General features: G+C 42.9%; 44 protein-coding genes and 2 tRNA genes (1 of these 46 running past the window's edge). 26 read left to right on the forward strand and 20 right to left on the reverse strand.

The features are described 5' to 3' along the window. The first annotated feature begins 62 nt into the window (after positions 1–62). The 3 genes from VEZ01S_RS12015 (at position 63) to metA (ending at position 1,968) form a co-directional block, all read left to right on the forward strand. Positions 63–139: transfer RNA gene (locus VEZ01S_RS12015), tRNA-Asp, on the forward strand. Positions 140–386: 247 nt separating this feature from the next. Then, positions 387–929 (forward strand): hypothetical protein, encoded by a 543-nt coding sequence (locus VEZ01S_RS12020; RefSeq protein ID WP_052032226.1) that lies wholly within the window; start codon positions 387–389, stop codon positions 927–929. A 97-nt stretch (positions 930–1,026) separates the two neighbouring features. Continuing rightward, positions 1,027–1,968, forward strand: coding sequence for a homoserine O-acetyltransferase MetA (gene metA, locus VEZ01S_RS12025; protein WP_021714316.1), 942 nt, complete (start codon positions 1,027–1,029; stop codon positions 1,966–1,968). Between the two features lie 140 nt (positions 1,969–2,108). Here metA and VEZ01S_RS12030 read toward each other — a convergent pair whose 3' ends face one another. Further along, positions 2,109–3,404 carry a cation:proton antiporter gene (locus tag VEZ01S_RS12030; protein WP_021714317.1) on the reverse strand — a complete coding sequence of 432 codons (1,296 nt, stop codon included), beginning with the start codon at positions 3,402–3,404 and terminating at the stop codon, positions 2,109–2,111. 184 nt (positions 3,405–3,588) lie between these two features. On the opposite strand from VEZ01S_RS12030, the gene metH reads away from it, so the two are divergent. Then, on the forward strand, positions 3,589–7,257 hold the full coding sequence (gene metH, locus VEZ01S_RS12035; protein ID WP_021714318.1) for a methionine synthase: 3,669 nt from the start codon (positions 3,589–3,591) through the stop codon (positions 7,255–7,257). Positions 7,258–7,309: 52 nt separating this feature from the next. Here metH and lysC read toward each other — a convergent pair whose 3' ends face one another. Then, a complete protein-coding gene (lysC, locus tag VEZ01S_RS12040) occupies positions 7,310–8,611 on the reverse strand; it encodes a lysine-sensitive aspartokinase 3 (RefSeq protein WP_439654013.1) in 1,302 nt (433 codons plus the stop codon). 334 nt (positions 8,612–8,945) lie between these two features. Between lysC and VEZ01S_RS12045 the strand changes: the two genes are divergently transcribed. Beyond that, a complete protein-coding gene (locus VEZ01S_RS12045; RefSeq protein ID WP_021714320.1) occupies positions 8,946–10,055 on the forward strand; it encodes a pyridoxal-phosphate-dependent aminotransferase family protein in 1,110 nt (369 codons plus the stop codon). A 28-nt stretch (positions 10,056–10,083) separates the two neighbouring features. On the opposite strand, the gene VEZ01S_RS12050 is transcribed toward VEZ01S_RS12045, so the two are convergent. From VEZ01S_RS12050 to VEZ01S_RS12065, 4 genes are all read right to left on the reverse strand, one after another. Further along, entirely contained in the window at positions 10,084–11,853 is a 1,770-nt protein-coding gene (locus tag VEZ01S_RS12050) for a PglL family O-oligosaccharyltransferase (RefSeq protein ID WP_021714321.1), read from the reverse strand. Positions 11,854–11,871: 18 nt separating this feature from the next. Next, complete coding sequence (gene uvrA, locus VEZ01S_RS12055; RefSeq protein ID WP_021714322.1) at positions 11,872–14,697, reverse strand: excinuclease ABC subunit UvrA; 2,826 nt, start codon at positions 14,695–14,697, stop codon at positions 11,872–11,874. A 126-nt stretch (positions 14,698–14,823) separates the two neighbouring features. Beyond that, entirely contained in the window at positions 14,824–15,702 is an 879-nt protein-coding gene (galU, locus tag VEZ01S_RS12060; RefSeq protein WP_021714323.1) for a UTP--glucose-1-phosphate uridylyltransferase GalU, read from the reverse strand. Positions 15,703–15,809: 107 nt separating this feature from the next. Further along, positions 15,810–16,445 carry a LuxR C-terminal-related transcriptional regulator gene (locus tag VEZ01S_RS12065; RefSeq protein ID WP_021714324.1) on the reverse strand — a complete coding sequence of 212 codons (636 nt, stop codon included), beginning with the start codon at positions 16,443–16,445 and terminating at the stop codon, positions 15,810–15,812. 285 nt (positions 16,446–16,730) lie between these two features. On the opposite strand from VEZ01S_RS12065, the gene VEZ01S_RS12070 reads away from it, so the two are divergent. From VEZ01S_RS12070 to VEZ01S_RS12105, 8 genes are all read left to right on the forward strand, one after another. Beyond that, positions 16,731–17,282 carry a single-stranded DNA-binding protein gene (locus VEZ01S_RS12070; protein ID WP_021714325.1) on the forward strand — a complete coding sequence of 184 codons (552 nt, stop codon included), beginning with the start codon at positions 16,731–16,733 and terminating at the stop codon, positions 17,280–17,282. A gap of 631 nt (positions 17,283–17,913) precedes the next feature. Continuing rightward, positions 17,914–19,923, forward strand: a complete 2,010-nt coding sequence (locus VEZ01S_RS16405; protein WP_021714326.1) for a polysaccharide lyase family 7 protein — start codon at positions 17,914–17,916, stop codon at positions 19,921–19,923. 181 nt (positions 19,924–20,104) lie between these two features. Beyond that, positions 20,105–21,265 (forward strand): glycerophosphodiester phosphodiesterase family protein, encoded by a 1,161-nt coding sequence (locus tag VEZ01S_RS12080; protein WP_021714327.1) that lies wholly within the window; start codon positions 20,105–20,107, stop codon positions 21,263–21,265. 340 nt (positions 21,266–21,605) lie between these two features. Further along, positions 21,606–22,841, forward strand: coding sequence for a site-specific integrase (locus tag VEZ01S_RS12085; protein WP_021714328.1), 1,236 nt, complete (start codon positions 21,606–21,608; stop codon positions 22,839–22,841). 111 nt (positions 22,842–22,952) lie between these two features. Then, positions 22,953–23,423 (forward strand): cold shock domain-containing protein, encoded by a 471-nt coding sequence (locus VEZ01S_RS12090; RefSeq protein ID WP_021714329.1) that lies wholly within the window; start codon positions 22,953–22,955, stop codon positions 23,421–23,423. Positions 23,424–23,678: 255 nt separating this feature from the next. After that, positions 23,679–23,912, forward strand: a complete 234-nt coding sequence (locus VEZ01S_RS12095) for a helix-turn-helix transcriptional regulator (RefSeq protein WP_021714330.1) — start codon at positions 23,679–23,681, stop codon at positions 23,910–23,912. Next, a complete protein-coding gene (locus VEZ01S_RS12100; protein ID WP_021714331.1) occupies positions 23,905–24,165 on the forward strand; it encodes a hypothetical protein in 261 nt (86 codons plus the stop codon). The genes VEZ01S_RS12095 and VEZ01S_RS12100 overlap by 8 nt, the downstream gene beginning before the upstream one ends. Beyond that, positions 24,153–25,697 (forward strand): replication endonuclease, encoded by a 1,545-nt coding sequence (locus VEZ01S_RS12105; protein ID WP_021714332.1) that lies wholly within the window; start codon positions 24,153–24,155, stop codon positions 25,695–25,697. Before VEZ01S_RS12100 ends, VEZ01S_RS12105 begins: the two co-directional genes overlap by 13 nt. 170 nt (positions 25,698–25,867) lie before the next feature. On the opposite strand, the gene VEZ01S_RS12110 is transcribed toward VEZ01S_RS12105, so the two are convergent. From VEZ01S_RS12110 to rpsU, 8 genes are all read right to left on the reverse strand, one after another. Continuing rightward, positions 25,868–27,085, reverse strand: a complete 1,218-nt coding sequence (locus tag VEZ01S_RS12110; RefSeq protein ID WP_021714333.1) for a GIY-YIG nuclease family protein — start codon at positions 27,083–27,085, stop codon at positions 25,868–25,870. Further along, positions 27,078–29,120 carry a DEAD/DEAH box helicase gene (locus VEZ01S_RS12115; RefSeq protein WP_021714334.1) on the reverse strand — a complete coding sequence of 681 codons (2,043 nt, stop codon included), beginning with the start codon at positions 29,118–29,120 and terminating at the stop codon, positions 27,078–27,080. Before VEZ01S_RS12115 ends, VEZ01S_RS12110 begins: the two co-directional genes overlap by 8 nt. Continuing rightward, a complete protein-coding gene (locus tag VEZ01S_RS12120; RefSeq protein WP_021714335.1) occupies positions 29,120–31,834 on the reverse strand; it encodes a DNA methyltransferase in 2,715 nt (904 codons plus the stop codon). The genes VEZ01S_RS12115 and VEZ01S_RS12120 overlap by 1 nt, the downstream gene beginning before the upstream one ends. A 463-nt stretch (positions 31,835–32,297) precedes the next feature. After that, positions 32,298–32,373: transfer RNA gene (locus VEZ01S_RS12125), tRNA-Ile, on the reverse strand. A gap of 153 nt (positions 32,374–32,526) precedes the next feature. Beyond that, complete coding sequence (gene rpoD / locus VEZ01S_RS12130; protein ID WP_021714336.1) at positions 32,527–34,371, reverse strand: RNA polymerase sigma factor RpoD; 1,845 nt, start codon at positions 34,369–34,371, stop codon at positions 32,527–32,529. Between the two features lie 97 nt (positions 34,372–34,468). Then, entirely contained in the window at positions 34,469–36,235 is a 1,767-nt protein-coding gene (gene dnaG, locus VEZ01S_RS12135; protein WP_021714337.1) for a DNA primase, read from the reverse strand. Positions 36,236–36,322: 87 nt separating this feature from the next. Continuing rightward, positions 36,323–36,766 (reverse strand): GatB/YqeY domain-containing protein, encoded by a 444-nt coding sequence (locus VEZ01S_RS12140; RefSeq protein WP_021714338.1) that lies wholly within the window; start codon positions 36,764–36,766, stop codon positions 36,323–36,325. A gap of 25 nt (positions 36,767–36,791) precedes the next feature. Continuing rightward, a complete protein-coding gene (rpsU, locus tag VEZ01S_RS12145) occupies positions 36,792–37,007 on the reverse strand; it encodes a 30S ribosomal protein S21 (protein ID WP_001145625.1) in 216 nt (71 codons plus the stop codon). Between the two features lie 221 nt (positions 37,008–37,228). Between rpsU and tsaD the strand changes: the two genes are divergently transcribed. Beyond that, positions 37,229–38,245 (forward strand): tRNA (adenosine(37)-N6)-threonylcarbamoyltransferase complex transferase subunit TsaD, encoded by a 1,017-nt coding sequence (gene tsaD, locus VEZ01S_RS12150; RefSeq protein WP_021714339.1) that lies wholly within the window; start codon positions 37,229–37,231, stop codon positions 38,243–38,245. A 127-nt stretch (positions 38,246–38,372) separates the two neighbouring features. On the opposite strand, the gene plsY is transcribed toward tsaD, so the two are convergent. Continuing rightward, positions 38,373–38,966, reverse strand: a complete 594-nt coding sequence (gene plsY / locus VEZ01S_RS12155; RefSeq protein WP_021714340.1) for a glycerol-3-phosphate 1-O-acyltransferase PlsY — start codon at positions 38,964–38,966, stop codon at positions 38,373–38,375. A 172-nt stretch (positions 38,967–39,138) separates the two neighbouring features. On the opposite strand from plsY, the gene folB reads away from it, so the two are divergent. The 3 genes from folB to VEZ01S_RS12170 are packed head-to-tail and all read left to right on the forward strand — an operon-like array spanning position 39,139 to position 40,804. Next, positions 39,139–39,498 (forward strand): dihydroneopterin aldolase, encoded by a 360-nt coding sequence (gene folB, locus VEZ01S_RS12160; protein WP_021714341.1) that lies wholly within the window; start codon positions 39,139–39,141, stop codon positions 39,496–39,498. Continuing rightward, complete coding sequence (gene folK, locus VEZ01S_RS12165) at positions 39,495–40,001, forward strand: 2-amino-4-hydroxy-6-hydroxymethyldihydropteridine diphosphokinase (RefSeq protein ID WP_021714342.1); 507 nt, start codon at positions 39,495–39,497, stop codon at positions 39,999–40,001. The genes folB and folK overlap by 4 nt, the downstream gene beginning before the upstream one ends. Then, on the forward strand, positions 40,001–40,804 hold the full coding sequence (locus VEZ01S_RS12170; RefSeq protein ID WP_021714343.1) for an undecaprenyl-diphosphate phosphatase: 804 nt from the start codon (positions 40,001–40,003) through the stop codon (positions 40,802–40,804). Before folK ends, VEZ01S_RS12170 begins: the two co-directional genes overlap by 1 nt. A 64-nt stretch (positions 40,805–40,868) precedes the next feature. Here VEZ01S_RS12170 and VEZ01S_RS12175 read toward each other — a convergent pair whose 3' ends face one another. Next, positions 40,869–42,101, reverse strand: a complete 1,233-nt coding sequence (locus VEZ01S_RS12175) for a multifunctional CCA addition/repair protein (protein WP_021714344.1) — start codon at positions 42,099–42,101, stop codon at positions 40,869–40,871. 168 nt (positions 42,102–42,269) lie between these two features. On the opposite strand from VEZ01S_RS12175, the gene VEZ01S_RS12180 reads away from it, so the two are divergent. Together VEZ01S_RS12180 and VEZ01S_RS12185 are read left to right on the forward strand one after the other, a co-directional pair. Further along, positions 42,270–43,943 carry an ExeA family protein gene (locus VEZ01S_RS12180; RefSeq protein WP_021714345.1) on the forward strand — a complete coding sequence of 558 codons (1,674 nt, stop codon included), beginning with the start codon at positions 42,270–42,272 and terminating at the stop codon, positions 43,941–43,943. Beyond that, on the forward strand, positions 43,943–44,812 hold the full coding sequence (locus tag VEZ01S_RS12185) for a general secretion pathway protein GspB (RefSeq protein ID WP_021714346.1): 870 nt from the start codon (positions 43,943–43,945) through the stop codon (positions 44,810–44,812). The genes VEZ01S_RS12180 and VEZ01S_RS12185 overlap by 1 nt, the downstream gene beginning before the upstream one ends. Positions 44,813–44,895: 83 nt before the next feature. Here the strand turns inward: VEZ01S_RS12185 and VEZ01S_RS12190 are convergent, their stop codons facing one another. From VEZ01S_RS12190 to VEZ01S_RS12200, 3 genes are all read right to left on the reverse strand, one after another. Next, positions 44,896–45,507 carry a TIGR04211 family SH3 domain-containing protein gene (locus VEZ01S_RS12190; protein ID WP_021714347.1) on the reverse strand — a complete coding sequence of 204 codons (612 nt, stop codon included), beginning with the start codon at positions 45,505–45,507 and terminating at the stop codon, positions 44,896–44,898. 156 nt (positions 45,508–45,663) lie between these two features. Next, positions 45,664–46,929, reverse strand: a complete 1,266-nt coding sequence (locus VEZ01S_RS12195) for an inorganic phosphate transporter (RefSeq protein ID WP_021714348.1) — start codon at positions 46,927–46,929, stop codon at positions 45,664–45,666. A gap of 45 nt (positions 46,930–46,974) precedes the next feature. Continuing rightward, positions 46,975–47,655, reverse strand: a complete 681-nt coding sequence (locus VEZ01S_RS12200; protein WP_021714349.1) for a TIGR00153 family protein — start codon at positions 47,653–47,655, stop codon at positions 46,975–46,977. A 187-nt stretch (positions 47,656–47,842) separates the two neighbouring features. Between VEZ01S_RS12200 and VEZ01S_RS12205 the strand changes: the two genes are divergently transcribed. The 3 genes from VEZ01S_RS12205 (at position 47,843) to hldE (ending at position 53,882) form a co-directional block, all read left to right on the forward strand. Beyond that, complete coding sequence (locus VEZ01S_RS12205; RefSeq protein WP_021714350.1) at positions 47,843–49,360, forward strand: CYTH and CHAD domain-containing protein; 1,518 nt, start codon at positions 47,843–47,845, stop codon at positions 49,358–49,360. A 122-nt stretch (positions 49,361–49,482) separates the two neighbouring features. Then, positions 49,483–52,344 carry a bifunctional [glutamate--ammonia ligase]-adenylyl-L-tyrosine phosphorylase/[glutamate--ammonia-ligase] adenylyltransferase gene (gene glnE, locus VEZ01S_RS12210; protein WP_021714351.1) on the forward strand — a complete coding sequence of 954 codons (2,862 nt, stop codon included), beginning with the start codon at positions 49,483–49,485 and terminating at the stop codon, positions 52,342–52,344. Positions 52,345–52,451: 107 nt separating this feature from the next. Further along, positions 52,452–53,882: a bifunctional D-glycero-beta-D-manno-heptose-7-phosphate kinase/D-glycero-beta-D-manno-heptose 1-phosphate adenylyltransferase HldE gene (hldE, locus tag VEZ01S_RS12215; protein WP_021714352.1), complete on the forward strand. Its 1,431-nt coding sequence runs from the start codon at positions 52,452–52,454 to the stop codon at positions 53,880–53,882. 118 nt (positions 53,883–54,000) lie between these two features. Here the strand turns inward: hldE and tolC are convergent, their stop codons facing one another. Then, on the reverse strand, positions 54,001–55,317 hold the full coding sequence (tolC, locus tag VEZ01S_RS12220; protein ID WP_021714353.1) for an outer membrane channel protein TolC: 1,317 nt from the start codon (positions 55,315–55,317) through the stop codon (positions 54,001–54,003). A gap of 266 nt (positions 55,318–55,583) precedes the next feature. On the opposite strand from tolC, the gene nudF reads away from it, so the two are divergent. The 4 genes in view from nudF to yqiA are tightly spaced (at most 34 nt apart) and all read left to right on the forward strand, a layout consistent with a single transcriptional unit that may run on beyond the window. Further along, the gene (nudF, locus tag VEZ01S_RS12225) at positions 55,584–56,222 is read left to right on the forward strand and encodes an ADP-ribose diphosphatase (RefSeq protein WP_021714354.1); all 639 of its coding nucleotides are present in this window, start codon (positions 55,584–55,586) and stop codon (positions 56,220–56,222) included. Continuing rightward, the gene (locus VEZ01S_RS12230) at positions 56,201–56,641 is read left to right on the forward strand and encodes a DUF1249 family protein (RefSeq protein ID WP_021714355.1); all 441 of its coding nucleotides are present in this window, start codon (positions 56,201–56,203) and stop codon (positions 56,639–56,641) included. Before nudF ends, VEZ01S_RS12230 begins: the two co-directional genes overlap by 22 nt. 34 nt (positions 56,642–56,675) lie before the next feature. Then, on the forward strand, positions 56,676–57,494 hold the full coding sequence (gene cpdA, locus VEZ01S_RS12235) for a 3',5'-cyclic-AMP phosphodiesterase (RefSeq protein ID WP_021714356.1): 819 nt from the start codon (positions 56,676–56,678) through the stop codon (positions 57,492–57,494). A 1-nt stretch (position 57,495) separates the two neighbouring features. Beyond that, on the forward strand, positions 57,496–57,671 hold the start of the coding sequence (yqiA, locus tag VEZ01S_RS12240) for an esterase YqiA (protein ID WP_021714357.1). It continues 418 nt past the right edge of the window; 176 of the gene's 594 nt are visible here — the first part of the coding sequence; its start codon is at positions 57,496–57,498; its stop codon lies off the right edge, out of view.

Consider the following 57,671-nt stretch of genomic DNA (forward strand, 5'->3'; position numbering starts at 1 on the left):
GTATCTAGGAACAAAAACTGGATAGGGCATTTATAAGACCTTGTTTAGTAACAAATTGGTGCGGAGTGGTAGTTCAGTTGGTTAGAATACCGGCCTGTCACGCCGGGGGTCGCGGGTTCGAGTCCCGTCCACTCCGCCACTAATAAGAAGCCCTAGCAGAAATGCTAGGGCTTTTTTTCGTCTATAATATCGTCTATCTTTTTATACCAATCACACTAAGTAATTGATCAGAAATAGCATTATTAAAATGCTCGAGAACAAGACAGAATATTATCAATAAGTCGTTACTCTACAATCAAAAAATCTAACTCAGTTATCGAACATTTTAGAATGACCTATTATTTAGTACGATTAGTATTTTTCGCAAAGAATGGTTATTTGAGTCAATGAAGAAGTGGTTTCTATTCGTCGTCTTTTTATTTTCTATTTGTTGTTTAACGGCGTTTGGTAGTTTGTTTGCTCTATTGTCATATCAGAGTAAAGGCTACGATTGGCAATGGCTCAGTTTCCCATTTATTGATGGTGGAGTGCAGGTTACTCGTACTAGCGATACTCACCAATTATTGTTACGTAAGGTCTATTTTTTTCATTCCGCAGAAGTCTCTGTGTATACCACTATGGATAATAAGTTGGTACTGCATCTCTCTCGTTTTCAGGCTTGTTCTGGACCTAATCAAACGCAGATACAACTCAACCAATTACCTCCACAGAAGGTCACCTTTAGTTGTGAAAACAATAACCAATTGAGTTTTAGTACGGTTACTACTCATTTAAATAAGATGATTGTGAACTTTGAAGAAAGCGAATTAACGATTAATTTTGCTGATTGGAATATATCTGACATTAAAAAAGATCAATTTAAACAATTACATCCACACTATTTTGAACGATTAGGGCAACCTTCTAAGTACCAATGGTCACGGGATTAATACTTAGATTGCATATTCGCACTCGACACTTCCTTTATATTACAGTAGTCTGAATTTAGAAACGTATAGACGTCTAGATGCTTAGAGGAGTGAAGTTTTGCCTATTCGAGTTCCCGATCAATTACCTGCAACCGATATACTGAGAGGCGAAAGCATCTTTGTGATGTCAGAAACTCGCGCATCAACTCAAATGATTCGACCATTGCGTGTGTTGATCTTAAATTTAATGCCAAAGAAAATAGAAACAGAGACTCAGTTTCTGCGTCTACTCTCGAATAGCCCGCTTCAGGTTGATATCGAATTGCTTCGTATTGATAATAGACCGAGTAAAAACACACCGACTGAGCATTTAGACAACTTTTATCGACAATTTGAAGCGGTAAAAGAACGAAACTTTGATGGGCTCATTATTACGGGTGCACCACTAGGTTTAGTGCAGTTCGAGGATGTATTCTATTGGGATCATTTGAAAACGATTATGTCTTGGGCAAAAGAGCACGTAACCTCAACACTATACGTTTGCTGGGCTGCACAAGCAGGACTGAAGCTGCTTTACGACTTACCGAAGAGAACACGTAAAGAGAAGCTTTCAGGGGTATATAGCCATGAGACTCACAATGCTTACCATCCACTCTTAAGAGGCTTTGATGATTGCTTCTTAGCACCTCATTCGCGTTACGCTGATTTTTCTCCGAGTTATTTAGAAGAGAATACAGACTTAGATATTCTCGCGACTTCGAAAGAAGCTGGCGTCTATTTAGCCGCAACACAAGATAAGCGAAATGTATTTGTTACTGGGCACCCAGAGTATGAGTCACACACTCTGCATACTGAGTATGTTAGAGACTGTGGTGAAGGTATGGACCCTCAAGTTCCAGTTAACTATTACCCTGATAATAATCCTAGCAATGAACCACATGCAACTTGGCGAAGCCATGGGCATTTGTTGTTTAGTAACTGGTTAAACTACTGCGTTTATCAGCAAACGCCTTACGATTTGGATCAGTTCTCAGAGAAGAACTTTACCACTGACGAATAGCCGTTTGCGCTGAGAAAATAAAAAGGCATACCTGTATATAGGTATGCCTTTTGTGTTTTTTGGGGCAGCTAATAACTGTGTTATCTGAGCCTGCTTGAAAGGCTTTTAGGTGCCTTCTATGAATCCAGGGTGCAGTGTAATTACTCGTTGTTGTCTTCCGTTACAGCTGGCTCTAAACGCTTCGCTTTTTCTATCATTGGGGTAATTGTCATTCCCTGTACAAGAATAGAGAACATGACTACAGAGTAGGTCATCACCATTATGATTTCTTTTACATCAATATTTTTCTCTGGAATGACCATAATTCCCGCAGGTATAGAAAGCGCCATTGCCAGTGCAAGCCCGCCTCTTAGCCCCCCCCAAGTAAGAATTCTTACTGACATTGGGTTGTAGTATCTAAACCGATTGAAGCACAGATACGAGAGTTTAATACTTAGGTAACGGACGATGAGCACTAATGGCACAGCAATGACCATTACAATCCAGTCTTCTTTGTGAAATTCAAATAGCAGCATTGACATGCCGATTAGTAGGAACAGTACGCCATTTAAGAACTCGTCAATCAGCTCCCAAAAATGGTCTAAGCTGCGATGGCTTTCTTCGCTGAAACCTGTTTTACGGGTCCAGTTGCCGATAATGATTCCCGATACCACCATAGATAGAGGTCCGGAAACTCCCATTAATTCTGCCAACGCATATCCTGCCGAAGGCACAAGCAATGTAAGGAGTAATTCCATTGAATGATCATCGGTTAAGCTGATGAGTTTATGGAAGATTAGGCCGAGCACAAAGCCGTAGGCGATGCCCCCGATAGCTTCTTGTAGAAATAGTGTAGTGACTGACGTAAATGTAGGGGCGTCATTACCAAAGGCAATGGTATACATAGTGACAAAAATGACTAAACCAAAGCCATCATTAAACAGTGATTCCCCTTCGATCTGCGTAGAAATACGTGCAGGGGCTCGCAACTTCTTTACGATGGCCAATACCGCAATAGGGTCCGTTGGAGAGATAAGGGCGCCAAAAAGTAAGCAGTAGATAAGATCTAACTGGAAGCCAAGTAAGCCAAAGATTTCATGTAGAGCAAATCCAATGGCGAAAGTCGAAAATAACGTAGCTCCAAGAGCTAAAAACGTGATTTCCCACTTTTGATCTTTTAAATGATTCAGCTGGATTCCTAAGCCTCCAGCGAACAGTAAGAAACCAAGAATACCTTTTAATAGAAAGTCTTCAAAATTAATTGATGCGATGGTTTCACTTGCGACATGCGATAGTTTAAACCACCCTGCTTGCCCTATAATTATGATTGCAAGCGAAAGGATCATAGCTCCTGCTGTTATAGCAATGGTGGTCTGCATCTTTCCTATCTTACTGTTTATAAATGCGATAAATACCGCACCCGCAGCTAGAAAACATAGCGTATGGTAGGCTTCCATTACTTCCTCCTTGATTTAGTCAGTCTCATCACTGTGAGACAAAATAATACTGATATCAAATAAAACTCCTCGTAATACTGCATCATAGCGTCAATATGCATACTTTAGACGTCTAGAAATCTAATTTTTCTGTGATAGGATGTTATTCATAAGTAAGTAATAGCATGTCTGAGCAGGATGCAGTATGAGAGAACAGATAGAAGCCCAATTAAAGAAGCACATTCTTTTGATCGATGGTGGTATGGGCACCATGATCCAAAACCAGAAATTAGAAGAAGAAGACTATAGAGGCTCTCGCTTTGCCGACTGGCATTGTGATTTAAAAGGCAATAATGACCTACTTGTTCTTACTCAGCCGCAGTTAATTAAACAGATACACAGTGACTACTTGGAAGCGGGCGCTGATATTTTAGAAACAAACACCTTCAACTCGACCACCATTGCCATGGCGGATTACGACATGGAGGAGTTGAGTGAAGAGATTAACTATGTGGCGGCGAAGCTTGCTCGTGAAGCTGCTGACGAATGGACTAAGAAGACCCCAGAGAGACCACGTTACGTCGCGGGTGTTTTAGGTCCAACCAACCGCACTTGTTCCATTTCTCCTGATGTTAACGATCCTGGTTTTCGAAATGTCAGTTTTGATGAATTGGTTGTCGCTTATAAAGAGTCCACATTAGCGTTAATTAAGGGTGGCTCAGACCTTATTCTTATTGAAACCGTTTTTGATACTCTCAATGCTAAGGCTTGTGCATTTGCCGTTGAGACTGTCTTTGATGAAATTGGTCAGACGTTGCCAGTTATGATCTCCGGTACAATTACCGATGCATCGGGCCGTACGCTGTCTGGGCAAACCACAGAAGCTTTTTACAACTCATTGCGTCATGTAAATCCAATTTCGTTTGGCTTGAACTGTGCATTAGGTCCAGATGAGTTGCGTCCTTATGTTGAAGAACTGTCTCGTATTTCTGAGACGTTTGTTTCTGTCCATCCTAATGCGGGTCTACCAAATGCCTTTGGTGAATATGACCTGTCTGCCGAAGATATGGCCGAGCATATCGAAGAGTGGGCAGAGTCAGGGTTTCTCAACCTTGTTGGTGGCTGTTGTGGTACTACGCCTGAACATATTCGAGCGATGGCCGATGCCGTAGAAAAAGCGACACCTCGTGCATTACCAGAGATAAAACCCGCCTGTCGCCTTTCTGGTTTAGAGCCGTTATCGATCGAGAAAGAATCTTTATTTATGAACGTTGGTGAACGAACTAACGTAACGGGTTCCGCTCGCTTTAAGCGTTTGATCCGAGAAGAGCTTTACGAAGAAGCGTTGGATGTCGCTCGTCAACAGGTTGAAAACGGCGCTCAGATCATCGATATCAACATGGATGAGGGGATGCTCGATGCTGAAGCGTGTATGGTTCGTTTCCTCAATCTTTGTGCCTCAGAGCCTGAAATTTCTAAAGTACCGATCATGGTTGACTCCTCTAAGTGGGAGGTTATCGAAGCGGGTCTAAAATGCATTCAAGGTAAGGGGATTGTTAACTCAATCTCTATGAAAGAAGGCAAAGAAAAGTTTGTTACCCAAGCTAAGCTGATTCGACGCTATGGTGCGGCGGTTATCGTGATGGCCTTTGATGAAGTTGGGCAGGCAGATACTCGTGAACGCAAAGTCGAAATTTGTACCAATGCATACAATATTCTCGTCGATGAAGTGGGCTTCCCTGCTGAAGACATTATTTTTGACCCGAATATCTTTGCGGTGGCAACGGGTATTGACGAGCACAATAACTATGCGGTCGATTTTATAGAAGCGGTTGCTGACATTAAACGTACTTTGCCTCACGCAATGATTTCTGGAGGGGTATCCAACGTTTCCTTCTCTTTCCGTGGTAACAACTACGTACGTGAAGCTATCCACGCTGTATTTCTATACCACTGTTTTAAAAACGGTATGGATATGGGGATTGTGAATGCTGGTCAGCTAGAAGTTTACGATAACGTCCCAGATAAGTTGCGTGATGCGGTTGAAGACGTTGTTCTTAACCGTCGTGCTGATGGCACAGAACGATTACTTGATATTGCGGATGAATACCGTGAAAACGGTGTTGGCCCTAAAGATGATGGTACGGCGCTGGAGTGGCGTGGCTGGCCAGTAGAAAAACGTCTTGAACATGCACTGGTTAAGGGTATCACTGAATTTATTATTGAAGATACCGAAGAGGCGCGAGTGAAAGCCAGTAAACCATTAGAGGTGATTGAAGGGCCTCTTATGGATGGTATGAATGTGGTCGGTGACTTGTTTGGTGAAGGTAAGATGTTCTTACCACAAGTTGTAAAATCGGCTCGTGTAATGAAGCAAGCTGTGGGTCACTTAGAGCCGTATATCGATGCACTTAAAGAAGTGGGGCAAACCAACGGCAAAATACTATTGGCAACCGTAAAAGGCGATGTTCACGATATCGGCAAAAACATTGTTGGTGTGGTATTACAGTGTAATAACTATGAAATCATCGATCTTGGTGTCATGGTGCCTTGTGACAAAATCTTGAAAGTCGCGAAAGAAGAAAATGTCGATATCATTGGCCTTTCCGGACTGATCACTCCATCTTTAGATGAGATGGTGCACGTAGCCAAAGAGATGGAACGTCAAGGGTTTAATCTACCGCTATTAATTGGTGGTGCAACCACCTCTAAAGCGCATACAGCCGTTAAAATTGAACAGAACTATTCAGAGCCCGTTGTTTATGTAAACAACGCTTCACGCGCGGTTGGGGTGTGCTCATCCTTATTGTCTGACGAACTCAAGCCAGCTTTTGTTGAGAAACTGGTTTTGGACTACGAACGCGTTCGTGACCAACATGCGAGAAAGCGCCCTAAGAGTGCGCCAATTACGATAGATAAAGCGCGTGAGAACAAAGTGGATATCGATTGGCAATCTTATGCTCCTCCTGCGCCGAAGCAACTAGACCCTGTTATCATTAAAGATATGAGTGTGTCAGTACTGCGTGAATATATCGATTGGACCCCTTTCTTTATGACGTGGACTTTAATGGGCAAATATCCCGCTATTCTTGATCATGAAGAGGTGGGTGAAGAAGCTCGACGTTTATTTAAAGACGCGAATGATATTCTTGATCGTGTTGAACGCGATGGCATTTTAAAAGCGAATGGCATTTGTCAGTTATTCCCTGCAAATAGTGTCGGGGATGATATTGAAGTATATACCGATGAGTCTCGTACCACCGTTGCAAAAACCTTACACCATCTTCGCCAGCAAACGAAAAAGCCGAAGGGATTCAACTACTGCTTGAGCGATTATATTGCTCCGAAAGAGAGTGGTGTAAAAGATTGGATTGGTGCGTTTGCAGTCACTGGCGGTATTGGTGAGCGAGAGTTAGCGGATAACTACAAAGCGGCGGGCGATGATTATAACGCGATTATGATCCAAGCTGTGGCTGACCGCTTAGCGGAAGCTTTTGCCGAATATCTGCATCAAGAAGTGCGCACAAAAATTTGGGGATATAGCCCAGATGAGCAATTGAGCAACGATGATCTTATCCGTGAGAAGTATCAAGGCATCCGTCCTGCGCCAGGTTATCCTGCCTGTCCTGAGCATACAGAGAAAGGTCCTTTATGGGATCTTATGCAAGTGGAAGAACGTATCGGTATGTCACTCACAACCAGCTATGCAATGTGGCCGGGTGCTTCGGTATCTGGCTGGTATTTCTCTCATCCAGACAGTCGTTTCTTTGCTATTGCACAAATCCAAGAAGATCAAGCAAAAGACTACGCCGAGCGTAAAGGTTGGGAGTGGTTAGAAGCGGAAAAATGGTTAGGACCAAATTTAAATGGTTAGGTGTTAACAACAAAAATGGGGCTCTATCGAGCCCCATTTTTTATCGTTACTTTCAGTCTTCGTGTTCAAACAATTCTCTGTGTAGATGCTGAACAGCATTTCGTGCATAAGACTCATGTAATAAGAAGCACAAGTTATGGCAGCTGGCGCCGTAACAGATCATACGTAAATTGTAGTCTTCAAGTGTGCTGAAAATCTTCTTAGCGGCTCCTTTAGCTTGTCCCATTTCGTTACCAATAAGAGCAACAAGGCTTAGGTTGTGCTCTACCACAACCGAACATAGTTTTTCTAATTCTTGTTGGGCTGCGGGTGGTAGTTTTGGTGAGCCACCTTGGGTGCTGGTATGGTCAAGCGTTAGTGAAACACTGATCTCAGAGGTAGTAATAAGATCAACCGAGACTTTATGCTGTGCCAGGATGGTGAATACTTTGGCTAAGAAACCACTGGCTTGGAACATATTTAGGCTCTTTAAGGTAATCATGGTTTGATTACCACGCAATGTGACCGCTCTAAATAGTGGTGCGCTGTCGACTTCTTGTTTTACCCAAGTCCCTCCTAATTGTGGCTCTTTTGATGAACCTACAAAAACAGGTATTTTGTGTCTTAGTGCCGGAACCAATGTTGATGGGTGTAAGATTTTTGCACCGAAGTTAGCCATTTCTGAAGCTTCAGCAAAACTGATTTCTTTGATTGGATGTGCTTGAGAGGCGATACGTGGGTCCGTCGTGTAAATACCTGGAACATCAGTCCAGATCTCCAGCCCTGATGCTGAAAGCGCTTCGGCAATTAGGGCCGCGCTATAGTCACTGCCACCACGACCTAAAGTCGTTGTTTTATTATTGAGATCGGAGCCAATAAAACCTTGAGTAATCACAATCGACTCTTTGCATAAAGGCGCAAGGTGAGTTTGTACCGCAATACTAATTTCATCCAGAAGTGGCTCTGCATTGCCAAATACCGAGGTGGTTTTCATGACGGTACGAATATCAAAGCGTTGCGCATTGTGGCCTTGCTCGCACATTAATTGGCAAAGAATGTGCGTAGACATGAGTTCGCCACAAGAGACCAATTGATCGGTAAGTTGCTCACTTGGTTCATGTGCTGCTTTATCGGCACATTGTGATACCTTGGTCAGTATTTCATTGATCTCATTATTGATTTTTTCAGGGTGCTGTAATTGATTGATAATCGAGAAATGAATATCAACTAACGTTTGTAGAAGTTGTTCGCGTTTGTTTTTTTCAGTAACACCGTTTGCAAGCTCCACCAAAATATTGGTGACGCCAGAGCAGGCACTAATCACAACAAGTTTAGTTTGAGGGTTGTTTTCTACGATAGTCACACAACGGCTCATCGCCTCGAAGTTTGCGACACTGGTACCGCCAAATTTAGCAACGTTAATTGCGCTCACTGTATTTCTCCATTAATCCTTTAGAATGTGCAAATATCCATATTGAATCAACAACATGGGTTTCAAATGTGTTTTATTAATCACACATTTGACAATTAGAGCTTGCCCTAAGGTTTTTCTCTCTTTTCTTCATTGAACTGGTTTGTATAAATTATGTCAATGTCTTAATACAAATCCTTGATCTTTTACCTGCCGCATACTTCTAAACTTTGCTGATTGAACGCCTGTTTTCTATGCAATAAGCTGTGTATTCCCATTTAAAATTAAGGCTTTACCTATGCGCAGCTTCAATCCCCCTAAACGCACTTTACTTGGCCCTGGGCCTTCAGATATTTCCCCGCAAGTATTACAAGCTTTATCGCGCCCTACGATAGGACACTTAGATCCTCTCTTTATCGGCATGATGGATGAGCTTAAGTCTCTATTAAAATATGCTTTTCAGACCGAAAATGAATTTACGATTGCGATTTCAGCACCAGGCAGTGCGGGGATGGAAGCGTGTTTTGTCAACCTGATTCAGCCGGGAGAAAAAGTAATCGTTTGTCGTAATGGCGTCTTTGGCGAAAGAATGCGACAAAACGTAGAGCGTTGTGGCGGTATTGCGGTTGTGGTGGACGATGAATGGGGCGCACCGGTATCAGAGACTAAATTGGCTAGCGCTGTTGCTGAACATCCTGACGCGATAGCGGTTGCGTTTGTGCACGCTGAAACATCAACCGGTGCTCTAAGTGACGCGCAAGCATTGTCAAAAATAGCAAAAGCGAAAGACATGCTAGTGATTGTTGATGCGGTCACTTCGCTAGGCGGCGTGCCGCTATTGGTTGACGAATGGCAGTTGGATGCAGTGTATTCTGGCAGCCAGAAATGCTTATCTTGTACTCCGGGATTGTCCCCTTTGACCTTTTCAGAAAAAGCACTAGCAAAAATTGAATCGAGAACTCACCCAGTACAAAGCTGGTTCTTAGATCAAAGCTTAGTGCTTGGGTATTGGAGCGGTGCAGGTAAACGTGCTTACCACCATACAGCGCCAGTTAATAGCTTGTATGCGCTGCACGAATCCTTATTATTATTAAAAGAGGAAGGGTTACAGCAAGCGTGGCAACGTCATGCCGATGCTCATCAAATATTGAAACAAGGGTTATCTGAGCTGGGTATTCAATTTGTAGTGGATGAGCAATATCGATTGCCACAATTAAACGCGATTTATATTCCAGAAGGTGTTGATGATAGCGCTGTGCGTCAACGCCTATTGAATGAGTACAATCTGGAAATTGGCGCGGGGCTGGGAGACTTAGCAGGAAAAGCATGGCGCATCGGTTTGATGGGCTATGGCGCCCGCAAGGAAAATGTCGCACTTTGCTTGCAGGCACTTAAAGAGGTTTTATAACCAAGAGAGCTAAACCACCAGTGAGGGATTATTCGTTGCTGGTGGTAGGTTGCGCCTTACTCACCTTAATTCTCTTTAACGATACAGTGCTAAAGTCCACTTTAGGGAATAAAAACTCCGCTTCACTACGAATAGCATTCGCCATCTGCTCTTGGTCTAGAGCTAAATATGCCAGTATTAAGTTTTTGTATAGCGCAGGGCGTGGCTTGTCTTTTATAAACGGGAGTGACCAATCAACATAGGCTTGAATATGCTGTTTTTGATTGGTGGCAATGCCAATGTTTAACAAGGTGCTGTTGATATCCCATTCGTAACGATCTTTCCATGCGATAGGGTTTGTTACTTTGTCTAAGATATCTGGATTTTTAGGCTTAGAATGTTCAAATTGAGTCAGAATATAATTGGTCTGTAGCGCTGTCACCATGTAGACGCAGGTTAATATAGGTAATATCAAACTGGCACTGCGTAGGAACATTTTACTCACGCGGCCAAAGCTTTGTGGGTGATAACGTGCTGTACGTTGATCGACCCAATACAGCAGAACAATAAATGATACCCAGTGGATAGCAGAGTGATAGAAGGGGTATTCTAATTGCGTATGCAGCACTATCGGTATGAAGAGTGCCAAGATGCCAACGCGAGTGCCCTGCCTGACCATATACAAGCGGTATAGCACAAATCCCATCGCCAGAAATATCCCGACTAAAGGTATTATGCCTCCTTCAATTCCCCACATCAGTAGCTCATTGTGCGGATGGTCCATCGAAGGTAAACCGGCAGGATAGTCTGGGTTTATTTGGTGTTGTCTTGCGGTATAGACAATATAAGCCGATTCAAATTTTCCGTAGCCATAACCTGAGATAGGGCGTTCGATAATCATATCGATCCCCTGTGGGAAGGTATAAGCACGTGGGCTTTCTAAGTCGGCTTTTTGGCTGATTAATGACTGACTGCTGCCCGTGAAGGTCAAGCCGACACCAATAGCGAGTCCAATCAAAACCGCAGCAGACCAAATGATGGCTCGTGAGCGCAGGGCAAAGCGATATAGATAAGGCGAGACCATAGCAACAGCAATGATGGCACCTAGCCAACCGGTTCTAGAAGCTAGCACCACTAATAAAGGGATTGTCAGTAGCGGAATGGCATACAAAAAGGAGATTTTTTGTCGCCACTTTAAGTATTTGTCGTGAGGCTGTCTTGCGAGTAAGTATCCAGAAAGCACCAGTCCTGTGGCTAAGAAGCTAGCCATGACATTGGGTTGCTGAAAGATGCCATAAGGACGATTTCTTAGTGTGTCGTAACCAAATGGATTACCCGGTGACAGTAATGTGTATTGCACCCAACCAAATAGTACTTCAATGGCGACCGAAAATAAAATAAACCACAGTAATCGCTGCTTTTCTTCGTTACTAAATCTAAATTGCTGAAAAGATAGGAACAGAAAAAAGCCGGCCCATAATCCCATTAACCTTGGCAGTACAATCTCAACATTGGCATCGGGCAATAGCACAGGTAAGGTCATCAACAAACAGCTGATAAACAGAGCCACGGTCATTTTTGAGTATTTGATGGCACGATTATTGGCGGTTTGATACATGGCAATACCAAGTGCAATACTCAAAAATGCCCATACTGGAGGGTTAAAAGAGAGCGCTAAACCTGCTCCCCCAGGATTGGGGGAGAAAAAGTGTGTGGCGATGAGGAATATGATCCCCATAAACAGTAGAAAACGCCTGTTAAACGGTACTTTAGGAGTCTTTTTTTCAAGTAATGTACCTGTAGTTAACAGGGTTGCCATTGGTTGCGTCCTTTGTTGTTATTTAAGCATAGGCTTTAAAAAGTGAGCGGTGTGTGAGCCTTTTACTTTCGCTACTTGCTCTGGTGTACCGGTTGCGACAATTTCGCCACCACCTTGACCGCCTTCAGGGCCAAGATCGACAATCCAGTCTGCGGTTTTTATCACATCAAGGTTGTGCTCGATAACCACTACTGTATTACCGTGATCGCGCAGGCGATGTAAAACAGTAAGTAACTGTTGTATATCATGAAAGTGCAATCCAGTGGTAGGTTCATCCAGAATATACAAGGTTTTTCCGGTATCACGCTTAGATAATTCTCGGGCTAGTTTCACACGCTGCGCTTCACCGCCTGATAGCGTCGTTGCCGCTTGTCCTAAACGAATATACGAAAGCCCCACATCAATTAAAGTTTTTAGCTTTCTGGCGATGACAGGTACAGGTTCAAAGAAAGCATGCGCATCTTCCACCGTCATATTCAGCACTTCATCAATGGACTTACCTTTGTATTTAACTTCTAGGGTTTCACGATTGTAGCGTTTGCCTTTACAAGAGTCACAAGGTACATAAACGTCTGGTAGGAAGTGCATTTCAACTTTGATTACACCATCGCCTTGGCACGCTTCACAGCGGCCACCTCGTACATTAAAGCTAAATCTACCCGGCTTATAACCGCGAGAACGAGACTCTTGAGTGCCGGCAAATAACTCACGAATCGGCGTGAAGATTCCGGTGTAAGTGGCAGGGTTTGATCTTGGGGTACGACCGATAGGGCTTTGGTCAATATCGATCACTTTATCAAAATGCTGTAAGCCATCTACTGTGTCATAAGCGCTTGGATTGCTGGTGGTTGCGCCGTTGAGTTCTCTATGTGCAATTTTAAAGAAGGTGTCATTAATTAAGGTTGATTTACCCGAACCTGATACTCCAGTGACACAAGTAAATAGTCCACAAGGAATGGTCAGATCAACGGTTTTTAAATTGTTGCCGGACGCGCCTTTTAGCACGATCAATTTCTCTTTATCGACAGGAGTTCGCTTTTTCGGAATCGCGATTTCTTTGGTGCCGTTTAGGTATTGTCCGGTTAGTGAATCAGGGTTGTTGATGATATCGTCATAAGTCCCTTCTGCAACGACATGTCCGCCATGTACGCCGGCACCGGGGCCTATATCAATAATATGGTCGGCAGTTCGAATGGCATCTTCGTCATGTTCTACCACAAGAACGGTATTTCCAAGATCTCGCAAATGGGTAAGGGTGCCAAGTAAGCGCTCATTGTCTCTTTGGTGCAGGCCAATGGAAGGTTCATCCAATACATACATTACACCGACTAAACCTGCGCCAATTTGGCTGGCCAAACGGATACGCTGCGCTTCACCACCAGATAGGGTTTCAGCACTGCGAGAAAGGTTGAGATAGTTAAGGCCAACATTAACCAGAAAGCTTAAGCGATCGTTGATCTCTTTCATGATCTTATCGGCTATTTGCGCTTTTTGCCCTTCGAGATTCATGTTTTTAAAGAAGTCTAATGCTTCGCTAATGCTCATCTCAACAATGCTAGGCAATGGCGTATCGTCTACAAATACGTTACGCGCCTCTTGTCGTAATCGAGTGCCATCACAACTGGTGCAAGAACGAGTCGAGATATATTTGGCGAGATCTTCACGCACAGAATTGGATTCAGTATCGTGATAGCGACGTTCTAGTGTATTAAGAATACCTTCAAATGGATGCGTCTTAACTCGAATATCACCACGATCATTGATGTATTTAAATTCGATCTCGGTACGCCCCGAGCCTTTTAATATGATCTCTCTGATCTTCTTCGGCAGAGATTTAAAAGGTGCATACAAGTCAAAATCATAGTGCTCAGCCAGTGCGCCTAGCATTTGGAAATAATAATAGTTCTTTTGATCCCAGCCTTTGATTGCTCCCTCGGCAATGCTTAGATTGCCATCTAAAACCACTCGGCTTTCATCAAAATATTGCTGCACCCCAAGCCCGTCACAAGTATGACAAGCCCCGGCAGGGTTGTTGAAAGAGAACAGTCTTGGTTCTAATTCCTGCATGCTATAACCACAGCGTGGACAAGCAAAATTGGCAGAGAAGATGATCTCTTCTTGGTCGCCTTTATCCATCGAGGCGACGACGGCGATCCCGCCAGAGAGCTCTAAAGTGGTCTCAAAGGATTCAGCAAGGCGCTGCTGGAGATCGCTACGCACCTTGAAGCGATCGACGACAACTTCAATGGTGTGTTTTTTATGTAATTCTAACGTCGGTGGATCGGAAAGATCGCAAATATCACCATCAATACGCGCACGAATAAAGCCTTGTGAAGCGAGATTCTGGAAGGTTTTAACGTGTTCCCCTTTGCGCTCTTTAACTATCGGAGCCAGCAACATCATTTTTGAGCCTTCTGGCAACTCAAGCACTTTGTCGACCATTTGAGTAATGGTTTGCGCGGATAGAGGCTCTTTATGCTCAGGACAACGAGGTTCGCCAACACGGGCATACAATAAACGAAGGTAATCATACACTTCGGTAATTGTACCCACTGTTGAACGGGGGTTATGAGAGGTTGATTTTTGTTCTATTGAAATAGCAGGTGACAGACCTTCAATATGGTCAACATCTGGCTTTTCCATCAAAGATAAAAATTGGCGGGCATAGGCTGATAGAGACTCAACATAGCGACGCTGACCCTCGGCATATAAAGTATCAAAAGCCAACGACGACTTACCAGAACCGGATAGGCCAGTAATAACCGTCAGTTTATCTCTTGGAATAGTGAGGTTGATGTTTTTAAGGTTGTGAGTTCTAGCACCACGAACGTCGATAGTATCCATCTAATCCTGCTCAATTACATAATCATCTGCCAAGTATTACATAGCTTTAAACGACTGCAAATAAATACTGGATAAAAAAACAGTGACACTGGGTCACTGTTTTTAAGATTTAGAGTGGCTATCGTTTTACTTGATAGGTTCTTTTAATGTCGATTTTTTGCCAAGTTCAGTGGCTTTTTTATCTTTTAGATAGATGTTTTCAAAGCAGTAGTTAGTGGCTTCGATATAGCCTTCTACGCTACCGCAATCAAAACGAGTGCCTTTAAATTTGTAGGCAAGCACACAACCAGCTTTAGCTTGTTTAAGCAGGGCATCAGTGATTTGAATTTCACCGCCTTTGCCTGGTTCTGTCTCTTCAATAAGATCAAAGATATCTGGAGTTAGAATATAACGACCAATGATGGCTAGGTTGCTCGGTGCTGTCCCAGCTTCTGGTTTTTCTACCATATCATCAACGCGGATGATGTCGTCTTTGATCATTTCACCTTTGATCACACCATACTTGTGTGTTTCATCTTCTGGCACTTCTTGCACAGCCACAATAGAGCAACGGAACTGCTTATAAAGCGCTGCCATTTGCGCTAGAACGCCTTGTTCTTCATTGACACATAGGTCATCAGCAAGAACGACTGCAAAAGGTTCATCACCGACTAGTTCACGCCCGGTTAGAATTGCATGACCTAAGCCTTTCATTTCGCGTTGGCGAATGTAGGTAAAGTTGGCTGACTCAATGACATTGCGAATGTCTACGAGTAATTCTTCCTTATTGGTGCCTTGAATTTGATGCTCAAGTTCATAGTTCTTATCAAAGTGATCCATGATTGAGTGTTTGCCACGGCCTGTCACAATACACATTGCATCCATACCTGCTTGAATAGCTTCTTCAACACCGTATTCAATAAGAGGTTTATTAACGACAGGCATCATTTCTTTTGGCATTGATTTGGTCGCGGGTAGGAAGCGAGTCCCGTAACCTGCTGCAGGAAAAAGGCATTTTTTAATCATGAGGGGTAACCTAACTGAGTCATTATAATTAAATAGTTTTGCCTAACTCTATCATTAGAATTAGGCGATATAAAATACACTTAGGTTAAATCTGCAATTTTATTGCTCTATGGCAGAAAATGATGTGCCCACAGTACTGCTTCTTCTCGGTTTTTTACCTTAATTTTGCGGAAAATCTTATATAAATGAGACTTTATAGTGTGTTCACTAATGAATAATTGTTCAGCTAAGCCAAAGTTGGATTTACCTATTCTTAATGCTTCCAGAACTTCCATTTCTCGTCGTGTTAAGTCAATGGTATGTGGTGGCGCATAGCGAACCAGCACGGATTGATAATAAGAAATTAACTGCTCGTTGACCGCTTTACTTAGCCATGAGCGTCCTTGGCTTAACGCTTGCAAACCTTGCACAATGTCATCAAAGGATTGTTGTTTATAGAAAACCCCGCGCAAACGTCCATATTTAAGTAAGTCGGCTGTTTTTAGTTGCAACGGTGCTTGAGTAATGACCATATTGATATGTTTCCCTGGTGTACTTGGGTTCTCGAAGTCTGCAGGGTCAAATGTTGGGTCGTTGTAATCCACAAAAATAATCGGTGTTAAGCTAGGCTTGTAGCTCATGTGCCATTCTTCTAGAGGGTACAGGGTTAGCTTTGATTCCTCTTGTAATTGTTGAATTACCTCGCCACTAAACCCGCCGCTCTCATGCAAAAAAAGCTGAGAATTTATTCCATCAAAATACATACTTTTCCTCCCTGTTAACTACGGTCAGTTTCTTTTATATCTTTCCAATTTGAGAAGCTCGACACTAACTTTTTGCGATTATATTCAATAAAAAGTCCTGTCTCATGTGTTTTATTGCATAAAATTGCGTGATAAGTCGAAAAAAATGCAAATAAGTGTTTCTGCTTTTGTATGGATGTTATCTATAGGGCAGTCTCTCTATTACACTTTCTAGTGATTTAAGTAGTCCGTTAGGCGTGTTATGCTTGGCGTATTAGCGCAAATAAAAAGTAAATGGAGTGATACATGGCTAGCCGTGGCGTCAACAAAGTAATTATTATGGGTAACTTGGGGCAGGATCCTGAGGTTCGTTTCGCCGCAAATGGCAATGCAATTGCAAATATTACAATTGCGACTTCAGAGACTTGGCGTGATAAAGCCAGTGGTGAACAACGTGAAAAAACAGAATGGCATCGTGTTGTTTTGTTTGGTAAAACTGCTGAGATTGCTGGTGAGTACTTGAAAAAAGGTTCACAAGTTTATATCGAAGGCCAATTGCAAACACGTAAGTGGCAGGACCAATCAGGTCAAGATCGCTACACAACAGAAGTGGTAGTGCAGTGGCCAACAGGTCAAATGCAACTGCTAGGTTCTCGTCAAGGTGGTGGCCAAGGTCAAAACCAAGGCGGCCAATACGGCGCTCAGCAACAAGGTCAACAACAAGGTGGATGGGGTCAACCTCAGCAACCTCAAGTTCACCAACCCGCTCAGCAACAACCGCAACAGCAGAAACCACAACAGGCTCCTCAGCAGTATAATGAGCCACCAATGGATTTTGACGACGATATTCCGTTTTAAGGAATATTCGCTGTAAAGTGTTGGTATAAACACATTAATAAAATGAACCCGCTAATATAGCGGGTTTTTTATTATTTAATATTCTAGAAATTCACTTTGTATTAGCAGAAACACACTTCAGATTTAACCTCACAATGCTCGTTTTTTGTGGATATTTTCTCTTGGTTTATTGCGTATAAACAACGGATGATAAATGCAGTAGTGGCTCGCTCAATGTATAGCCACTCTTGTAATAAAAATGCATGACTGAGTAGCCTCTATGCTATTTATCTTAGCTATTGTATTGATAACATAAGTAAAAATAGTCACGGGAAATTTAGGGCTATTGAGTGAAAAACCTATTTCTTGATTAAATGTGACGAAAAACTACCCCTTCACTTACCCCTACAAAGTGTGAGCGAGCTAGCTCAAACTAATACCTTAAAATTCAGTATTAATCGTGATGCATATCCTACTTTGAATTGTTTTGTAATTTCCAATGTTGCTAAAAAGTAAAATTAAGTTACTTTTAGTTTCAACGGAAATGATTTGTATTATAAGAATATAACAATCATATATCTGTTCTATAGGGATTGAAGACAAATTATCAGGGGTCTTCACTAGGTAATAATCTTTAGGGATATCATTTATTATGATGCTTAAGACAAAACAGAAATACCTTACTGTGGTTGTTGCTACAGCCTTATCTATCGGGGTGTTGCCGGCCGTTCATGCGGCAACTGTATCCATTGAAAATGCCAGTTTTGAAAGTAGTTTTGACGGTTGGTCAGACACTGATCCTTCGGCTATTTCAGGGGATGCTCGTACTGGATCAAGCTCAGCAAAAATTACAGGCTCTGCCGGTAAAGTTGAGCAAGTGTTAACAGTTGAACCTAATACTACTTATTTATTAAGCGCTTATGTTAAAGGTCTGGGGGAGATCGGCGCGGTGGTTGATGGTCAAACTTATAGCAATACAGGGGGAGGAGACGACTTCCAACAAGTCAGTCTTTCATTTAACTCTGGCTCTGCAACCTCGGTCACCATTTTTGGTGGTTATGGTGGTGATGAAGGCCGCATTGATGATTTTACTTTAGAAAGTACGGATGACAGTGGCGATTCAGGTACAGTTCCAACTCCTGATCCTGATACCGATGACGGCTCTGACAGTGGTTCAGGAGAGGGTGATTCTGGTAGTGTTGGTGGCTCTTGTAGTGTCGATAGCAGTGGTCAGTTAAGCATTGCCAGCGCTTATGATGATGGCACTAATGACGGCCACGGCCCTGAAAATGCGTACGATAATAATACAACAGATGAGTCGCGTTGGTCTTCAAATGGTGTGGGTAAAGCCATAACGTTTGACCTTGGTTCTCAAGCCTCAGTGACGGATTTAGCCATTCAGTGGTACAAAGGTAATGCGCGCAGCTCTTACTTTGATGTTGAAACTTCAACAGATAATAGCAACTGGGTAACGGTACTGTCTGGTGGTATTTCATCAGGTGCAAACTCTGGTTTTGAAGATGTTGATGTTGCTGATACCCAAGCACGTTATGTACGTATTATTGGTGCGGGTAACTCAGCAGGTTCTGAGTGGAACAGTATTATTGAAACGCAAGTCTATGGCTGTGGCGATGGTGATACAGACTCAGACTCTGGTTCTGACAGCGGCTCTGGTGATTCAGGTTCTGGCTCAGATACTGATTCTGGTTCTGGTGACTCTGGTTCAGATTCAGGTTCAGGCAGTGAGATTGTTGGCAGCTGTAATATCGACATGTCTATTTGGGGATACACCACTGGTGATGGTGTATCAATGAATGATGTTGAAGATATTCAAGACCTTGTTGACAACAAAACACTAGGCTCTAACGGCGCAGAAGAAATTGTCTTTAATGATGGTTGTGTGACCTTCTCTGTGAAAAATGACGCGGCAAGTTCTGGTGGTTCAACCTACCCTCGCTCTGAACTGCGTGAGCTAATGGCAAGATACACTGATGGTGGTGATGCGAATGTTAAAGGTATCACTAAGAATAACTGGGTAACAAGTGAAGCATCATCCTCTGATCAATCAGCCGCTGGTGGCGTTAACGGCAACATGAAAGCCACTCTAGTGGTTAACCAAGTGTCTGTAGATGCAACAAGTGAAGATCAAATTGGACGCATCATTGTGGGTCAGATTCATGGTGGGGATCATGAACCTGTTAAGATCTACTACCGCAAACTACCGGAGCACGATAAAGGTTCAGTATTCTTTACTGTCGATGACTCTAGTGGCAACCCTGGTGACCGTATCAACGTTATCGGCTTTACGGATAAAAACGATACTGACCAAGATGCAAGTGGTGACCCAGTTGAGCCTGAAAATGGTATCGCACTAGGTGATGAGTGGAGCTACGAAATTGACCTAACTGGCGACCAACTAAAAGTGACAGTTTGGCACGATGGCTACACATACACGACTGCAGATTCAATTGCTTATACCAAAACACGTTCTAAGCAAACAATCCGCAACTCAAGTGATACAGACGCAATTACTATTTCTGACTTTTATGCAGACGATTACATGTATTTCAAAGCAGGTTTATATAACCAGAATAAATCAGGTACAGAGTACCCAGATTATGCCTCGGTTACATTTACTGTGATTGATGTTACTCATGACTAGTTAGAATAAAAACAGCGTTTTTAATCGCCAACGCCTCCTTATAGCCACTGGCTTTAAGGGGGCGTTTTCTATTATTCAAAACATACTCAATAATTAATAAATCAGTCATGAGAATTAAACGAGATCAAGGTTAAATCATGCCCTTCTTTTCTGAGATAATTCTAATAAGAGCAGTGTGACTATGATTCGTTTTAAAACTGGATTTGTATTCCTTTCCATTTCTTTAATTGCAGCTTGCGATAGTGAGAGCCTTGATATTGAAGCTCCAACAGAGGCAAATATTCAACTTGGCCCTCGTCCTGCTTATTTGGTTGACCAACTGGCAGAGGGAGAACTAAAGGATAACTTAACAAGTTGTCTAAATAACCGATCTCACTTTGAAAAGAGTGAGCTTTCTATCGGGCACCGCGGCGCACCATTAATGTTCCCTGAACATACAAAAGAAAGCTACGTTGCCGCTGCACGCATGGGTGCCGGTGTATTGGAATGTGACGTAGCCTTTACCAGCGACGCTGAATTAGTGTGTCGTCATTCCCACTCAGATCTACACACGACTACTAATGTATTAGCAACTGAATTGGCAGATAAATGTTCAATTCCATTTACGCCAGCGGATGAGCTCAACGGCGTTAAAGCGCAGGCAGAGTGCCGCACTTCTGATTTTACCCTGGCAGAATTTAAGTCACTGCAAGGCAAAATGGACGCATACAATCCAAACGCGACCACAGTTGCTGAATATATGGATGCGACACCAAGCTACCGTACCGACCTTTATGCCGGTACTGGCACACTGATGACGCACAGAGAAAGCATCGCTTTATTTAAAGAACTTGGCGTAAAAATGACTCCAGAGCTAAAAACGCCGGATGCACAAGACTTAGCAGCAGCAGGTCTAACTCAAGAAGAGTTTGCTCAAAAAATGATCCAAGAATATATCGACGCAGGTGTTGCACCCAGTGACGTTTACCCACAGTCATTCTTAATCGACGATGTTGAATATTGGGTAGCGAATACTCCAGAATTTGGAGAGCAGGGCGTCTACCTGACTTTCTCTCTAAACAACGTCCCAACTCCAGCCGAAATCGTGGAAAAAGGCATCAATATCATCGCCCCTATTTATCCGCTACTAGTAACAAAATCGGGTGATGAAGTCGTCGCAACCGATTATGCGAACGAGATTAAAGAGTCAGGACTAGACATCATCACATGGACTATTGAGCGTCAATACACCGACTACAATGAGCTAGAAGTCGTCAACGTATTAAAGAATGATATTAATGCGATTGGCATATTCAGTGACTGGCCAGCAACCGTAACGTTTGTTGATAACTGTACTGAGTAAGAGTGCATTAGTTAATGAATAAGGCTGAATAAAATGTGTGAACCAGCAGCGATTGTTGCTGGTTTTTAGGCGTAAAAAAGGCGTAATAGGTATAAACCCACTACGCCTTTCTTGTATATGGTGGCCCCTCGCAGACTTGAACTGCGGACCAATCGATTATGAGTCGTTTTTTTAATGGTTTTTGATGTACAGCAGTGAACAAGAGTGGTAATAATAAATCTTTATATAACAATGCTTTACTTGTGTATCTTGTTTATTGTTGTTTTTCTGTGTTCATGGTTAATCAAAAAAAGTGCTATAAATATGCTATAAATAACTTTTATGAGATGAGTTTGATAGCATGGCGATTAAAAGTAAGATTACAGGAGCGTCACTTCGCAACCTTACATTAGAAGATCGACGTATTAATGATACGGAAGTAAGTGGCTTTCACGCTATCAAATTTAAGTCAGGAAAAATTGTTTTCTATATTTATTATCGCCTTGGTGGGAAGCAGGTGAATTATAAGATTGGCTTGGGAAGTGAGCTTACTCCTGCACAAGCGAGAGATCTTGCCAGAGCCAAGTTAGGACAAGTTGCTAAGGGGCAAAATGTTCAGGAAGAAAAGAAACTGGCGCGAGAAGAATCCAAACGTCGTAAATACCTTAACTTAGAAACCTACCTCGATAAAAAATACCGCCCTTTTCTAGAAGCTCGAAACCCTAAAACAGTCGATAAAATCATAGGGCATCTAAAGTCGCAATTTAAACATTTCTTGAGCAAAGACTTAGATCGGATAACTGCTTGGGATGTTGAAAAGTGGAAAAGTGAGCGCATAAAACTTGGTCGAGCACCTGCAACGATAAATTACTCAATTAATACCTTGAAAGGGGCTCTTTCTCGAGCTGTAGAGTGGGATCTGATAGAAGCACACAATCTTACGAAAGTGAAAACACTGAAGAATGATAATACGCGCATACGTTATCTTTCAGAGGAAGAAGAAGACAGATTGTTCGAAGCTATATTTAACCGCACCGAACTTATTCGTAATAAAAGAATTTCCTCAAATAAACATCGAGAAATTAGAGGTGAGCCTTTATATCCGAGTCTGTCTGGTGTTCGCTTTGTTGATTACGTTGAGCCGATTATTTTAACGGCGATGCATACAGGATTAAGGCGTGGAGAGTTGCTATCACTCACTTGGGATGATGTTTACTTTTCTCACCAATATTTAGTTGTTAAAAGTAGTGAGGCTAAATCTAAGAAGGCTCGAACTCTTCCTTTGAATACAACGATTATGGACGTGTTAAAAGATTGGCGAAAGCAGCACCCATTCAATCACTATGTTTTTACAGCAGGGACAGATAAGCCACTAACAGATATTAAAAAGCCATGGTTGAGAATTGTTGAAAAGGCGGGACTTAGTAACTTTAACTTTCATGATTTGCGTCATCACTTTGCGAGTAAGTTAGTTATGGCTGGCGTTGATTTAAATACTGTTCGAGAGTTACTAGGGCATGCTGATCTTAATATGACATTACGCTACGCTCATTTGGCCCCAGAGCACAAAGCTGCGGCTGTCAATCTTATTGGGTAGTAAAGCGATTTAGTTTGTAATCATATGACGATTATTGGGTATGTGTCGGTAAGATATTGATACTATATGCAATGTCTTAGTTGAACTAATAATTTGGAGGTAAGGGCAAAGATGAAGGGAAGAATCGTTCGATGGGTTGATGATAAAGGGTTTGGTTTTATTCAGTCCAGTGAAACGAATGGAGATATTTTTGTCCATATATCGAAGTTTAAATCAGGTTATAGAAGGCCTCAAATAGGTGATGAAGTTGAATTTCAGATAGGTAGTAATAAGGGTAAAGTAGCAGCTAAAAAAGCAATACTAATTGGGATTGAGCCACTTAAACCCAATGTTAGCCCACTATCTATTGTGTTTTTAGGGCTTTCAATCGCATTTGCGGGTTATGCTCTTTGGGCTTATGTAGTGGAGCCACGATTGAACCCTCCATATGAAAATATGGGGTTTAGCTGCCAAGGCAAAACACACTGTAGCCAAATGACATCATGCAATGAAGCTAAATTCTATTTAGCCCATTGCCCAAATGTGAAAATTGATGGTGACAATGACGGTATCCCATGTGAAAGCCAGTTATGTAGTCGCTAAAATAGTGTTGTTTAGAAGATTGTTTGGATTTATTGGCTAAATTTTGGTTTTTTATAGGCAATAATGACTACTAATTTGGTAATAAATCTTGGGTATATTCTCTTTCATAGTGAATAGTAGGCAACACAAAGCGATCGGAAGGAATTTTGTGATCCAAAGCCAATTTATTCACAATAGGGGTTCACAATAAGAGTAAAAAGTTATGTAGGTTAAATATCACTTAGTAAACATTACAAGCAAACGAGTGATAAACCTATGAACATTGATAAACGAGCTTTAACAGAGCAAGAAACTTCCGCTTATATTGGCATGAGTCGTTCTTTTCTTCGCCAAGCAAGAATGGAAGGACACCGCAAAAACCGCACCGTCGCACCACCATTTATTAAAATTGGGCGTGCCGTCCGTTACCTAAAAGAAGACTTAGATAAGTGGTTGGATAGCCATACCAAGTTAAGCCATCTACCTCAAGATGGAGGTTTTTATGCCTAATCTAACTAAAGAGCAAAAGACCCTTTTACTATGGATGAGCACAGGACAAACCTTTAAAGTTTGTTCTGATTATTGCCCAGATAAAGGGGATATTATTCCTGCAAGAAGACTTCCTGTTCGAGTTTTTGCTAAAACAATTGAAAAACTCTATCAGGCAGGCTTCATTAGTTTTGTTCCTGTTGTTTATTTCGGTCTGCGCTGGGATGAGTTCAGTTTGACTCATAAAGGTAAGGAGGCAATATGGACAACATAGACCTAACGCTTGTTGAGCGAGATGATAGATCTTTTGTTCAATCTAGGCTGTCTCGGTTTCCATTGGAGATTCAATCATTACTACTTAAAGAGTATTTTTCTAAACTGAGTAAATTCGAGCGCAATAGCTACTTGCGTTTAATTACTGATGAGTTAGCCAAGAAATTATCTATTCCTTTAACAAAATTAGAGCTGAGTTTAACTGAAGATGATTTACGCTATAAAGCAAAGCAATACGCTGAATCAGTGTTGGCTCTTCGTCGTCAGTATTTAGATGATGTTCAAGCTCTTGATGTGGTGAAAGCATTTATCATTCAGCAGGGAGTTGTTATTAGCTCTGCTCAATACTCAGTACGTGGCGAGTTAGGTCGGTATAGTGATCATAAGTGGTGGTTAAGAAAACTGAGAAAGACACTAAGACGAAATATTGAAAGCGTCCTACACCACCTTAATCAGATAAATAAACCCAATAGTTTGTATTGTTCAAGGGCTACCTTGATAGCTAGATTGAACCAAAAAGCCTATCAAAAAGAATACCTATCAAACATTATTGCCACTAACGAGCATGGGCAAAGTTTCTCTCTGCTAGAGCTATCTCAAAAGGGTGTGTCAGATCCTAAAATCAGAAAAGGTGAATTGATGATGCGTGCCCGAGGCTTTGAAGATATGGCAAAAGAGTTAGATCATGAAGCTGGATTTCTTACCATCACTTGCCCGTCAAAATATCATCGCAGTTATTCTAAATCTGGTCATGTTAATCCAAAGTGGGGAGGGTACACCCCTTTAGATGGTCAGCAATATCTTAATAATATTTGGCAACTTATACGTTCTAGGCTTAGTTGTCTTGGTATTCGTTTTTATGGGTTTAGAGTAGCTGAACCACAACATGATGGAACGCCTCACTGGCACTTGCTTCTGTTCGTAGAAAAGCATCACTACGATGAAATGGTGAGTGTTATGCGTGATTATTCTTTGAAAGAAGATGGAGCAGAGCAGGGGGCAGTAGAGCACCGTTTTACCGAAGTGAAGATTGATCCAAGTAAAGGAACGGCCACAGGTTATATCGCAAAGTACATATCTAAAAATATAGATGGCTCAGATCTAGATTCTGGGCTTTATGGTGAAGATCCTCAAGATGCAGCTGCAAGGGTAGATGCTTGGGCATCTTGCTGGGGAATACGCCAATTTCAGCAACTCGGTGGTTGCTCTGTCACTGTATGGCGTGAGCTTAGAAGATTGAAAGAGGTATTAGGCTTAGATGATGTCAGAAAGCGTGTGATTGAAGCTGCGGATACAGGTAATTGGAAAGAGTTTACTCAACTAATGGGCGGTGTTTTTTGTATGCGCAAAAATCAGGTTTTTAAGCCTTACTACGAACTTTCTATAGATAAGGCGACAGGTATTATCAAAACAAGCCAATATTGCTCTGATGAACTTGTGAGAACACTTAAAGGTGTAATAACTGACGGGCTAGAGCTAATCACTCGCCTTTACCAATGGCGAATTGAATCTCAATTCCGCCATGCTGTTTAACTTGGAGTTCTGTGAATAACTGTATTTTTATCAGTAAAGTAATAAGGAAATACCCCAAAATAGTTTAGGGTAAATACTCATCGTTTATTCAAAAGAGTGAGCTATGGCAAATTTTGATTCTAAATGTCAATAGTGTCAGAGGGCATTAAAGTTTTAAACTTTTGTAATTTCTATCGCCTAACGATTTCACCCTTGACCTCATCATATACATACAGATGTATAGTTTTGTCTCTAATCAAATCGACAGCTTGCTCGATGATATTTAGGGGTACGATAAACCACTCTCTGGCTGTGCGTTCTTTGCCATCACGATCAATGACTCCAATCTCAAGCCTGACTTTTTCAAGCAGGGCATGAATAGCGCTTTCAGCAGAACGCAGGTCTATTCCCTCTAGTGGAATGACTTTCACGCGCTCAGCCTCGGCCATTAAAAATGCTGTATCACGTTTAGCAGCTTTAAAACGCTTTTCAACGTCTTTGGCTAAGCCAATTTTAAAAAGGTTATCAAATTGTCGTGTAGCTGCGTTATCTCCAAGTGTTCTTGCAATGTAAACATAACCTGTGCTGCGAGCATTTGAGTAAATCTGCATGCGTGGGTCTGATTCATTGTTGGCTTTCACTCGAGCTGCGTTGTAAAAACTGCCATCTGTATTAGCGATACGTTTAGAGTTTTTATCTTCACGTAAGCGGCGCATTAATGAGTTCAGAATCATCGTTGATTGCGTGCCATTTTCATAAATGATTAATGTTCGCTGGTCTTTACGGCTTACGCCTTGATACTCCTCACTCAGAAAATCAATGAATACTAGCGCACCGTTTAATAGGAAAAAGTCACCCTCACTACAGTCGGATGTATCAATACGGTTAGAGTTAATATCCCATTGCAGCTTAGTCCCACGTTTCAACCCTTCATGTACTTGCTTAAACAACGGTTCAAATACTTCAAAGTTATGGCATGCTGTTGTTTGACCTATTTGAGTGGCTTTCTTACGCTCACGGATAACTTCAGGGTGGGTGACATTTTTGAACTCATAGATAGAATTATTAGCTTCATTGCTAGATGAAATAGTCTCAAACAGACGTGAGTTCATGATATCGTCGATGGAATCAAACTTTTCCCGCAACAAACCATACTCATCCATTGGAGCTAGTTCATCACAAATGGCATTATCTAGGCGTAACTTTTCAAGTAAAAAGCCCAACTTCATTTCAATAACATCAAAGGCATTGCTATCTGGCGCTCTGCCATATTCATTATGAAAATCTAAGATGGTTTGAAACTCATCAGCATGGGTGCTACGCACAGCTTTGGTTTTGAACTCTACATCACTTATCCAGTTATATTTATCAGCCTTCTCAATGGCAGCTAGAAAATCTAAATTATCCATTTTGCGCCGCCTTTTGCATTTGCTCACGCTTCATTTTTTCAACAAACAAAATCGCCTCTGCCATGCGCTTCTCGATTGGATCAACTGAATCAAACGATGGCTTACGACCATGCTTTTGCATGAAGGCTTCGATTTTGCGCTCTTGAAAGAGTATCAGCACTTCTTCTTTGGTGATTTGAATCTTATGTGAGTCAATTTCATTCTTAATAGCAAGTAACACTGGTGTATCAATCGCTTTTGAAAGAACATTAAAGGCATGCTCATAGATATTGTGCTGATCAATCAGGTCAATGCTTAAATTATCTAAATCAAAGCTCTGGTTTGCCATTTTGATAAATTGGGATTCAGTGCCATCGGCATTTTGACGCGTTTCAATTCGTGAAGGCTTGATAAGAGTTTCAGCAATATAGTGCTGACGTACTTCTTCGATCTCTTGTTCTGTTAGTCCTAGGCCTTTGAATTTTTCCTCGATGATTCGAGGTAGGTGTAGTTTATTGGTCACTTCAGGGTCAGAGCCGCCAGACATAGACTTTTGCACAGCATCATCTTTTAGGACTGCAGCTTGAAGTTCTGTAAAGTCCTCTTGAATGATACGACGCACTTTGTCCGTACTTGGCTCCATGAAGCCTTTAATCGTCACAGTGCCTGCCTTAGACTTGTTCTTATGCTTCTCTTTTTCTTTTTCGATTTTGTCTTTGTCATTAAATGGGTTATCGGGCCCATTATCCTTCGAACGCTCGGAGCGAAAATTCAATCTAGGCTCTAAGATCTGTTCCATCAAAAGCGAAGCAGTGATAGCCTTTAGCATGTTATTTACCGAATCTTTAATCATGTCATCACCCACCTCTGGGTTAATGATTAGGTTGGTAAATTGCGCATGGGTTTTGTTATGAGAGTCACGCGTACAACGGCCAATGATCTGGACTATCTCAGTTAATGAACCACGGTTACCGACGGTAAGTGAATGCTCGCAAAATGACCAGTCAAAGCCCTCTTTTGCCATGCCTAGGGCAATGATAAGGTCCATATCATCTATGCCTTTAATATCACGCAAGTAGCCCTGTAGGGCCTCACGCTCTTTGGCGTTATCATTCACCAAATCAGCTACTTTGATAATCTTATGGTCACCTTTTCGGCGTACAAACTGTACTCCTGCATCATAGGCTTTAGGGTCTATGCTACGATCATCAATGACATCACCGATTGAGTCGATGATATACCCCACCTCATCATACTTGCGTTTGGTGGATTCCATCGAGTTAACATTTGGAATGTGCAGAATGGTTTTTTTATCAGTATCTAGTACATCACTAATTTCTTCTAGGTATGAGCCTTGGTAAAAGTGATAACCAATGCCTAAAGATTTAAGATACCGATAGCCATTTAATTGCTCGTAATAGTTATAAGTGACCTTTTCAAACTTATCTTCATACTTGGGCGGGAGCACTGGTTCTGCATCCCCACGGAAATACGAACCTGTCATCGCTAGGATATGTGCGCTTGAATTATCCATAATAGATTGCAGTACTTGACCTAGTATGTTCTCTTCATTGGCGGATACATGGTGAAACTCATCAATGGCAACTAGGCAATTATTGAACTCAGTAGCTAAGATGGTTTTAAAGGCGTTACGCAGGGTTGAGTGCGTACAAATCAGTACTTTATCATCTGACCTCATAAAGCGTTTAAATGCCTCAGAGGTAGCACTAGCATCTACACAAAGGTTGTTGTGTACATAAACTTCCCAGTTTGCATAGAAGCCATAAGTCATAAGATCTGTATTAGAAAATGAGCCACCAATAGACTTTTCAGGTACAGCAATAATAGTCTTTTTGAGGCCTTGATTAAGCATTTTATCTAGTGCGATAAACATCAGGGCACGCGACTTACCTGAGGCGGGCGGTGACTTTAAGAGTAGATACTTTGCATCACGGTGATCATATGCTCGGGCCTGCATTTCACGCATGCCTAATTCATTGTTATTAACACTGCTTTTGGTTTGGTCGTAGTGTACTTCCACAAAGTTAACTGTCATTATTTGCCTGCCTTAGCTTTCATTTCAGTGTACAGTTTAAACAGCACCTCTAGGCGATCTGCATCGGTTTCAAGTGGTTTGCTGCGACCCGATGCCTTTTGATAGAGCGAGTCCATAAAGGCATCTAGCTCGCTATGAACTTTTAAAAGTGAAGCAGGCATTTTGCTGCGCACGCACAGGGTCGCTAAAGTATCGCCACTCATTATACGCTCACGGATGATTTGATTAGCAAAGGCCTCTAATTTATCTATGTCGGAGTTAGCTAGGTCTGGCACAGGAAATGTGTTGTAACACAGGGTATTTGAGTAGCGATAATCTGTTTTTAAACGCCCACCAACAGTTGCAACCCATAGAGTGTGCATTTTGTTGGAGAGTAATGCCAAAAGATAACGTGGGGCATCGTATACAACAAAGTTGGAGTCACTCGCGACAGTATCATTGCCTCTAAAATCCATTGGTATATAGTTTCGAGTTTCAGAAGAAACCCTTGGAATGAATAAACCTGTGCCACGTTTGCTACTGTAACTAGCAAACTCAAACTTGTTTGGTTCCTTTGCAAAGTCACGTGTGGCAGCTTTAGTGCTATCAAGCCTCATTTTTCTAACTTTGTCTAATCGTGCCTTTATCACTATATTTTTCTCTAACTGTTCCAAGTCAGTCTCATGCAACCAAAGGCACCATCTTCTTTTTCCATTAATTAGTTCAGCTGATCCGATATACTCTCTGAGGAATCGTTTAGCAAATGGTTCATTGTTGAATATTTCATTCCTTTCATCATCATTTAATATTAGGTTTCCACCGTCTGTGGGCTTATTCCCATACTCGATCATTGGAAAAGAGTTCAAAGCTTTCCACGAACCATCAACAATAATTGATTCAGAATTTGCCAAATAAGGGCTTATGTTTTTTACAACCGAAACAATATTTTCCGTTATGAGAAGTTTGTCTTCTGAGCTCAAAGTTCGTAGACCCACTATTACGCAGATAACAGCTGCCTTATTCTTTGCATTATTTGTCCACTTGAAGGATGTATGAGCAAAACTAATTTCAATGTTATTTTGAAGTATGGATGGCCATAGAGAACCAGTTTGACTACCTTGGCAAATTGAGTTTGTCGATACCAAAGCAAATTCAGCTGAAGTGTTTCGAATGTATTGTCCAGCAAGGTAGAACCAGCATGTCACAAAATCTAGTTTTTTATACTTGGGTAACTTTGAAAGGATATGTTTCATATCTTCTTTCTGTTCTTTAGACTGCATTGATGACCCCAGAAACGGCGGATTTCCAACAATATAAACCTCACCTTCATTTGGCATCACCGAATTCCAGTCAATACGCAATGCATTTCCTGCATGTAGATTATTGTAGGATTTCAGAGGCAGTACCGCTTCACTCGACCCAAATTCTTCATTAAATTGTTGGTTCATTTGATGCTCGACAAGCCACAGTGACAACTCAGCAATCTGGCAGCAAAATTCATCTAGTTCAATACCATAGAACTGACCAACAGAGATGCCACACTGAGGTGAACCAAAGCCCAACGCCATTTGGTTGCTATTGCCCTCTAGCTCTCTGATGGATTTTAAAATTTCCATTTCAAGCAAGCGTAGCTCTCTATAAGCAATGATTAAAAAGTTACCTGAACCACAGGCCATGTCTCCAATTTTAATCTTGCTCAGGCGGCTACATAGTGCTTTTAGCTCTGTTACTTTACGTGCGGCATTAAAACCAGACTCCAAAACCTTTTGGTGTGCGTCATGCAGTTTCTCTAAAAATAGCGGGCTGATTACCTTCATAATATTTTCAACAGAGGTATAGTGCATTCCCATGTTTGCACGCTGTTTCACATCAACCACAGCCTGAATCATAGAACCAAAAATATCAGGATTTATCTTTGACCAATCTAGTGCTCCACATTCAATGAGTGCACTGCGAGCTCGCAGGTTAAATTTAGGCACAGGTAGGCTTTCAGCAAACAGACCACCATTTACATACGGTAGGCTTTTAATTAGATTTGAGTGATTATCACGCCCAGGTTCATGAGGAGCTAAATCAAGAATGCTAAACACCTCCGCCAATATGCTATGCATATCAGAGCCATCTTTTTGCGTAACATCAGCGGTAAGTTGTGTGAACTGATTTTTACCAAAGATACCAGTATCTTCGGCAAAGAAACAAAACAGCAAACGCGCCAAAAACACATTCATGGCGTGCAGCTCTTCATCAGTTGATGTGCCGTTATATGCTTTTAAAATATCAAACAGCTTTGCCATCTTCTCGGCAGCTTTTGCATCAGCAACAGACTCAGAGGCAAGCGAGGCTCGCTCCATTCCAGCTAACGGTAAAAAGAACTCGAATTCTTCATGCAGGTTTTCAAGAGGCAGTGTAGGCATGGTTTCATTGACTTTAGTATCAAAGGCAATTGCAGTTTCTAGGTTTGTCACCATCAAGATGCGAATACGGTTAGTCTTTAGGCTCTTTTCATTTTTTAGGCGAACAAGTGCATCAATTGGATCACCGTCAACCACGCGTACCATAGCCCCACCTTTATGGATAACCTCGCGCCCATCTGGCGATGTCTTTTTGAGTTTTGTCAATGTCGCCTTAGGGATACCAAATGCTTGTACAAAGTCAAACGCATAAGTTTGTGGGGTAATATTTTCAGATAGGGTTTTGAGGTTATCTTGAACCTCTGTATAAGTAATCTTTGCCATTTGATAAGTACTGCATGTTATGTCAAATTTTCATCATATTATCATCTATGAAAGTTCATTTCACAGCCCGATGATTTCTATCTCCTAATAAGTTGGTGACTTTGCCAGCCCAGTCCAAAATTAATTCTGTGGTAATTATTCTTTAACTGATTTTTATCCAAAAATGAGTCGCAATGCGCTTAAAAGTAATTTTACCGTTCTCTGAATAAATGACGTTTCTTTTCTTAGGGAGTAGCAGGTAGTTCACTCTCACTCAGAGCAAGGTTGTGCACCCTACACAGAAAGCTCTTAGCTTCACCTTGATGAGTTCTGAACCTTATGCTTGTTTAGTTCTGGGTAGGGATAAGTTGCTGAGGAGCGTTATCGTAATGGTTTGCTACAAAATGAAAGTGCTATAAATATGCTATAAATAGCAGAAATGAAAAAAGCCTGAGAAACGAATTGCTTCTCAGGCCTTTAAATTTGGTGGCCCCTCGCAGACTTGAACTGCGGACCAATCGATTATGAGTCGACTGCTCTAACCACTGAGCTAAGGGGCCTTTGTAGGGTGAAGATTATATGAGATGGACAGGGGAGTGTCTAGGTGAAGTCACTAGAATAGGGAGTAATAATGTACAGTTTTTGTGCTATCAAACTGATAAATACAAAAAAGGTGAGCCAGTGCTCACCTTTTGTACATAAAGACTGATTGTTTACTCGTCTAGGAAGCTGCGCAGTGTTTCTGAGCGGCTTGGGTGACGCAGTTTACGTAGTGCTTTTGCTTCGATCTGACGGATACGTTCACGAGTAACGTCGAACTGCTTGCCCACTTCTTCTAGAGTGTGGTCAGTGTTCATGTCGATACCAAAGCGCATGCGCAGTACTTTAGCTTCACGAGGTGTTAGGCCTGCTAGTACGTCTTTAGTTGCAAACTTAAGGCTAGTTGCCGTTGCTGAGTCTAAAGGCAGTTCTAGAGTGGTATCCTCGATGAAATCACCCAGATGCGAATCTTCGTCGTCACCGATTGGTGTCTCCATTGAGATTGGCTCTTTAGCGATTTTAAGTACTTTACGAATCTTGTCTTCTGGCATTTGCATGCGTTCTGCCAATTCTTCTGGCAGTGGCTCACGGCCCATCTCTTGAAGCATCTGACGAGAGATACGGTTCAATTTGTTGATGGTTTCAATCATGTGCACAGGGATACGAATAGTACGCGCCTGGTCAGCGATAGAACGTGTAATTGCCTGACGAATCCACCATGTCGCATAAGTTGAGAATTTGTAACCACGACGGTATTCAAATTTATCAACGGCTTTCATTAGACCGATGTTACCTTCTTGGATAAGATCCAAGAACTGTAGACCACGGTTGGTGTATTTCTTCGCAATAGAGATAACCAGACGTAAGTTCGCTTCTACCATCTCTTTTTTCGCACGGCGAGCTTTTGCTTCACCGATAGACATGCGACGGCTGATGTCTTTAATAGACTGAACCGTTAGAGAGGTCTCTTGTTCAATGCTTTTCAGCTTTTGAATAGAGCGACGGATGTCTTCTTCGTTACGACGAATCTTTTCTTTATAAGGTGCTGTTGAAGACAATACGTTGTCTACCCAAGCATCGCTTGATTCGTTGCCAGTGAAAGTTTTAACAAACTCTTTCTTAGGCATGCCACCGTATTCTACGGTTTGACGCATGATTAAACGCTCTTGTGTACGAACTCGCTCCATAGAGGTGCGAAGTTGAGTCACAAGGTGATCAAACTGTTTTGGTGTTAGACGGAATTCGCGGAATACATCATTTACCTTAGCGGTTGCTACTTTGAAGGCTTTGCTGTCGCGGCCTTCGCTGTTAGAAACTAGCTGTAGGTTTTGGTATGTGTTACGAAGATTGGTGAACTTCTCTAGAGCTAGCTCTGGATCGATACCTGTATCTTCTTCTTCCTCGTCTTCGTCATCTTCAGCATCGTCAGCGTCTGACTCTTCAAGATCGGTTTTAGCCAGCTCTGAACCAACGTGAGTTGCTGTTGGCGCTGTTGTACCGTCATCATCAGGGTCAACAAAACCTGAAATAATGTCTGTTAGGCGAAGTTCTTCAGCTTGAACTTTATCGAACTGCTCTAAAACATACGGTATTGTGCCAGGAAATTCTGCAACTGATGCTTGAACTTGGTTGATGCCATCTTCGATACGCTTAGCGATATCAATCTCGCCTTCACGAGTTAGAAGCTCAACAGTACCCATTTCACGCATATACATGCGCACTGGATCTGTTGTTCGGCCAATTTCACTTTCAACGGTGCTTAAAGCGGCAACAGCTGCTTCAGCTGCATCCTCATCGACTTCTGTGCTTTCATCATTGATCGTGTCATCATCGATCTCAGTGGCGTTTTCTACCACTTTGATACCCATGTCGTTGATCATCTGAATGATATCTTCGACTTGTTCTGAATCTACGATTTCAGGCGGTAGATGGTCGTTAACTTCGGCATAAGTTAGATAGCCTTGCTCTTTGCCTTTAAGAACAAGCGCTTTAAGCTGTGACTGCCTATTTTGATCCATAGATGGTATCCAAATTCTGGTCTGGTGAAGGAACTAGTTTGCGAAATGCAGACCGCTAATTATAGCAAACTTTTTTACATTACAAGCGTTCAGGGTCTCATGCTTTTAAATCTAGCATTAAAGCCAGCAGCTCCCTTTTTTCTTCGACTGATAAGCCGACACTTCTTTCTTTCGCTTGTAGGGTTTCAATTTGCCGTTCAATACACTGGTAAATTACTTTATCCAGTGAATCACAAAATATATCGTCATGATTGTCTTCTTCCTTATAAGTTGGGAGATCCCAGCTTGCCAGAAGTGACAATATGCGTTCTTCTTTTTGATTTCGCCAGTGCTCTAATAACTGGCCAGTGGTGATATGGGGATGATTTATACACTTATCAACCACATCGAGTAATAAACTTAGCCCAGGTAGGTTAGTTTGACTAACTGAATCTAGGTTTGGTATTAACTCTACGTAATGCGGGTTCTGTAGCAATAATGCTATGACAACACGCATTGGCGTTCTTTCTATCTTCTTATGCGGCGCTGGACGCGCAGATTGCTCGTCTGTTTTGGCGATCAATTGTTGCAGCTGACGCTCATCGACTAAACCTAGTTTTCGTCCAAGTAATTCACGCAGATACATACGCAGTGTACCGCCCGGTACTTTACTAATCAGAGGGATAGCTAAAGTGCTTAACTTAGCCATGCCTTCTTTACTGCTGGTATCCACTTGCTGCATTAAAGTTTGAAACATAAATTCTGATAGCGTCGTCGCACTGCGAACTTGCTCTTCAAAAGCCTGTTTACCGTGTTGACGGATATAGGTATCAGGGTCTTCGCCATCCGGCAAAAACATAAACTTAAGCTGACGCCCGTCGTTTAAATAAGGCAGGGCATTTTCCATTGCTCGCCATGCTGCATCACGACCGGCTCTATCCCCGTCATAACAACAAATAATATTGCTGGTTTGACGAAATAGCATTTGCAGGTGATCGCCAGTGGTAGAGGTGCCAAGTGAGGCTACCGCATAGTCCACGCCAAACTGCGCCAAAGCGACTACATCCATATACCCTTCAACCACCAGAATTTGTTCTGGCGAGCGATGAGTTTGTAGCACTTCATATAAACCATAAAGCTCTTTGCCTTTATGGAATATGGGCGTTTCCGGTGAGTTGAGATATTTTGGCGTACCGTCACCTAAGACGCGTCCACCAAAACCAATCACTCGACCACGACGGTCACGAATAGGGAACATGACTCGACCACGGAAGCGGTCGTATCTATTACCTTTGTCGTTTTCAATGAGCATGCCAGCACTGACTAACGCATCTTGTGCCTGTTTTTGCTGACCAAATTGTTTTCGTACCGAATCCCATTCATCCGCTACGAAACCAATCTCGAATTTTTGTGCTATTTCTCCGCTGAGCCCTCGGTTTTTTAAGTACTCAATCGCGGTTTTTCCGGCGCTCGTTTTTAATTGCGAACGGTAGAAGTTAGCGATGCTGCCCAATAAATCATATAGGCTACGTTTCTGTTCAGTATTGGCGGTCGGGCCTTGGCTACTAAAGCCACCTTGACGCTGTTCTCTTGGAACTTCTAAACCGAGATGAGCGGCAAGCTCTTCAATGGCTTCGACAAACTCAAGACGTTCGTATTCCATCATGAAATCGATGGCATTCCCGTGAACACCACAACCAAAGCAATGATAAAACTGCTTTTCTTGGCTAACACTGAAAGAGGGGGTTTTCTCGTTATGGAATGGGCAGCAAGCACCGTAGTTCTTGCCTTGTTTCTTTAGTTTTACTCGCGCGTCAACGATATCGACAATATCCAGTCGAGCAAGTAGGTCATCAATGAAGGTACGTGGTATGTGTCCAGCCATAGATCCTAAAGAAAGTTCGTTTGTGCGAGATACAAACAAGCCGTGCATTCAATGAATAGCACGGCTTGCTTTAATTTTTATTGGGATTTAAGCCAGTTTAGAACGAACTAAACCACTCACTTTACCCATATCTGCGCGCCCTTGAATTTGTGGTTTGAGAACGCCCATTACTTTACCCATATCTTGCATGCCCGCAGCACCAGATTCGGTAATTGCACTATCAACTAATGCAGATACTTCTTCTTCGCTCAGCGGTTGAGGCATAAATTCCTCAAGTACTGTAATTTCAGCTTTCTCAATGTCCGCAAGATCTTGACGACCGGCAGATTCATATTGAGCGACAGAATCGCGACGCTGTTTAACCATTTTAGTCAGCACACCGATGATATCGTCGTCGGTCAGAGTAATCCTCTCGTCGACTTCACGTTGTTTAATTGCTGATAGGGCTAAACGAATAGTGCCAAGGCGCGGTTTGTCCTTGGCTTTCATCGCAGATTTTTGCTCTTCTTTGAGTTTCTCAATAAGAGCCATTACTAATTCCTAATAATATCGGGGATTAGTAAAGACGAACGCGACGTGCGTTTTCACGAGCTAGCTTCTTAGCGTGACGCTTTTGAGCAGCTGCTTTAGCGCGTTTACGAACTGTAGTTGGTTTCTCATAGTGCTCACGACGACGCACTTCAGAAAGAATACCTGCTTTTTCGCAAGAGCGCTTAAAGCGACGTAGAGCTACGTCGAACGGTTCGTTTTCACGTACTTTAACTACTGGCATATGCCTTTCACCTCAGGGGTTATTCGTTAATACTGGGTTCCACTTTCTGGGCAAGTTAACTTGCAAGGGGAATAACCAGTTTGATCAAAAATGGTGCGGAATTTTAATCCGAACTGATAGCGTTTGTAAAGCATTTTATTGCGGAGAAAACGATCAATCATTTGTTTGAACAATTAGGACAAGGTAAACTTGCCACACATTAAAGAAGTCGCGAGAAATGCATGCGTATTTTAGGTATTGAAACCTCCTGTGATGAGACGGGAGTTGCTATTTATGATGAAGAGAAAGGTTTGCTTTCACATCAACTATATAGTCAAGTGAAGCTACACGCTGATTATGGTGGCGTGGTTCCAGAACTCGCTTCTCGCGATCATGTGAAAAAAACCATTCCATTAGTGAAAGAAGCATTAAAAGAAGCCAACTTAACCTCTGCCGACATTGATGGCATCGCTTATACCGCAGGCCCAGGCCTAGTGGGTGCTTTGTTAGTCGGTGCGACTATTGGCCGTAGTATTGCGTATGCGTGGGATGTCCCTGCGGTGCCAGTACACCACATGGAAGGGCATTTGCTGGCACCTATGCTAGAAGATAACCCGCCGCCGTTTCCTTTTATTGCGCTGCTTGTTTCGGGTGGTCACACCATGATCGTCGAAGTGAAAGCAATTGGTGAATATCAAATTCTTGGCGAATCAATTGATGATGCTGCGGGGGAAGCCTTTGATAAAACGGCTAAACTGATGGGGCTGGATTACCCAGGTGGTCCGCTGTTATCTCGTTTAGCGGAAAAAGGAACGCCAGGTCGCTTTAAGTTCCCTCGTCCTATGACTGACCGTCCGGGGCTGGATATGAGCTTTTCGGGTTTAAAAACCTTTGCTGCCAATACTATCTCTGGCAATGACAACGATGAGCAAACTCGCGCTGATATTGCGTATGCCTTCCAAGAAGCGGTGTGTGCGACGTTGGCGATTAAATGTAAACGTGCGCTACAGCAAACAGGCATGAAGCGCATTGTGATTGCGGGTGGCGTAAGTGCCAACAAACAATTGCGCCTTGAACTTGAAGCCTTGGCGAAGAAAGTGGGCGGTGAAGTCTACTACCCAAGAACCGAGTTCTGTACCGACAACGGCGCTATGATCGCTTATGCAGGTATGCAACGTTTGAAAAATGGTGAAACATCAGGTTTAGGTGTTAAAGCTCAGCCTCGCTGGCCTATCGATCAGCTAGAGCCGATTGCCTAGTTATTTTGCTTGGTTATTACCGTCGCTAAACTAGATTGATATGAAGCCGACCTAACTAGGTCGGTTTTTTTATGCGTTGAATGTGAACTATTTGATGGGGAGAGAGAGGGAAAGGCTATCGGCGTAATTACAGCTTTTTAGATCCCACCTTAGGCTCTTCTCCAGAAAACAGGCGTTTAATATTGTCTTGATGTCGCCAGATAATAAGACAGCACAGCATTGCCACCGGCAAGGTGTATTGCGGTTTGATCATCCAAGTGTATAGCGGAGCGACTAAAGCGGTTACTAGGGCCGCCAGTGAAGAGTAGCGTGAGACTACTGCGGTAATTAACCATGTTCCCATCAATAAGCCCGTTAAATCAAAGCCAATAGGGGCAATCGCCCCCACCGCTGTTGCTACGCCTTTGCCACCTTTAAAGTGGAAGAAAATGGGATAAATGTGGCCAATACAGGCCGAAATACCAATCAAACCTAACATCACAGGATCAAGATCGAGGTAGTAGGCTGACCAAACAGGGATGGTCCCTTTTGCCATATCGCATAGTAGAACAAGTACCGCAGGTAGCTTTCCTCCAATGCGCATTACATTGGTCGCACCGGGGTTGTTTGAGCCTGCTGTTCTAGGGTCAGGAAGGCGAAATACCCGGCAAATGAGAACGGCACTCGACACTGAGCCTAATAAATAGGCCAAGATGATCATGAGTAGAGCCGTTGCTGTCATAGATATCCTTTACACTTTGTAGCTAATATCGATTGAATCGGGATGATAGTAGGGCATTCAATGTAGTATATTACGTTTTTTTATACTTTTAGCTTATCCGACCTCAATCTATGTATTTGAACTTGTTTTGCAAGAATTTACTACCGAAAGAGGCAATTAAAGGATCGAAATAATGAATCAAGACCGAGTTTTTATCGAACAGCTCGAGGTAATTACCACTATTGGGGTGTATGACTGGGAGCAAGAGATCAAGCAAAAACTAGTGCTTGATATAGAAATGGCTCACGATAACCAAGCTGCAGGACACAGTGACAATGTTGAAGATGCGTTAGATTACTTCTCTGTCAGTCAAGCGGTTCTTGCTCATATTGAGGGTGGTCGATTCTTGCTAGTAGAGAGAGTGGCGGAAGAAATCGCCAGCCTAATTATGGATAAATTTAATGTTCCTTGGATTCGAATCAAGCTTCGTAAGCCTGGCGCTGTGCCACAAGCGGCAAGCGTTGGTGTTGTCATTGAGCGAGGTGCATTGTGACCCGAACCTATTTAGGTATTGGGACCAACATCGAACGAGATAAGCACGCTCGCGCTGCGATCATAGAGTTGCAACGTTTAGGGAGTAATCTGCAAATCTCTACGATTTACAGTTGCCCTGCAACCGGATTTGATGGCGCTGAGTTCTACAACTTTGTGGTCGGCCTAGAGACGGATTTAGCTTTGCCTGAATTCTGTCATCGTTTGCGAGCGCTTGAGCTGGCTTATGGTCGTCCGCTTAACGCCCAAAAGAAACAAGATCGTACGTTAGATATTGATATTCTTTTATTTGGTGATCTGCAAAGCCCGCAAGCGCCGCAAATACCAAGGAAGGACATTGTTGAATTCAACTTTGTACTGCAACCTTTGTACGAACTTTGCCCTGAACTGATTGTTCCTGGGGACGGGCGTAGCATCCGCCAAATTTGGCAACAACAATTTTTGTCTATCGGGGGGATGTCGAACCTTACGGCGACCCCTCTTCATTTAAGTGATGATAATTAATGAGTTATTTAGAAGCTTTTGCCCTGGCCTTGATTCAGGGGCTAACGGAATTTTTACCTATATCGAGCTCTGCTCACCTGATTTTACCTTCTGCGGTTTTAGGGTGGGAGGATCAAGGACTGGCGTTTGACGTTGCCGTTCACGTAGGCACTTTGCTGGCCGTTGTGATCTACTTTAAACACGAAGTGATAACCCTTTTACGTGCATTTTTTGGCTCCGTGTTTAAACAGCAACACAATAAAGAATCCAAGTTAGCATGGATGATCATTCTTGCGACTATTCCTGCCGGACTTGCCGGGTTATTTTTAAATGATCTGATTGAGCTGTATTTGCGCAGTGCTTGGGTGATCGCCTGTACTACGATCATCTTTGGTTTATTGCTTTGGCACGCAGACAAAACCTCAACTTTGACTAAAGACGAGTATCAAGCCACTTGGAAAAAGACGCTCATTATTGGTATTGCTCAAGCGATGGCGATGATTCCGGGAACATCACGCTCAGGGGCCACCATTACCGCGGCGTTATATCTTGGCTTTACTCGTGAGGCTGCGGCGCGCTTTTCGTTTTTAATGTCTATCCCAATTATTACGTTAGCTGGTGGCTACTTGGGGACTAAATTGGCTCTTAGTCCTGAACCAATGCATTTAGGTGTGCTTTCTACCGGTATTTTGGTCTCGTTTGTGAGTGCTTATATTTGTATTCACTACTTCCTTAAACTGATCTCTCGTATGGGAATGACGCCATTTGTGATTTATCGATTGTTATTGGGTGCAGGTTTATTTGCTTTCTTGCTGACTCAGTAATTGATAACCACAAAATGAAAGGCCTCCAAAGGTAAACTTTGGAGGCCTTTTTTATGCCGATTTTTTACCGCCAATGCCAGCTTTGTTTCACTTGCTCAATTGCCTCAGTGCGGCGTTTGTTGAGCTCTTCTCTGATATCTTTGCCAGTAAAACCGTCTTTAATGACTTGCTGTACATTCACCGAGAGCGCAGCTTGATAGGTTGCGACAAAGTAGTCTCGTTGCGGGTAGGGAGTAGACTCATGCCCTAGTCGTCCTTGCGTATCGGCTTGGCAGGTCATTAATACTTGCTCTAGTACGTTTGGTTTACGCCATACATCAAAGCTATCCAGCACGCGCAAAACGGTTGTGGCTTTTAGCTCTTGTGCTCGATGAATATTGGAGTGTTGCTTGCACACATGCAGTGCTAACTCTTTGTATTGATTCGGCACGCGTAGGCGCTTGCAGAGGGATTCAATGATGTTGAGGCCTGTATGGCAATGCATTTTATGGCTTGGCCACTCTTGCTGTGGTGTGACACCTTTGCCGAGATCGTGCATTTGCGCAGCAAAGCGTATTTCGGGTACTTTGCTTAATTGTGCCGATCGCTTAGCGACCATTAGAGTGTGAATTCCAGTATCGATCTCTGGGTGCCATTTTTCGGTTTGTGGCACACCAAATAAACGGCTAATTTCGGGCATGACAACGGCGAGTGCACCGCATTCTTGTAGCACTTCAATAAACACCTGCGGATCTTGGGTTAATAACGATTTATGCCACTCTTGCCAAACACGCTCAGCGGTGAGGGTTTGTAGCTCACCTGAATCGACAATCTCTCGCATTAGGTTAAGGGTTTCTTGCGCTACGCTAAAGCCGAGGTGATGCAACTTAGCGGCAAAACGCGCCACACGTAATACACGCAAAGGGTCTTCCACAAAAGCGCGCGAAACATGTCGTAGGCACTTGTTTTGGATATCTTGCTGACCGCCATAAGGGTCATACAGGGTGCCAGATTCATCTTGAGCAATGGCATTGATAGTGAGATCGCGGCGTATCAGATCTTCTTCTAAAGTGACATCTTGCGCAAAGTAGCAATCAAACCCAGTGTAACCGCTTCCTGATTTACGTTCGGTGCGAGCCAGTGCGTATTCTTCATGCGTTTTGGGATGCAGAAAAACAGGGAAATCTTTGCCGACGGCTTGGTAGCCAAGATCCAGCAATATTTGCGACGTCGCGCCCACGACAACCCAGTCTCGGTCGTAGTTCTCAATATTGAGCAGTTTATCTCTCACTGCTCCACCCACTAGATAGGTTTGCAAAATGAATTCTCTCTTTTTGGTATTGTGGATGAACGTAATGACAATGGTATGTCGTTATTATTTGCTCTAGCTAACACAACGATTAGCCGATGAAAGGATTGCTTTACTTTCTTGTATTCAATGGTAGCTTGACTCAGATGAGAAAAGAAGTATGTATAGAAGCTCTAAATGTATAAGGATTTTTTTGGTTTTGTAGAAGAACCATTTTCAATTGTTCCTAGCTCCAAGTATTTATTCTTAAGTGCGCGCCATCGTGAGGCTCTGTCACACTTACAAATTGGTCTCAATAGTGGAGGTGGCTTTGCCATGCTCACCGGCGAGGTAGGCACAGGTAAGACAACCGTCTCTAAAGCCATGCTCGCGAATTTAGAAGGAAATTGGGTTTCAGGTCTAATACTGAATCCTACCTTCTCAGAGGTGGAGCTACTGGAAGCGATTTGTGATGAGTTTTCACTTTCTTATACTCAACCTTCCAGTTTAAAACAGCTTTCTCAAGCCATTTATCATTACCTTTTAGAGAATCATAAAAAGGGCATTCAAACTTTATTGTTGATTGATGAGGCTCAGCATTTATCAGCGCAAGTGCTAGAGCAGCTTCGTTTACTCACCAATTTAGAAACAGATAGCCGTAAGTTACTCAAAGTTTTGTTAGTAGGACAGCCTGAGCTACAACACAAACTACAAACTATCGAGTTGCGTCAATTAGCGCAGCGAATTACGGGTCGTTATCATCTTTTGCCTTTAGTGGAAAAAGATATTGCTGATTATATTGGATTTCGCTTGCGAGTCGCCGGTGGGCGTGAAGATATTTTTTCTGATAGATCAGTACAATTTATTGCTTCGCAGTCACAAGGTATTCCGCGTTTAATCAACCTTATTTGTGATAAGGCGCTGTATTATGCCATGTTAAGTCAGCAACAAACCGTGGACCGAAACTTAGCAAAAAAAGCGTGTCATGATGTGCTGGCTTATCAAGCGCCAACAGCGAATAAAGCGCAAGTTAGTACTCACTCAAGCCATTCTTATCATTGGTTCTCTCCTGCATTACTATCTCTTGCCATTGCAGGGGCAACGTATCTCGGTTTGACCTCTTGGCATCAGTGGCAACAATTGCAAACCCAGTTCAATGAACAACAAGCTCATACCCAGCAACTGCAACAGCAAATGGCGGACAAGCAGAGCATTGCCAACCAACAACAGCAGCATTTTGCTCAGTTAATAGAGCAAAGCCGTTCCCCAATGGGCGCGATGCAGGCGTTGTATCATCTTTGGGGATTTGATGCCTCTATCGTGGACTCCGACTGTGAATATGGCACAACGCCACCGTTCCATTGCTTTCAGAGTAAAGCGTCTTTATCGGCCATTGTGGCGTCTAATCGCCCTGTGGTGATTACTCTGTATGAGGATGCTCAGCCCTATTTTGCAATCTTGCAAGGTGTGACTAAGGATAGAGTGACTCTGCTACTGGCAGGAGAGCGAGTACAGTTGCCAGTGACTTGGCTTGATCAACATTGGAAAGGACAGTTTCGATATCTTTGGTATAGCGAGATACTGGAAACAATCAAATCAGATAGTCGTGGTGAACAAGTACAAATACTGGATAAATTGCTAGCAAAAGCGTTGAATGCAGCGCCTCTGGACACGTTTACCTTTAATGATGAATTGAAGAAAAGAGTGTCTACTTTTCAGGCATGGCAAGGATTAGATGCCGATGGCATAGCCGGAAATAAAACATTACGTCAACTTGATAGACTCACAAGCGACAATGCGCCTAAGTTACTGAGTGCTACAACACAAGCAAGTGCGCCAAGTGCCGCAAGTGATCACAAGGAGAATCAGTAATGTCAGAGGTATTAAAAGCACTTGAGCAATCTCAGAAACAATTTGAACAGGCATCTATTCAAGGTAGCGGACAGGCTCACTTATCATCTAGACCACAAGCGGGTAAGGGAAAAATGAAGCTGGTGGTTGCGATTGCCGTGGGGCTAGGTGTGGGTGTCGCAGCCCATAGCTTGCTGTCAGGCTCTGCAACCACTCGTACCATTGAAGCTATGTTAAGCCCTGCACTCAACAGTGTATTGGTTGTAGAGGAAGCGCCAATCGCGACTGTGGCAGATACCACTCCGAGCTTCGACATTGTGTATTTGCCTGCTGAGCCTGCAAAACCTTTGCTGCCATTACCTAAGATTATGCCGGCAGTGGTCACTGAAGAACCTAAGCCTGTCACAGAAACAGCCGTTGCGAGTTCAACAACCCGAGCTAAAGCCTCTTCATCTACACCTAAGGTTGAGCCTAAGGCAAAGATCGCCTCTAGCCCTTCTAAGAAAGAGTCGGACGATGAGTGGAACCTTTCTAAGTTAGACTTATCGCAGTTGTCACCGGAGTTAGCAGGGCGAATTACCAGTGCATTAGATGAACCGTCCGATACGGATAAAGCTGAGTCGCACACTCACTTGGATCACACCAAGAATAATGAGCTAGATAAAAACACGGCACGTTATAAAGGTCGCTTACCCGCTCTTAACTTACAAACTCATATGTATGCCAGTAACCCTAAGCATCGATTAGTGAAAATTAATGGAAAAGAGCTGCAAGAGGGAGAGATGATCAACGATCAGACTAAGCTTGTTGAAATTGCACCTCGCTATGTAGTGGTCGAGTTTGCGGGTGAGACAATTCAAATACCGGCCTTGTACGATTGGCATGGCTAAATGGTAAATTGGTTTTTTACGCATAAAAAAAGCTGCCTTTGGCAGCTTTTTTGATTCGGATATCCCGTCTTAAATAAGGGAAATTATGCCCAACCGTTAGGTGATTTTTTACGACGAGGGATAATATGTGGCAGTAATAGACCAAACAATAAGCCTAGACCCGCAACACCGCCGCCATACATGAAGTAGCGCAATAGAAGGTCTTCTTTTTGCGTATCAATGCGAGCTCTAAGCTCACGCACTTCAGTTTGTGCTGAAAGAAGTTGGTCGCTGACTTTTTTATAGTTTGTTTCCATCTCAGCAATTTGCGCATTGCGTGATTCTAGAGAACGAACTAGGCCTTCTTGCTCTTTGTCTGCTTTCTCGTTGAAGCTTGCCAGTTTGGCTTTAACTTGAACCAGTTCTTTTTCCAGACGAGGCATACGAGTGATCATGCCTTCTGTTTTCGTTACGTATTTAGACTCGACCCAGCCTTTACGACCACGTTGATCCACAACTTCGGTATAACCACTTTTTTTATTTGTTTGCACTAGCGTTACTTTAGTACCAGCATCAACACTACCGATAATTCGGTATTGAGCACTAGGACCTGAGTGCATATAAGTAAATAGGTTGTCGGAGATGTAGCTCGTTTGAGCCCATGCCGCAGGTGCTGATATCACAGCAGCAAAAGCGATCAAAAAAAGTTTTTTCACTGTATGTCCTTCAAAAAATCAGATTCAGGTGAGGAATGCATTCCATCATTGTCTAAATAGTAAGTAGATTATAGGTCGCCTGCAACTAAAAGAGGGGCCAAAGCCCCCCTCTATAACGTTAGATTGTCAAAATATGACAGACATTTGACATTTTACTTAGGTGAAAATCATCAACATGATCTCGTAGAACACAATCGCAAGCAATGCTCCGGCAGGTAGAGTGACGACCCAAGAGACGACGATGTTACGTACTACACCTAGATTTAGTGCTGCAATACCACGAGCAAACCCCACGCCTAAAACAGCACCTACAAGGGTTTGAGTGGTTGAAATCGGTAGACCTGTACCAGAAGCCAGAACAACGGTACTTGCGGTTGCAAGCTGCGCTGCAAAACCACGGCTTGGGGTTAATTCTGTAATACCAGTACCCACTGTCGACATTACTTTGTGACCCATAGTGGCAAGACCGACAACGATACCTACGCCACCAAGAGGAAGAATCCACCAAGCAATTTGAGTTTTCTCTGCAATTTCACCCATGTTGCTAATCGTAGCGACGATGGCTGACAATGGACCGATTGCGTTCGCAACATCGTTAGAGCCATGAGCAAATGCCATTGCACAAGCAGTAATGACCATGAGTGTGCTAAAGACTTGCTCAACACCAGTAAAGCTATGTTCATGGTTTTTGCTATCAAGCTTGAAACGCTTTTGGATGTAGAGATAACCAATCACCATTACAACTAAAGAGAGCACAATAGACCAAATCCATGCTTCAGTTGTCGATAGGTATAAGCCAACGTGTTTTAGGCCTTTCTTAATGGTCACTAGTGAAATCACAATCGTGGTTAAGAACATATAGCCAGGTACATAACGTTTTGCGTTTTCTAACGGTTTATCGGTATTGAATATAAACTTTTGCGCACTGACAAAAATAAAATAGGCAAATAACCCCGATATAAACGGCGTAATGACCCAACTGCCCACAATGTTTTGTACCGAATGCCAGTCAACTGCATCAGAACCGACAGAGACGGTCGCAAAACCAATGATGGCACCAATGATGGAGTGGGTGGTTGATACAGGCCATCCCATATAAGAGGCCACTAGTAACCAAGTACCCGCCGCCAGTAGGGCTGACATCATACCGAAAACAAGGAGATCCGGTGTATTGATAAACAGAGAGGTGTCAATAACCCCTTTACGAATCGTGTCGGTAACTTCACCACCTGCAAGGTAAGCCCCTGCAAATTCAAAAATCATGGCGATGATAATCGCTTGTTTTACAGTTAATGCTTTAGACCCTACAGAGGTGCCCATAGCATTAGCCACATCGTTGGCACCGATACCGATAGCCATCATAAAACCGAATACGGCAGCACAGATAAGAAGTATAGTGCCGTAGTTAGCTAGAATATCCATTAAATATCCTTTGATATTAATAAGTTGAAATGAGGTGGAGAATGATTAGCTACGCGCTATCATCAACTCTAGACGAGCACAAACGCGCTGCGCTTGGTCCGCAATGCCTCCAACCCACTCGAGGATTTTGTACAAGAACATCACATCAATTGGATTATATTGATCTTCAATTTCTCTGAGGCTTCGACGCAATTCAATCTGCATTTGGTCAGTATCATCTTCTATTCGATCGAGTTCATCGATCATCGATTCAACCAGTTCTGCTTCACGTCCTTTGAAGCCTGTTTCTAGCAGTTCATCTAACCCGTTAATTACCCTATACATTTGTCCGACAGCATCTAAGCAACGCTTAACGTATGCTAAGAAGTCTTCGTGCAAAGCTTCAGGTACAAGTAGATTTCGGCCTAGAACACGGCCACAGATATCTTTAGCAATATTTGCTACTTTATCTTGTTGAGTTAGTAATTCCAGCAGATCACCTCTATCAAAAGCCATAAATAGGCCTGTTGGTAGATGTAAACGAATCTGACGTTTGAGAGCATCAGCTTCTTTTTCTAGCGTAGAAATTTGTTGACGGTATTCTGCCGCCTTTTCCCAGTTGTTCGCATTTGACGCAGCAAAAAAGTCTGGCAAGAGTGATGCACACTCCTGGACCTTTGCTCCGTGCTGCTGCAACGGTTTTATCGGCGATTTTGCGAATAAACCAATGATGGTATTTACTGGCATATTTGTATTGTCATGTGATTGTCATGCTGGGGTGTAACTATAATAGGTTTTTTTAGTATTAAAAGGGTTTATGTGATTTAAAATTGCACAAAAGGCATTTTTTTTGTGATTTAGATCAGCTGAATGTCACTTGCTGACAAACTAAATTCGATTTAATCTGCTATAGACAGTCGATTATGAGTGATTTATGGAAACTGAAATAGAGCTGAAATTTTTTGTTTCGCCACAATTCTCTGAAGTATTAAAAGAGAAAATCCCCCAAAACAAAATCCTTCAACATAATAGCCGAGAACTGGGTAACATTTATTTTGATACTCCAGACAACTGGCTGCGAACCCACGATATTGGTATGCGTATTCGTCGTTTCGACGATGTCTATGTACAAACGGTCAAAACATCAGGCCGAGTGGTCGCAGGTTTACACCAGCGTCCAGAGTACAATGCAGAACACACCAGTAACGATCCTGACCTTGCTTTGCATCCAGAAACCATCTGGCCAGATGGGCGTACTGTTGAAGAGTTAGCCTCGCAACTACAACCTTTATTCGCGACAAACTTTACTCGTGAACTCTGGTTAGTCGGTATGCCTGATGGTAGCCAAGTTGAAGTGGCCTTTGATCAGGGTGAAGTTGTTGCATCCGAGAAGTCTTCGACAATTTGTGAAGTTGAGCTGGAATTAAAGTCTGGTCAAACAGATGCTTTATTTACTTTAGCCAGACAACTGTGTGAAGACGGCGGCATGCGTCTTGGTAATTTAAGCAAGGCGGCAAGAGGCTATCGATTAGCACAAGGTTTTACGGGCAGTGAACCTAAACACTTGGGCTTGGTGGATGTAGCGGTGCAAGACAGCGTTGAAGAGTGCTTTATTAAGTCTCTGGAGCATGCATTGTCTCATTGGTTGTATCACGAACAAGCGTATGTTGAAGCGCCCTCAATGGCCTGTCTTAATGAAATTTGCTATTCGTTGAGTTTTGTAAGACAAACCTTATCCGTATTTGGCGGAATTGTACCTCGACGAGCCAGCGCTATATTAAGACAAGAATTAAAATGGCTAGAGCAAGAGTTGCTGTGGGTACAAGCTGCTGACTATCTTGATGATCTGACTGAGGATAAAGGGCATGCATTGCGTAAGCTGGATACTCAGAAGACGTTAGTGAAGCAGCTTAAAAGAGTAAGAGCGGATCTATCCACAGAAGAGGATGTATTACAATTACTTGAATCTTCTCGATATACTGGCGTTATTCTCGATCTAAGCCGTTGGGTGCTGACTAAGGGTTGGCAACCATTCTTAGATACTAAAGCCAGTAAGAAAATGTCAGGAAACCTAGTTTCGTTTGCGCAAGATCAACTGGATCGTACCTGGGCAGAAATGGTCAGTGCTTTTCCTATTGAACAAACTTTAACGTCGAAAGACTATATAGAAGAGCACTATCATCTTAAGCGTTGTTTATTCTCCGGAATCTGCTTTGCGGCATTATTTGATGCCGAACCTCGTCAATCTTTCCGATTGCCGTGGGCTGACTTAGCGCAAGGGATAGATGATCTGTTAATGCTTGAGCCTGTGTTTCAATTAGTGGATCAACTGCAAGGTGAAGAGCAAGATCAATTGCAACGTTGGTTGGAGCGTCAACAAGCTTCTATTTTATATGCCATGGAACAAACTCGAGCAATGTGTATGGAAGCGCGCCCATACTGGAAAAGCTAGCGGCTAGCCTTTTATCTAGCACCGCTACCTCTTATTTCCGAAATAGAGCGCTTGCCCTTGGGTTAGCGCTTTTTTATGCTTTATACACGCCCTCCTTCTTTTGAACGCAATAATGGATTTTTATGCTTCTCAATTCAGAACACGCCACCGTTAGATATCAGCAACTGACCAGTAAGTTTCCTTTTGTCACTGAGCAGTGGCCTACGCAAAGGCTTGAAGAACTTAATAAAGTCGTGAATTTTAGCGCTTTTATTTTCAATCGATTGCTGTGTGATGAAGCCCTGCTATTAAAGCTTCCTGAGATGTTGCAAAGTGAACAGCGCTGTCTCAATTATCGAACTGATCTACATGCTCAACTGGCGGCCTGTCAGGATGAAAATCAAGTGATGAAGGTGCTCAGAGACTTTCGCAATCATGAGATTATTACGATCGCATGGAGAGACATCGTTGCCAGTTGGCCTATTGAGCAGAGTTTAGAGCATGTCTCTGTGCTGGCTGAGGCGATGATTTTTGAAAGCTACGCTTGGCATTATGCTGATTGTTGTAAATTATGGGGCACACCGAAAGGCTCTGATGGTTCCGATCAGCCAATGTTAGTGATTGGTATGGGGAAACTGGGTGGTGGCGAATTAAATTTCTCATCCGATATCGACCTTATTTTTACCTATCCAGAAAATGGCGAAACGGAAGGGGCGAGACGCCCTATAGCTAACGCACAATTTTTTACTCGACTGGGTCAGCGCTTGATTAAGTCTTTGGATCAGAACACGTTGGATGGCTTTTGTTATCGGGTAGATATGCGTTTACGCCCGTTTGGTGAAAGTGGCCCACTGGTGATGAGCTTTGCCGCACTGGAAGATTACTATCAAGAACAAGGGCGTGATTGGGAGCGCTATGCGATGGTTAAAGCTCGGGTGATGGGGCGAGAAATGTATCCGCAATATCAAGAGCTTCGTCAGATGTTGCGCCCATTTGTGTTCCGTCGCTACATTGATTTCAGTGCCATTCAATCACTGCGTCGTATGAAAGCAATGATTCGTAGCGAAGTGCGCCGTCGAGGGCTAACCAATAATATTAAGTTGGGGCCGGGTGGCATTCGTGAGATCGAGTTTATTGCGCAAGTCTTTCAATTGATTCGTGGAGGTCGAGAGCCGAGCTTACGTGGTCGAGGCTTGCTTGAAACCTTACACGCCATTCAACAGCAGCAGTTATTAGAACCTAGTGATGTCGATGGAATGATGTCAGCGTATCGCTTTTTGCGTCGTCTTGAGAACTTACTGCAAGCGATGGAAGACAAGCAAACTCAAACACTTCCTGATGATGAAGACAATCAACGCAAGCTTGCCTTAGTGATGGGCTTTGAGCAGTATTGCGATCTGCAAGCTGAACTCAGTCGACATATGGGGAATGTGCACAGTGTTTTTGAAGAGTTGATTGGAGATGAAGAAGAGCACGGTCAAAGTATTGATCCCGTTTATATGGAGCTATGGAGCTTAGCGAAAGATCCAGAACAAGTGCAGGGGATCTTGCAAGAGTTGTCCCTTGATGTAAAAGAGAAGGATCTTTCCGATCTTTCTAATAGTGTGTGCCATTTTAAATCCGAGCTAACGAAGAAAACATTAGGGCCAAGAGGGAGAGAGGTCATTAGGCACTTAATGCCTAAGTTGTTATATACAGTATTCTCTCATCCTGAAGGAGAGTTTGGCTTAGAGCGAGTGCTAACGGTGCTGGCAAAAATAGTCACTCGAACAACTTACCTTGAACTGCTTGATGAACATCCAGCCGCGTTAGAACAACTGATTAGACTGTGTACCGCAAGTCCTATGATCACTGAGCTATTAGGGCGTTATCCTATTTTGCTGGATGAGTTGCTGGATCCACAGCAGTTGTACAAGCCAGTTGAGTTAAGTAGCTATAAATCAGAACTGCGAGATTATTTGGCTCGTATCCCTGAAGAGGATATGGAGCAACAGATGGAAGCACTGCGTCAATTTAAACAAACCTGCATTTTACGTATTGCGGCTGCGGATATCGCAGGGGTATTGCCGGTGATGCAAGTCAGTGACCACTTAACGTATTTAGCCGAAGCCATTGTCGAGCAGGTCATCAACCAAGCATGGCGTCAAATGGCGGCGAAATATGGAGAACCTAATCACCTTGAAGGTCGTGAAGGCCGAGGGTTTGCGGTGCTTGGCTACGGAAAAGTGGGTGGCTGGGAGTTAGGCTATAACTCTGATTTAGATATTGTATTTGTGCACGATTGTCCATTATCAGCCTATACCGATGGTGAGAAATCTATTGATGGCCGACAGTTCTATCTTCGCCTTGCACAAAGGATCACACACCTATTTTCAACACGTACAGCCTCAGGAATCCTCTACGAAATCGATACTCGTTTAAGACCGTCAGGGGCATCAGGATTAATGGTAAGCCCAATTGATTCGTATGAAGAATATCAACTGACAGAAGCTTGGACTTGGGAGCATCAAGCTCTGGTGCGTGCCCGACCTATATACGGCGATGCCTTATTGGTGGATGCATTTGCTAAGGTCAGAAATAAGGTGCTTTGCATTGCGCGTGATGCGCAGCAGTTGCGCAGTGAGGTGGTCAAAATGCGAGAGAAAATGCGTGATCATCTTGGCGGTAAAGAAAAAGATCGCTTTATGCTAAAACAAGATCCGGGCGGAATCACCGATATTGAATTTTTGACCCAATATTGGGTGCTGAACTACGCACATCAGCACACTCGCCTGACAAAATGGTCTGACAATGTTCGTATCCTAGATAGCCTTGTTGAAGTGAACTTACTTTCAGCACCGCAAGCGAAGATATTGGCTGAGGCGTATACCTCTATGAGAAATGAAATCCATAGACGTAATCTTCTTAATTTAGATGCGAATGTGGCGCAAGATAAGTTCGTAGAACAGCGTGAGCTGGTCAGCGACCTGTGGTCTGAATGGATGCTAGATACGCAACCGAGATAACGAACAATGTTAAATTGCTCAAAAGCTTAGCATTGCTTTGATATATCTTTAGCTATGCTAGAATTGAAAGCAAAAATTGAAAGTAAAAATAATTATGTGGAGTCGTTATGAAACCAATCTTGCCTGATTATAGCGAGGCGGATGTCCTTATTGTTGGTGATGTGATGCTTGACCGTTATTGGTACGGTCCAACAGGTCGAATCTCGCCTGAAGCACCTGTGCCAGTAGTTAAGGTTGAAAATAACGAAGAGCGTCCAGGTGGTGCGGCTAACGTTGCGATGAATATCGCGGCATTAGGGGGCGCTTCGCACTTGATCGGTCTCACCGGTGACGATGAACCTGCTCGCGTATTAACTGAAAAGTTAAGTGCATTGAACGTGCAGTGTGACTTTATTTCTTTACCTGACTATCCAACCATCACTAAATTGCGTGTGATGAGTCGAGGTCAGCAACTTATTCGTTTAGATTTTGAAGACAAATTTGAGAATATCGACTCTCAAAAAGTACTGTCGCGTCTAGACAGTTCTTTGCAAAGCAGCAAAGCCATTATCTTGTCTGATTATGCGAAAGGAGCGCTAGAGCACTCTAAATCCATGATTGAAAAAGCAAGAAAAGCAGGCGTGCCGGTTTTTGTTGATCCGAAAGGTGCGGATTTTGAGCGCTATCGCGGTGCAACACTATTGACCCCAAATATGTCAGAGTTTGAGTGTGTTGTTGGTCCAATTAAAGATGATCAGCAATTGGCAGAAAAGGGATTAGAACTGATTGAAAAGTTCGATTTAGAAGCCTTGCTAGTGACTCGCAGTGAGCACGGTATGACGCTATTACGTCGAGGTCTTCCTCCATTCCACCTTCCGACTCAAGCACAAGAAGTGTATGACGTTACTGGTGCGGGTGATACGGTAATTTCAGTATTGGCTGCTTCCGTTGCGGCGGGTAAACGTTTAGACGAAGCGTGTGCGCTGGCGAATGCCGCAGCGGGCGTTGTAGTGGGTAAACTGGGTACATCTACATTATCGACCATTGAACTTGCCGAAGCTATGCATGGTTCACAAGACACTGATTTTGGTGTGATTGGCGAACAAGCACTGATTGCCGCAGTGAAAAAGATGCAAGCTAAGGGTGAGCGAGTCGTTATGACTAATGGCTGTTTTGATATTTTACATGCCGGTCATGTGTCGTACCTAAACCACGCTGCGGGATTGGGCGATCGCTTAATTGTTGCAGTCAATACCGATGATTCAGTGAAACGTCTAAAAGGTCCTGCAAGACCTGTTAACCCAACCGATCGTCGTATGGCGGTTCTAGCAGGATTAGGCGCAGTAGATTGGGTGGTGCCATTTTCAGAAGACACACCACAAAGGTTGATTGCTGAAGTTCTGCCTGACTTATTAGTCAAAGGCGGTGATTATAAGCCTGAAGAAATTGCGGGTGGAGAAGAAGTGATTGCTGCGGGCGGACGAGTCGAAGTGCTTAATTTTGAAAATGGTTGTTCAACGACGGAAATCATTGAAGCTATCAAAGGCGGAAAAGAGTAATTTTTTAGAAGCTAGAAGCTAGAAGCTAGAAGCTAGAAGCTAGAAGGCGGATATCGCCGTCATAAAAAAAGGCTAGTCATTTGACTAGCCTTTTTTTTTGTTCTTATTTTGCAATCACTTAAGACGATTTAGATTCTGCAGGTGCAGGTTTTAAGCCATCGTTGATGTCTAAAATATCTTGTTCGCTTAGTGTACCCACGGCTTCTTTTAATTGAAGTACGCTGATGATGTAGTTGTAACGAGCATCAGATAGGTTGCGTTTTGCTTCAAATACGCGACGGGTAAAGTCCAACACATCAACAACAGTACGTGAACCTACTTCATAGCCAGTTTCAACCGCAGATAGTGCGGACTCGGCAGAGACTAGAGACTGTTCAAATGCACGGATAGAGCCGATGGTGGCGTCAATATTGTTATTTGATGCACGAACCGTTTTAACCACTGAACGATATGACGCTTCTAGATCTTCACTTACAGCAACGTAATCGTATTCGGCTTGTTTTACTTGAGAGGTAACGCTACCACCAGTATACAATGGAACAGAAAGGTTAATACCTAGGTTGTATTTAGTGTCGTCAACATCAGTACCACTGATTTCACCGTTACCGTATCCTGCATCTGCATTAAACGTCAGTGAAGGTAGATGGCCTGAGCTTGCTAAACGGATGTTGTCTCTTGCGATATCTTGATTGATACGAGCCGCAAGTAAACTTAGGTTTTCTTGTTGTGCTTGTTCGACCAATGCTTCGTTTGTTTTGTCTGATTTAGCGGCAGAGAAACGTTTAATATCAAGGATATCTAGGTTCTTATGACCTGTACCTGTAATTTCGCGTAGTGATTCATAACTGTTCACTAAAGCATTTCTTGCGGTAACTTCTTCCGCGAGTACGCTATCGTATTCAGCTTGCGCTTCATGGACGTTAGTAATCGCAGATAGACCAACATCAAAGCGTTGCTTTTCTTGATCTAACTGACGTTCAACAGCACTTTTTTCTGCTTGAACAAACTCAAGAGTATCTTTAGCTCTTAACACTTCAAAATAAGCCGTTGCAGTACGAAGAATGAGATCTTGCTGTTTTGCTGCATAGGCTGAATCTGCTTGGCGTGCTTGCTTCTCTGAAGTTTCAAGTGCAACCCAGCTTGAGCGTTGGTAAAGCTCTTGGCTTAGGCCCACACCTGCTTGAAAAGCGTTTGTTCTTGCGCCAGTGTAACCTTCACCATAATCATAAGAAGCGGTTAGGTTAATTTGCGGAAGTAAGGAGCTGCGTGATGAGCTAATAGACTCGAAAGCTGCATCGCGTTGAGCAGCCGAGCGTAACAGCTGAGGATCACTATTTTTCGCTTGATTATAAACATCAGCTAGGTTTTCTGCATAGGCTGATAAAGACAGACCGCACAGAGAAGCTGAGATAAAGATGGACAGCGCTTTCTTCATTGTCGTAACTCTTCCTGCTACTTAAATTTATATTTAATTGTTTAGGATATAGGTATTGGTTTGAATTTGAACTGTTTTTACACAGTTTTACACAGCATCCTATACAGTGTCGTATAGGGTACTACAAAAAACAATAATATGGCTATTGTTACCTGTTTTGTTTAATAAATACAGTTCATTATCTGTACATACGGTGTAATTCTTATCCATGATAATTAGCCATGACCTAAAATCCATTGTCATTCATTGATTAAAAGAGAATGTGTATGTTTAACCCTAGCTCGTACCCTACATTTCACAACAAAGATGTTGAAGTTATTGAAAAAAGAACTCTGTTTCGAGGGTTCTTCTCCCTTACTCAGGTGAAGTTTCGTCATCGCTTATTTGCTGGAGGTTGGAGTGAAGAGATCGAACGAGAGCTATTTGAGCGAGGGCATGCAGTGGCGATTCTACCTTATGATCCGGTTACTGATCAGCTTGTTATGGTTGAACAAATACGTGTAGGTGCATTGGGTGATACGCGACCATGGCAGCTGGAAGTGGTGGCTGGAATGCTAGATAAAGACGGTGAAAACCCGCTGGATGTGGCGAAAAGAGAGTCAGTAGAAGAAGCTGGGTTGGAGGTGAAATCTATTGAGCATATTAGTGGGTATTACCCTTCAGCTGGGGGCTGCTCTGAACGTATAGAATTGTATATTGGTCAGATAGACGCTCCATTATCAGGAGGCTTTTTTGGCTTAGAGTCGGAAGGGGAAGATATCCGAGTACACGTCCTAAATAGAGAAGAGGCTTACCAATTAGTGAAAAATGGTACAATCGAGAACGCAGCATCCATCATAACAATTCAGTGGTTGATGTTGAATCATCAACAACTGAGGCAGCAATGGTTAACTCAAGAAAAATAAACTCAACTTATCATGTTGATTTTGCAGGGCTTATGCGTCTGTATGAAACCAACTACGCAAAGTTAAATGCGTTGCTTCCTCGTCCATCTGCGGTAGGAGATAAGCGAACTTATCAGGTGCAGGAGTTGGTTTATCAGATTAATATTCTGGAAATTACTCGTTATACCACCTTGGTGAACGTCTATCAGTGTGATATACATCCCATTTTTCCACTTCCAAGCATGACGGTACGTCTATATCACGATGCAAGGGTTGCAGAAGTGTGTGCAAGTGAAAAAATGAGAGTAGTCAATGCTCGTTATGATTACCCAAACAAGAAAATGGTGCAGAAAGATGAAAAGCACCAGTTAAATCAATTTCTTGGTGACTGGCTGACATTTTGCTTAAAAATGGGAATTAGTAGAGAGCCCCTACTATGAGCTCAGATTATAAATACTATTGGAAAGACAGATTGTGGAACAGCAAATAGTTGCGGCGGAAGAGACCGTCCAATTACTACAAATTACAGATACGCACTTATTCGCTGATGACGAAGGGTGCTTGTTGAGTGTGAATACTGGGTCGAGTTTTCAAGCCGTAGTAGAAGATATTGCCGCACGAAACCCGTACTTTGATGCCATTGTCGCCACGGGTGATATCTCTCAAGATCATTCGATTGCCTCTTATGAGCGCTTTGCCAATGGTATCGAAAAATTAGTGAAACCTTGCTATTGGTTGCCTGGCAATCACGATCTGAAAGCCAATATGGGCAGTGTTTTTCCTTCGACACAAATTAACGAAGTTGAACATGTGTTTGCTGGAGAGTATTGGCAACTGATTATGCTAAATAGCCAAGTAGAAGGCTTACCACACGGGTACTTAGAACAGCAGCAACTTGATTTACTGGATGAAAAACTGAGTCAGTATCCTGAACGACACACGTTAGTCCTGCTTCATCATAATTCATTGCCTATTGGCAGCACTTGGCTTGATCAACACAAGTTGCAAAAAGCTGAGCAATTTTGGAATGTTCTCGAAAAACACAGCAATGTACGCGCCGTCGTCGGTGGGCATGTGCATCAAGATTTTGAAGAAGAATATAATGGCATCAAGGTGCTTGCGACACCTTCAACCTGCATTCAATTTAAGGCCAATACCCATGAGTTCGCATTAGACTCATTACCGCCGGGTTGGCGCCATTTGCAGTTGCATAAAAATGGACACCTAGAGACTCAGTTATACCGTTTAGCGGAAGGGTGTTTTGTCCCTGACTTTGAGGCTCAAGGCTATTAAGATGACTGCTGATAAAAAGCCATCACTGCTGTTGTATTTACACGGCTTCAATAGCTCTCCATCCTCACACAAAGCCGAATTGATGCGAGAGTTTTGCCAAACGAGCAGACCTGATATTCGTTTTGTGTCGCCACAGTTGCCTGTCTACCCTGAGTCTTGTATTCAATACTTGCGCAC

It is taken from the genome of Vibrio ezurae NBRC 102218 (genome assembly GCF_000467185.1).
GTDB classification, from domain to species: Bacteria; Pseudomonadota; Gammaproteobacteria; order Enterobacterales; family Vibrionaceae; genus Vibrio; species Vibrio ezurae.

What these genes read in the sequence shown, in the direction of transcription:
- rpoD (WP_021714336.1), bottom strand. Translation starts at nt 34,371, where the DNA reads ATGGATCAAAATAGGCAGTCACAGCTTAAAGCGCTTGTTCTTAAAGGC.
- VEZ01S_RS12065 (WP_021714324.1), bottom strand. Translation starts at nt 16,445, where the DNA reads ATGTATTTTGATGGAATAAATTCTCAGCTTTTTTTGCATGAGAGCGGC.
- VEZ01S_RS12030 (WP_021714317.1), bottom strand. Translation starts at nt 3,404, where the DNA reads ATGGAAGCCTACCATACGCTATGTTTTCTAGCTGCGGGTGCGGTATTT.
- VEZ01S_RS12050 (WP_021714321.1), bottom strand. Translation starts at nt 11,853, where the DNA reads ATGGCAACCCTGTTAACTACAGGTACATTACTTGAAAAAAAGACTCCT.
- glnE (WP_021714351.1), top strand. Translation starts at nt 49,483, where the DNA reads ATGCTTCTCAATTCAGAACACGCCACCGTTAGATATCAGCAACTGACC.
- uvrA (WP_021714322.1), bottom strand. Translation starts at nt 14,697, where the DNA reads ATGGATACTATCGACGTTCGTGGTGCTAGAACTCACAACCTTAAAAAC.
- VEZ01S_RS12100 (WP_021714331.1), top strand. Translation starts at nt 23,905, where the DNA reads ATGCCTAATCTAACTAAAGAGCAAAAGACCCTTTTACTATGGATGAGC.
- VEZ01S_RS12045 (WP_021714320.1), top strand. Translation starts at nt 8,946, where the DNA reads ATGCGCAGCTTCAATCCCCCTAAACGCACTTTACTTGGCCCTGGGCCT.
- VEZ01S_RS12110 (WP_021714333.1), bottom strand. Translation starts at nt 27,085, where the DNA reads ATGGATAATTTAGATTTTCTAGCTGCCATTGAGAAGGCTGATAAATAT.
- folB (WP_021714341.1), top strand. Translation starts at nt 39,139, where the DNA reads ATGAATCAAGACCGAGTTTTTATCGAACAGCTCGAGGTAATTACCACT.
- hldE (WP_021714352.1), top strand. Translation starts at nt 52,452, where the DNA reads ATGAAACCAATCTTGCCTGATTATAGCGAGGCGGATGTCCTTATTGTT.
- plsY (WP_021714340.1), bottom strand. Translation starts at nt 38,966, where the DNA reads ATGACAGCAACGGCTCTACTCATGATCATCTTGGCCTATTTATTAGGC.
- VEZ01S_RS12140 (WP_021714338.1), bottom strand. Translation starts at nt 36,766, where the DNA reads ATGGCTCTTATTGAGAAACTCAAAGAAGAGCAAAAATCTGCGATGAAA.
- VEZ01S_RS12080 (WP_021714327.1), top strand. Translation starts at nt 20,105, where the DNA reads ATGATTCGTTTTAAAACTGGATTTGTATTCCTTTCCATTTCTTTAATT.
- VEZ01S_RS12115 (WP_021714334.1), bottom strand. Translation starts at nt 29,120, where the DNA reads ATGACAGTTAACTTTGTGGAAGTACACTACGACCAAACCAAAAGCAGT.
- VEZ01S_RS12070 (WP_021714325.1), top strand. Translation starts at nt 16,731, where the DNA reads ATGGCTAGCCGTGGCGTCAACAAAGTAATTATTATGGGTAACTTGGGG.
- VEZ01S_RS12120 (WP_021714335.1), bottom strand. Translation starts at nt 31,834, where the DNA reads ATGGCAAAGATTACTTATACAGAGGTTCAAGATAACCTCAAAACCCTA.
- dnaG (WP_021714337.1), bottom strand. Translation starts at nt 36,235, where the DNA reads ATGGCTGGACACATACCACGTACCTTCATTGATGACCTACTTGCTCGA.
- VEZ01S_RS12185 (WP_021714346.1), top strand. Translation starts at nt 43,943, where the DNA reads ATGTCAGAGGTATTAAAAGCACTTGAGCAATCTCAGAAACAATTTGAA.
- VEZ01S_RS12105 (WP_021714332.1), top strand. Translation starts at nt 24,153, where the DNA reads ATGGACAACATAGACCTAACGCTTGTTGAGCGAGATGATAGATCTTTT.
- VEZ01S_RS12085 (WP_021714328.1), top strand. Translation starts at nt 21,606, where the DNA reads ATGGCGATTAAAAGTAAGATTACAGGAGCGTCACTTCGCAACCTTACA.
- VEZ01S_RS12020 (WP_052032226.1), top strand. Translation starts at nt 387, where the DNA reads ATGAAGAAGTGGTTTCTATTCGTCGTCTTTTTATTTTCTATTTGTTGT.
- VEZ01S_RS16405 (WP_021714326.1), top strand. Translation starts at nt 17,914, where the DNA reads ATGATGCTTAAGACAAAACAGAAATACCTTACTGTGGTTGTTGCTACA.
- VEZ01S_RS12095 (WP_021714330.1), top strand. Translation starts at nt 23,679, where the DNA reads ATGAACATTGATAAACGAGCTTTAACAGAGCAAGAAACTTCCGCTTAT.
- VEZ01S_RS12170 (WP_021714343.1), top strand. Translation starts at nt 40,001, where the DNA reads ATGAGTTATTTAGAAGCTTTTGCCCTGGCCTTGATTCAGGGGCTAACG.
- metH (WP_021714318.1), top strand. Translation starts at nt 3,589, where the DNA reads ATGAGAGAACAGATAGAAGCCCAATTAAAGAAGCACATTCTTTTGATC.
- lysC (WP_439654013.1), bottom strand. Translation starts at nt 8,611, where the DNA reads ATGAGCCGTTGTGTGACTATCGTAGAAAACAACCCTCAAACTAAACTT.
- VEZ01S_RS12090 (WP_021714329.1), top strand. Translation starts at nt 22,953, where the DNA reads ATGAAGGGAAGAATCGTTCGATGGGTTGATGATAAAGGGTTTGGTTTT.
- VEZ01S_RS12230 (WP_021714355.1), top strand. Translation starts at nt 56,201, where the DNA reads ATGGTTAACTCAAGAAAAATAAACTCAACTTATCATGTTGATTTTGCA.
- tsaD (WP_021714339.1), top strand. Translation starts at nt 37,229, where the DNA reads ATGCGTATTTTAGGTATTGAAACCTCCTGTGATGAGACGGGAGTTGCT.
- VEZ01S_RS12200 (WP_021714349.1), bottom strand. Translation starts at nt 47,655, where the DNA reads ATGCCAGTAAATACCATCATTGGTTTATTCGCAAAATCGCCGATAAAA.
- tolC (WP_021714353.1), bottom strand. Translation starts at nt 55,317, where the DNA reads ATGAAGAAAGCGCTGTCCATCTTTATCTCAGCTTCTCTGTGCGGTCTG.
- VEZ01S_RS12205 (WP_021714350.1), top strand. Translation starts at nt 47,843, where the DNA reads ATGGAAACTGAAATAGAGCTGAAATTTTTTGTTTCGCCACAATTCTCT.
- galU (WP_021714323.1), bottom strand. Translation starts at nt 15,702, where the DNA reads ATGATTAAAAAATGCCTTTTTCCTGCAGCAGGTTACGGGACTCGCTTC.
- nudF (WP_021714354.1), top strand. Translation starts at nt 55,584, where the DNA reads ATGTTTAACCCTAGCTCGTACCCTACATTTCACAACAAAGATGTTGAA.
- rpsU (WP_001145625.1), bottom strand. Translation starts at nt 37,007, where the DNA reads ATGCCAGTAGTTAAAGTACGTGAAAACGAACCGTTCGACGTAGCTCTA.
- VEZ01S_RS12180 (WP_021714345.1), top strand. Translation starts at nt 42,270, where the DNA reads ATGTATAAGGATTTTTTTGGTTTTGTAGAAGAACCATTTTCAATTGTT.
- VEZ01S_RS12195 (WP_021714348.1), bottom strand. Translation starts at nt 46,929, where the DNA reads ATGGATATTCTAGCTAACTACGGCACTATACTTCTTATCTGTGCTGCC.